The organism is Stenotrophomonas testudinis (genome assembly GCF_024499815.1).
Taxonomy (GTDB): Bacteria; Pseudomonadota; Gammaproteobacteria; order Xanthomonadales; family Xanthomonadaceae; genus Stenotrophomonas.
Genome location: NZ_JAMOKY010000002.1, coordinates 226,111 through 271,714 on the forward strand (window position 1 = coordinate 226,111; position 45,604 = coordinate 271,714).

Here is a 45,604-nt window from a genome sequence, read left to right on the forward strand (position 1 = left end):
ACGACACTGGGCTGTCTGCAGGGACATTGGCGGCCAGGCCAGTTCAACCTGGTGCTGCCCGGTGATGCCGGCAGCTACACCAGCCCGGCGGTGGACCTGCTCGGCATCGCCATGGATACCCGCCTGCATCCGCAGGCCGCACAGCGGCTGGCGCCGCTGGCCACCCGGCTGCACGAGGACCCGGTGATTGTGTCTGTCCTGCAGGCACTGTGGTTGAGCGCCGAGGCCGACGCCTGCCTGCCCGGATTCCTGCAGCACGGCAGCGCGGTGCTGCTGCACCGGCTGGGCCAGCTGGCAGGGCAGACGCCTGCACTGTCGCCGGCGTCAGCGCCGTTGCCGGCACGCCGCCTGAGGCAGCTGGAGGAATACATCGATGCGCATCGCGCCGATGCACTGGATGTTGCAGCGTTGGCGACGGCCGTGGGAATGGAGGCCTCGGCCTTCGGCCGCGCCCTGCGTGCTGCCAGCGGCGAATCACCATATGTGTTCCTCACCCGGCGACGCATGCACTGGGCCGCCAGCGTGCTGCTGCAGGGCCGCGCGGTAACCGAGGTGGCGCTGGCAGCGGGCTATGCCAATCCCAGCAAGTTCAGCGCCGCGTTCCGTCGGGTGATGGGATGTGCGCCGAGCGCGTGGGGCCGCAGCTCCCGGTAGCCGTCCACCTTGGTGGACGTTCCCAACGTGCCAACCAAGGTTGGCATCTATCGGTTCATCGCGGCGTGCCAACCAGGGCTGGCACCTACCGGTTCGCGGCGCGGCTTCTGTGCACCCAGTAGTAAAGCGTTGGCAACACCAGCAGGGTCAGCAGCATCGCCGACAGCAGGCCGCCGATCACCACCACCGCCAGCGGCTTCTGCGTCTCGGCGCCAATCGCGTGCGAGGTCGCCATCGGCAGCAGGCCGAACATCGCGAGCAGCGCGGTCATCAGCACCGTGCGCAAGCGCTGCAGCGAGCCCTGCACCACCGACTGCAGCAGGTCCATGCCCTGCTCGCGCAGCTGGGCGAATCGGCTGAGCATCACCACGCCGTTCAATACCGCCTGTCCGAACAACGCGATGAAACCGATCGCCGCCGACACCGACAAGGGAATGCCGGTCAGCCACAGGGCGAGGATGCCGCCGATCATCGCCAGCGGCACGTTGGCCAGGATCAGCGCCGCACTGCTGATGTCCTTGAAGGCATCGAACAGCAGCACGAAGATGATCAGCACCGACAGTGGGATCACCCAGCCCAGCCGCTTCATCGCGCGCTGCTGGTTCTCGAACTCTCCCGACCACTCCAGACGGTAGCCCTCGGGCAGCGTCACGCTCGCATCCACCCGTGAACGCATGTCGGCCACCACGCTGCCCATGTCACGGCCGGCGATGAAGATGCTCACCGCCTTCACCCGCTGTGCGTTCTCGCGCGAGATGTTGATCGCACCGCTGGCCATGTGGAAATCAGCCACGTCGGACAGCGTCACGGCATGCCCATCGCCGATGCCCACCGGCACCATGCGCAGGCGCTGCAGGTCACGGTCGGCATCGTCCAGGCGCAGGGTGATCGGGAACTTGCGGTCGCCCTCCCACAGCTCACCCACTTCGCGGCCGCCCAGCGCGGTCTCGATCACTTCGTCGATGTCACGCACGTTCAGGCCATAGCGCGCGGCACGGTCACGATCGATCTGTACCTGCAGCTGCGGCAGCGAGCCATCGCGGTCGATGAAGGCGCTCTCCACGCCGTCCACGCCGCGCACCTGGCCAAGGATGGCCTGGGCTTCCCGGTTCAGCACATCCAGGTCGGCACCGCTGACCTTGATCACGACCTGGCCCTTGATCTGCGAGATGCTCTCCAGGATGTTGTCGCGCACCGGCTGCGAGATCGAGAACTCCGGCCCTGGAATGCGCTGCTCCAGGGTGCGCTGCAGGTCGCCGATCAGCTGCCGCTTGTCCACGCCCTTCGGCCATTCCTTCTCCGGCTTCAACGCCACCAGCGCCTCGATCTGGTTCGCGCCCTTGGCATCGGAGCCATCCTCAGGCCGGCCCAGCTTGGCCACCACCGTGGAGACCTGCGGATAGGTATTCACCAGTTCGCGGATGCGCCGCGACTGCTGCTGCGCCTCGGCGAGGCTGGTGCTGGGGTCGAGCGTGGCGGTCAGCCAGATCGAGCCCTCATCCAGCTCCGGCAGGAACTCCGAACCCAAGCGCGTGCCCAGCGCCAGCGTACCGACCAGCAACGCGACGGCGGTCAGCACCACCGCCCGCGGGCGGGCCAGCGCACGCTCAAGCACCGGCTGGTACCAGCCGGTCAGGCGGTCCATCAACGGGTTCTCGCCGCGCATGCGGTCGCGCCGCAGCCACCAGTAGCAGAACAGCGGCACCACGGTCAGCGCCAGGATCAGCGCACCGATCAGCGCCGAGGTCACCGAATAGGCCATCGGCGCGAACATCCTGCCTTCCTGCCGCTGCAGGGTGAAGATCGGAATATGCGCTGCAATGATGATCAGCATCGAGAAGAAGGTCGGCCGCCCGACTTCCGACGCCGCCGACAGCACGGTGGAGAACCGTGTCTTCCGGTCTGCCGTACGCGGCAGCGCGGACAGGCGCGAGACGATGTGCTCGGTGACGATCACCGCACCATCGATGATGATGCCGAAGTCCATCGCCCCCAGCGACAGCAGGTTGGCCGGCACGCCCCACAGGTGCAGGCCGAGGAACGTCGACAGCAGGGCCAGCGGCATCATCGCCGCCACGATCAGCGCGGCGCGGGCGTTGTAGAGGAACAGCCACAGCACCAGGAACACCAGCACCGCGCCTTCCAGCAGGTTGCGGAACACGGTCTTCAGCGTGGTCGAGACCAGCCAGGAGCGGTCGTAGAACGGCTCGATGCTGACGCCTGCCGGCAGCTGGCTGGCTTGGATCTCGGCCACGCGCGCATGCAGGGCGTCGAGCACGTCGGACGGATTTTCGCCCTTGCGCATCAGCACCATGCCGAACACCGCATCGTCGTTGTCGTCCTGGCCGACCAGGCCCTGCCGCGGCAGGCCGGTATCGGCAATGCCGGCCAGGTCGCGCACCAGCACCGGCGTGCCGCCCTTCTGCGCGACCACCACGCTGCCGATATCGGCAGGCGAGCGCATCAGGCCGACGCCTCGGATCAGGAACTGCTGCTGGCCGCGCTCCACATAGCCGCCACCGGCATTGGAGCTGCCCTTCTCCAGCGCTTCGGAAAACTCACCCAGGCTGATGCCGCGGTCACGCAGCTTGTCCAGGTCCGGCTTGACCTGGAAGGTGCGCGCATAGCCGCCGAAGCTGATCACATCGGCTACGCCGGGCACGGTGCGCAGGCCGCGTTCCATCACCCACTCCTGCACGGTGCGCAGCTCGGTGGGGCTCATGTGCGGGGCTTTCAGCACGTAGCGGTAGATCTCGCCCACCGCCGAGCTCATCGCCTCCAGCTCGGGGGTCACGCCCTCTGGCAGGTCCACGCCCTGCAGGCGCTCCATCACCTGCTGGCGCGCGAAGTAGTCATCGGCCTTGTCGTCGAAGGTCAGGATGATCATCGACAGGCCGAACTGCGTATGCGAGAACACCCGCACCGAGTGCGGAATGCCCGACAGTGCCACTTCCAGCGGCATGGTGACTTCGCGCTCGACCTCCTCGGCGGCGCGGCCCGGGTGCAGCGAGACCACGGTCACCTGGGTGTCGGACACATCGGGGAAGGCTTCCACCGGCAGCACGCGGAACGCGGCAATGCCAGTGCCAATGAACAGCAGCAGCGCCAGCATCACCATCAGCGGCTGACGCAGGCAGTAAGCAATCAGGCGATCAATCATGGTGCGGCATGCCCCACGCCGGGAGCGGCGGTTGCGAAAGCGGCGGTTGCCGGGGCCGCCGCGCTGTCCACCAGCTGCTGCAGCAGCAGGCCGCCCTCGACCACCACGCGGCTGCCGGCCGCCAGCCCTTCGCGCACCCACAGGCGCCCGTCACCCAGTTCCTCGGCCTGCACGGCGCGACGCGCGTAGTGGCCCTTGCCTTCGTCCACGAACACGACCTGCCTGCCATCGATCAGCAACACGGCGGCATCCGGCAGCGATACGCCGCCCTGCGCCGGCAGCGCCACCTGGGCGCGCACGTACTGGCCGGCCTTGAAGCTGCGGCCGTGGTTGTCCAGTTCGGCACGCGCCTGCACCACGCGGCGCTCGCTGTCGACAAAGTCATCCACATGCTGCAAGGTCGCCTGCAGCGTGCTGCCATCGGCAGCCGGCACGCGCACCGTCATGCCCGGCTGCAGGCGTCCGGCCAGGCTCTCGGGAATGTCCAGCAACAGCCACAGGCGGTCGGGATCACCGATCACCGCCAGCGGCTGCTCGCCATCCGGCCCCACGTTCATGCCCGGGCTCATCCGGCGCTCCACCAGCACACCGTCGATGGGCGCGCGCAGCGGCAGGCGCTGGTCCACGCGGTTGCCATTGCCATAGGCGGTGGCGAACGCGGCGGCGCGTGCATGGTCGGCCTGGCTGCCGGCGAAATGTGCTTCGGCCTCATCCAGCTCGCGGCCCGAGGCTACGCCGGCAGCATGCAGTTCGCGGGTGCGCTCCAGTTCGCGGCGGGCCTGCTGCAGCTCGGCGCGCCCGCGCACGCCTTCGGCCTGCGCCTGGCCGAACTCCGGCGAGGTAATCCAGGCAATCACCTGCCCCGCCTTGACCTTCTGCCCCGGCTGCGCCTCGATGCGCGAGACCTGGCCCGGCAACGGCGCACGCAGCGCGCTGGAGCGGGTTTCGTCCCAGACCACGCGGCCCGGCAGCTGCAGCGACGCACTGGCACCCTCGGTCACCACCTCGCTGCGCAGTACGTCCAGCTGGCGGCTGTCGGCCGGGAACTGGATCTGCCCGGCGCTGACCACCGGGGCGCCATCGGCATAGGTGGCCGGTTCACGCCCGCAGCCGGACAGCAGGGCCAGCGCTAGCAGCGCAGGCAGCAATGCGCGGCGCGCACGCGGTTGAGTGGCGGCATGCGGGTTCACAGGGACTCTCCTTCGGTAACGGACGTGGCGGCGCTCCAGCGCGCCAGTGCAATGGCATGGTCGGCCCGCGCCTGGATCAGCGCGGCTTCGAACTCGCGCCAGCTGCGGCGCGCATCCAACAGGTCGGTCAGGCTGGCGGCACCCCGGCGATAGGCCAGTTCGATGCCCTGCACGGCCTTGCGTGCACTGTCGGCCTGCAGCCCCTCGTAATCCCGGCGGCGCTGCGCGGCGGCTTCGGCGCCGGCCTGCAGCTGGTCCAGCTCGGTCCAGGTCTGGCGCTGCAGCGCATGCAGTTCCAGTGCGGCGGCATCGCGGTCGGCCTCGGCGCGCTGGATGCCGCCCTGCGCGCGCGACGGCGCCCCCAGTGGGATCGTCACCGACACACCCCAGGTCACGCCATTGATGTCGGTCGGCTCGCGCTCGGCTTCCACACCCCACTGGATGTCGCGGCGGCGCTCGCTGCGTGCCAGTGCAACACCAGCATCAGCCGCGGCCAGGCGCGAACGCGCGGCGCGCAGATCCGCCCGCTGCTGCGGATCGGCGGCGCTGCCAGCCGCTTCCCTGCTGGCGTCGGGCCACGCGTCGTCAGCACTGAGAGACGCGCTCTCATCCATGCCCAGCAGCAGGGCCAGCGTATGCTGTGCGTCGCGCAGGTCCAGCGCTGCTTCGCGTGCTGCATCGGCCACCGCCAGGTCATCCACGGCAAGGCGAGCACGATCCACTGGTGCCATCGCACCGCTGGCGACCTGCCGCTCCGCGGCGGCCATCTGCTCGGCCGAACTGCGCCGGTTGGCCTCGGCGATGTCGCGGGCGTCCTGCGCTGCCTTCAGTCCGAAATACGCTTCGTGCAGCGCCACCTGCTGCCGGCGGCGCATGTCCAGCTGTTCCAGCCCGGCCGCCTCCACCAGCGCATCGGCCTGGCGCATGCGCAGCGTTCGTTTGCCGCCGCGTTCCCAGGTGAAGCCCAGGCCGACGGTGCTGTCGACGCGCTTGTCCTGCCAGCGGCCGCTGCCGACGCCGTGCTTCGGGCTGATCTTGCTGGTGCCCAGCGACAGTTCCAGTGCAGGCCGCAATGCAGCAGTCAGCGCATCACCCTGCGCACCGCGCAGTTCCAGCGCCGCCGCGCGCAGGTCCGGGTTGTGCGCATCCATGGCACGTTGCGCGTCCTGCAGGCTGATCGCCCACGCCGCAGGTGCACACGCCAGTGCGGCCAGCAGGGCCGCCGAACGAGGGAGGAAATTCATGCGCGCCACGGTAAGGTGGCGCACTTGCGCCAAACTTTCCCGAATCTTGCGCGAAGCTTGCAATGCGAATCCTGTTGATCGAAGACGACGCGGCCCTGGCCGACGGCCTGGTACGTGCCCTGCAGGGTGCCGGCCACCTGTGTGACCACCTGGCGCAGGGCCTGCTGGCGCCGGCGGCACTTGCCGTTGCGCCGTATGACGTGATGGTGCTGGACCTGTCGCTGCCCGATGTGGATGGCCTCGACCTGCTGTCGCGCCTGCGCGACCAGGCCATCAGCCTGCCGGTGCTGATCCTTACCGCACGCGATGGCGTGGAGGACCGCATTCTCGGCCTGGACCGCGGTGGCGATGACTACCTGGCCAAGCCCTTCGCGCTGGGCGAACTGGAAGCGCGCCTGCGCGCGTTGGCACGACGCCGCAGCGATGCACCCGCACAGAAGCGGCTCGGTCGCCTGTGCCTGGACAGCATCCGCCAGGAGGTGCAGGTGGACGGCCAGCGCATCGAGCTGACCGCACGCGAGCTGGCCCTGGTCGATGCGCTGATGCAGCAGCCCGGACGCACCGTGACCAAGCAGCGCCTGTTCGACGCGCTGTACAGCTGGGACCACGAGGCCAATCTCTCGGTGATCGAAGTGCACGTCAGCCGCCTGCGCCGCAAGTTCGAACAGGCCGGTGCGGATGTGGGCATCCGCATGCTGCGCGGCCTCGGTTACCGGCTGGAGGCCATCGATGGTTGAGCGCGTGGCGAGCCTGCGCGGGTTGCTGCTGCGCCGCCTGTGGCTGCCGCTGCTGGTGCTGCTGCTGTGCAGTGCGGTGGGCTCGTTCGCACTGGCGCGCTACTTCGCAGGCCAGGTCTATGACCGCTGGCTGCTGGACTCGGCGATGTCCCTGTCCGAGCTGGTGAGGGAGCAGGATGGTCGCGCGGTGATGGACGTCACGCCGGCCATGTCACGCATGTTCACCTGGGACACGGTGGATGAAGTACATGGCGAAGTGGTCGATGCAGCCGGCGTGCGGCTGTATGGCGATCTGGCCGAGGCACTGCCGCGGCCCGCACAGGCCGCCGATGAGGACGCGGTCTACTACGATGCCCGGCTGCGCGGGCAAGCGGTGCGCATGGTGGAGGTGCTGGTGCCGACCACGGGCGGGCATCAGGTTCGCCTGCGGGTGGCCGAAACCCTGCGCAAGCGGCACCGGCTGGAGCGCAAGCTGCTGATGACCAGCGTGCCGTTCCAGGCCGCGATCCTTGCGCTGGCGGCGTGGCTGGCCTGGTCGGGCACCGGCGCGGCGGCGCGCCATGCCAACCAGGTGGCGCGGCGACTGGCGAGCCCGCGACCGGACCCGCTTGCGCCGCTGGACCCGCAGCAAGAGGCACCGCGCGAGCTATGGCCCGCGGTGGAGGCCTACAACGCATTGCTGCAGCGGCTGGATGCGATGCAGGCGGCACAGCGCCGCTTCGTCAGCAATGCCGCACACCAGCTGCGCACGCCGTTGGCGGCAATGCAGGTGGAGCTGGAGAGTTCGCTGCGGCAGCAGGATCCTCAGGCGCAGCAGCTGGCGTTGTCCGGAACGCTGGCTGGGTTGTCAAGGCTGCAGCACCTGGTCAACCAGCTGTTGCTGCTCAGCCGTTCGGAGGATGCGCAGGGCGGTTCGTTGCCGCTGCAGGTAGTGGACGTGGCGGCGCTGGCGCGCACCGTGGTCGAGCGCTATGCCGACCGCGCGTTGGCTGCCGGGGTGGACCTGGGGTACGAGGGGCCGGACGAAGGCGTGCCGGTGCGGGGCGATGCACCGTTGCTGCGTGAGGCGCTGGGCAATCTGCTGGACAACGCGCTGCGCTATGGCGCCGAGCGCGGGGTGATCACCCTGGCAGTGCAGCGCGACGACGACGGCGTGCAGCTGTGGGTGGATGACGATGGTGCCGGGATCGACGAAGCCGAGCGCGGCCGCGTCACGGAACGCTTCTACCGCGCCAGCAGCCACGGCGATGGCTGCGGGCTTGGCCTGGCCATCGTGGCCGAGATCGCGCAGCGGCATGGCGCGACGTTGGACATCGGCAGCGCGCCGATGGGTGGCGCACGGGTGGGAATGCGGTTCCGCGGCCTGTAGAGCCGAGCCCACGCTCGGCTGCTTCTGGCGCGGTGCCCGAGCCGAGCGTGGGCTCGGCTCTACAGGTTCCGCCGCCCGGCGTGGCCCGGCGCTACCGTTATGGCGTTGACATCGAATACGGCGCCTGCGCACCCTGCCCCGGCCACTCCTTGTTCGGTTCGGCCTGCATGGTGAAGGTCAGTTCGCCACCGGCCAGGATCTCGTCATGACGCAGGAAGGTGCGCTGCAGCGGCTTGCCGTTGAGGCTCACGCTGCCCACGTAGGCGTGCTTGTCGTCCAGGCCGTTGGCCACGATCGTGAACGTCTTGCCGTTCGGCAGGCGCATCGCGGTCTTCGGCAGGAACGGACGGCCGAGGATGTACTCGCCCGAACCCGGCGCCACCGGATAGAAGCCCAGCGCGGTGAACACATACCACGCCGACATCTGGCCGACGTCATCGTTGCCGGCCAGGCCATCGGGACGGTCGGCGTACTGCGTGTCCATGATCTGCTTCAGGCGGGCCTGGCTGCGCCACGGCTGGCCGGCGTACGAATACAGGTAGGCCACGTGGTGGCTGGGTTCGTTGCCGTGCGCATACCAGCCGATCAGGCCGGTGATGTCTTCCATGTGCTCGAAGATGGACGGATCGACCTTGGCGTTGAACACCTCATCCAGCCGTGCCAGCAGCTTGTCGCTGCCACCGTGCGCTGCGGCCAGACCGGCCACGTCCTGCGGCACGTACCAGGAATACTGCCAGGCATTGCCTTCGGTGTAGTCGGTGCCGTAGCCGCTGGCACTCGGGTCGAACGGCGTGCGGAAGCTGCCGTCACGCTTGCGCGCGCGCATGAAGCCGGTGTCCTTGTCGAACGCATTGCGCCAGTTGCCGGCACGCTTGTCGAAGGTGGTGGCCACGTCGGTCTTGCCCATCGCCTGCGCCATGCGCGCGATGGTCCAGTCATCGAAGGCATATTCCAGCGTCTTGCTGGCGGCCTCGCCTTCCTCGTCGATCGGCACGTAGCCCAGCTCGCGGTACTGCGCGATGCCGTCGTAGGGGCCGTAGTTGGCCGTCTCGACCATGGCTTTCAGCGCCTTGTCGGCGTCGAAGCCACGGATGCCCTTGACGTAGGCATCGGCGATCACCGGCACCGCGTGGTAGCCGATCATGCACCAGTCTTCCAGGCCGTGGAACGACCACACCGGCAGCATGCCGTAGGGGCTGTGGTCGTGGTGGGCCAGCATCGAATTGATGAAATCGCTGTTGCGTTTCTCCGGCTGCACCAGGGTCAGCAAGGGATGCAGGGCGCGGTAGGTATCCCACAGCGAGAAGGTCGAGTAGTTGGTATAGCCCTCGGCCTTGTGCACCGCGTTGTCGGCACCGCGGTACTGGCCGTCGGCATCCATGAACAGCGTCGGCCCAAGCATGGTGTGGTACAGCGCGGTGTAGGCGCTGCGGCGCGCATGTTCGGGCGCGTCGATGTCCAGCACCGACAGCGCCTTCGTCCACTCCTGCTTCGCCTGCGCACGCACACGATCGAAGTCGAAGTCGGACACTTCCGCGTCGAGATTGGCGATCGCACCGGCCTCGCTGACCGGCGAGATCGCCACCTTGACGATCAACGGCGCATCCAGCCTGCCGAAATCGAAGGTACCGACCAGCTGCCGGCCTTCGATCTGTGCGCGCTGTTTCGGATCCTTCTCACCCGGGGGCGCGAAGCCCTTGTAGACAATGTCCTTCTCGGTGCTGTGCAGCTCATGGCTGGTCAGCGGACGCGAGAAGCGCATCGCGAAATACAGCTGGCGACCCGCCGCCCAGCCGCGCGTTTCGCGGAAACCGGTGACCGTGCCGTCGTCGCGCACGCGCACCCGCGACCACAGGATCTTGCCCGGGTAGTCGTACATGCTGGTGCGCATGTCCAGCAGCATCTTCGCGTCGGTGCCCTTGGGGAAGGTGTAGCGATGCACCCCGACGCGGGCGCTGGTGGTCAGCTCGGCGCGCACCTTGTAGTCGTCGAGGGTGACCGCGTAGTAGCCGGGCTCGGCCTTCTCATCGTCATGGCGGAAGCGCGAGGAATAGCCGCTGCGCGGCTTCTCCGGATCACCGCGTTCCAGGCCGGGCTCGCCGGTGAACGGCATCACCAGGATGTCGCCCAGGTCCGAGTGGCCGGTGCCTGAGAAATGCGTGTGCGAGAAGCCGACGATGCTGCTGTCGTCGTAGCGGTAGCCGGCTGCCCAGCCATAGGCCTTTTCGCGCGGCTGGATGCGCGTGTCCGGGCTGAGCTGGACCATGCCGAACGGCACGGTCGCACCCGGGTAGGTATGCCCTTCCCCGCCGGTGCCGATGAAGGGGTCGACCGAGGCATAGGCCTTGTCGGCGGCGGACTTGGGCGTGGCGGCCGTTCCCACGCCGGAGGCGAGCATGGCAGTGGCGGCGATGGCGATCAGGAGGCGACGGTCCAGCAGGGGCATCGGCGTTTGGATCGATTCAGGTGGTGGCCTGATCGTAGCACCGGGTTTGCCGCGAGGCATGCTGCGGTGCGGTTGCCGGGGCGTGCCCTGGTAGAGGCCGCCCTTGGTCGGTGGTTCTGCGCCAACCAAGGTTGGCACCTGCCAGGAGCGTGGCGCTGGCGCCTGCCTCAGCGGCTGACCGCTTCGATCCAGTGCGGCAGGTTGTAGTAGTTGGTGATGCGCGCGACCTTGCCGTCACGGATCTCGAAGAAGGCACCGGCCGGCAGCACATACGGCTGGCCATGGGCCTCCGGCAGCCCTTCGTCGGTCGCCAGGTACTGGCCGTTGACAATGAACTCGGCAGCGCCACGCCGGCCATCGGCACTGCCGAACACCACGATGTCGGTCAGCTGCTCGCGGTAGGTACGGGCCATTTTCTGGCAGAACGCGAGGAACGCCTCCTTGCCGACCTCGCGGCCGCCCTGGTTGATGTCATGCACCACGTCGTCGGTGACCTGAGCGACGAACGCCTCGATATCGCCGCTGTTGAAGGCATCGTAGTAGGCGCGGATGACGTCGGTGGCACTCATGGGAGAATCCTGAGGATGGGCGGGCAAGGGAGCATAGCCTATACTCACCCCCAGTATCCATGGGCGGCAACGAACGTGCGCATCACCACGCTACAGGGGCTGGCAGCAACCCCCTTCCTCGACGAACTCGCGCGCCTGCGCATCCGCGTCTTCCGTGACTTCCCGTATCTGTACGAAGGCGACCTCGCCTACGAACGCGGCTACGCGGCAACCTATGCGGCGGCGGCCGGCAGCATCATCGTGCTGGCCCAGGATGGGGACCGCGTGGTCGGTGCGTCCACCGGCATCCCCATGCGCGAGGAGACCGCTGAGTTCCAGGCGCCGTTCCTAGGCGGCGCCTGGAACACCGACCGCATTTTCTACTTCGGCGAATCGGTACTGCTGCCGGAGTACCGCGGCCAGGGCCTGGGTGTGCGTTTCTTCGAAGCCCGCGAGGCGCACGCCCGCCAGGCCGGCTTCGACCTGTGCTGCTTCAGCGCGGTGCAGCGCCCGCTGGACCATCCGCTGCGCCCGGCCGACTACCAGCCGCTGGATGCTTTCTGGCACAACCGCGGCTACGTCCATCACCCGGAGTTGAGCACGTCGTTTACCTGGCGGGACGTCGGCCACAGCGAGAGGACCGCAAAGCCGATGTCGTTCTGGCTGAAGGCGCTGACCGCATGATCCGCTTCGCAACCAGCCAGTACGCGATCGAGCTGTTCGAACGCTGGGACGACTACGCCGCGCACCTGGACGCCCATGTGGCCGAGGCCGCGGCCGCCGATGCGCAGCTGGTGCTGCTGCCCGAGTACGCGGCGATGACCTTGACCGGCCAGCTGCCGCCGGCCGAGCGCGGCGACCTGGCCGCGTCCATCGCCGGCATCCAACCGCTGCTGCCGCGCTGGCAGGCGCTGTGCGCGCAGATCGCCCAGCGCCATCGCGTCTGGTTCTGCCCCGGCTCGGCGCCGGTGCAGGACGAAGATGGCCAGTACCGCAACCGCGCATTCCTGTTCGGTCCGCAGGGCCTGCTGGGCCATCAGGACAAGCTCATCATGACCCGCTTCGAGCGCGAGGATTGGAACATCGCCGGTGGCCGCGATGGGCTGCGCACGTTCGAGACGCCACTGGGCATTCTCGGCATCCTGATCTGCTACGACACTGAATTCCCGATGCTGGCACGGCAGCTGGCCGAGGCCGGCGTGGACCTGCTGCTGGCACCGAGCTGCACCGATACCGAGGCAGGCTACCACCGCGTGCGCATCGGCTCGCAGGCACGTGCACTGGAAAACCAGCTGCCCGTGCTGGTTTCGGCCACGGCCGGCATGGCCAGCTGGAGCCCGTCGGTGGATGTGAACTACGGCCGCGCGGCAATGTATGTGCCGGCCGACCGCGGCATGCCGGCCAACGGCGTGCTGTGCGAGAGCGAGCGGGTGTTCACCGAGGAGAGCCGCTGGTTGATCGGGCAGATCGATGCCGCGGCGGTATCTGCGGTACGCCGCGAGGGCCAGGTGGCGTTGTACCGCGACTGGCCGGAGCAGTTCGCGGTGAAGGTGCAGCGGTCGTCGTAGCGCCGAGCCCATGCTCGGCTGGCGCTTTCTGTAGAGCCGAGCCCATGCTCGGCTGGCGCTCTCTGTAGAGCCGAGCCCATGCTCGGCTGGCGCTCTCTGTAGAGCCGAGCCCATGCTCGGCTGGAAAAGCAGTCGAGCATGGCTCGACTCTACAAAAGCAGTCGAGCATGGCTCGACTCTACAAGAGCAGCCGAGCATGGGCTTGGCTCTACAAGGGCATCACCGCGCCGGCAGTCCGTCGCTCACGCGTTCCATCGCCTGCCGGTAGCGGCGGCTGCCAAACAGGCCGCGCTGCAGGGTCGTGCGCAACGCCAGCACCTCGTCCTCATCCGGCTGCTGCGCGCAGGCACGCTCGGCCCAGAAGACCGCGCGGTCAAACTCGACTTCGCTGCGCTCGGCGTAGTACTGCGCCAGCATCCAGGCGGCCTGCGTCCACGCCTGTCCGCCCCAGAACTCCAGCGTATCCAGCAGGCGCGGCAGGCGCCCCTCGGCAGGCACCTGCGTGCGCAGGTAGTACCCCGCACCCGCCACGCAGCTGCGAACGCGACGCTGCAGACGCTCGCCCCATTCTTCCTCGGTCGCCGCCAGCTCCAGGCAGCGCAGCTCGCAGGCGTTGGACAGGTGCACCAGTTCGTCCGTGCCGATGCCGGCGATGCCCCCCTCCTCCAAGCCACGGTCGTAGACCAGGCTGAGGTTGTAGAGTGCGCGGCCACTGTCCTGCTCGGCCGCACGGCGGTACCACTGGATAGCCAGCGCCGGATCGTAGGACGGCGCGTGTTCGAAGTAGTGGTAGCCCAGCGCGGCCTGCATCTCCGGAAAGCCCAGTTCGGCACCGACCTGGGCCATGCGCAGCAGCGCGGCGTGCTGCAGCGACTCGTCGAAGGCGTAGTAGACGTCGTTGAACGGGCAGTCCGCGCCCGGCGCCGGCACCGCCATCAGCGCGGCCGCGTGTCGCCAGGCCGCCTCGGCCTGCGCCGCATCGGGCGTCACCCCGCACCAACCGGTATCGCGCAGTACGCCCTGCATTACCGCCGCCCACGCCGAGTTGCGCCATTGCCGCGCCACCACTGGCGCGAGCCACTCACCCATGCCGGTCGCCGCGGCTGCGTGCAGCATGCGCATCAGCTGATGATCGTCGAAGCCGCGCGGCACGCTGGGGTCGGCCGCCTGTGCGTAGTACGCCGCGGCCATATCGGTGTTGTCCACCCGCGAAGCCAGCTCGGCCAGCTGCAGGGAGATCCCCGTGCGCTCCAGCGCCGACTGCGGCTGCGCCAGCAGTTCCATGCCGCGTGCGAAGGCCTGCTGCACCGCGCTGCGGTCGTCGGTGTCGATGCTGTCCACGTCGATGGCATCCAGCCACACGATCATGCGCAGCTGGTTGCGCTGCGATGCATCCAGACCTTCGGCCAGGGGACCCTCGGCCAGCGCGAGGATCTCTTCATGGCTGCCGCCCCAGCGCGGCGTGCGCAGGCGCGCGTAAGTGTCCAGCAGCGGCAGGCCGTGGCCTGCGGCCTGCAGGCCCATCTGCAGCCACGCCAGTGCCGCCTGCGGCGAAGCCTCGTCGCTCTCGACCGGGTCGCCCTCCTCATCCAGTTCCGGCGGCGGCGGAACCGCGGCAGACCAGGATGCAGGCATCTGCTCCGGCAGGTCTGGCAGGCGCGGCGCCTCTGCCATCCACGCGCCGAGCAGGGCCTGCATGTCGCACCACGGGCCGGCGCCATCGGCAGGATGGAAGCCGTCGTGCATCCAGTCGCTCATCCACACCGGCACGCCGAACGCCGCCACGCTGCGCATCAGCTGGTGCAGCAGCGGCCAGGGCAACGGCCCGCGATCGGCCAGGGCAATGGCGTGGACGAACAACGCGGTCTGCGCGGCATGCACGCTGGACCAGGCGCCCTCGCCCACCGATGACCTCCAGCCCGAGCCGCGCAGATCGACGGCAATGCGATCCCACACCAGGGCGGCCAGCAGCAGCGGCGCATCAGCTTGCGGGGCCTGCTGTTGCCACGCTGCCAAGGCCTGCCACAGCGCATTGATAGACAGTGCCTGCGGCGGCGCAAGCAGGGCCAGTGCACGGGCACCGCTCTCGGCGTCCTGGGGTGCGAGGAGGTCGGGCAAGGCGGACTCGATGGCCTCGAAGCGATGGGCGAGCAGGTCATCCCATATCGCGGGTGCGGCGTGGCGTCGCAGGGATTCAGCGGAAAGCGGAGAGGTCATCGGAATTCAAGCAGAGCGACAGCACCGGCGGATTATAGCGCTGCGGCGGGCTCGTCCTCCGGGTGTGCTCTGGTAGTGGTCAAGCTCGCTTGACCGTTCCTGGCGGCGTACATCCGACCAGCAGCCGAGCATGGGCTCGGCTCTACACAGATCCAGGCAGGCGTAGCCGAGCAAGCTCGACGCTACGTGGGCAGCGCTGCCACCAGGGTGGACAGATCGACGCTGTCCACCGGCCGCACCACGCGTGCCACTTCCTGGCCGTCGCGCAGCAGGACCACCGTCGGCCACAGCTTCACCTGGAACGAGCGGCCCAGCGGCTTGCCCTTGCCATCCTCGATCTTCCAGTGCGGCAGTTCATGCGCGTCCACGAACTGCTGCAGCGCCGGCTGCGCGGCCTGGCAATGGCCGCACCACGGCGCACCAAACTCGATCAGCAGCCAGCCGACCTGCGCATCGACATCACTGCGGGTCGGCTCGGCGGACTGGTGGTCGCGCATGAAGGGCATGACATCACGCCGCCAGTGCGCGCTGGATGTCTTCCAGCGGTGCGTTGGTGAAGTTCTTCGCCAGGTCATCCAGCAGCCGCGCCTGCGCTTCCTTGTGCAGAAGGGGGCGGATGCGCCCAAGGGTGATCGGATCGGCCACCAGGATCAGGTGCGAGTAGCGGTTCTTCAACGCATCCTCGTTCAACTGCTCGGCCACCTGCTTGGCGAACGTCGCTTCGTTGAGCTGGGAAATGGACATGTCTTTCGGCACGGCACCCGAGGGGCCCTGTCCCGACACGCCCTGCTCGCTGATGTCCTGCAGGCGCAGCTCGCCCTCCTGCTTCAGCGTCAGCTGATGGTCGGTGCCGACGTTGGTGAACACGCGCGCCGAGCCACCATCGGTGACGACGACAAGGGTACCTTCGGGAATGCGACGGGTCATGCGATGCTCCGGTTGCGTTGGCTCGCCACCACCGTAAGCGCTACGTTGTGAGCGGTGCGGCCACACTGCGTCCACAGCATGTCATCGCAGCGAGCACCATCAAAGCGCGCACATGAACAGGCAGGGTGGAACACAGCGTCTGCTAGAGCCCACTTCGCTGCATGTTCACGCCGTAACCGTTATCATGAACGGATGATCGACACGACGTACTACGTGGCAGGCACCCCTGTTACGTGGGAATCACGGCCGACCGGCGTACTGCTTGCCACACCCGCTCTCACCCCCTCATTCCTTCGCCGCGTGCAGGATCCGGGTGGATGACGCCGCTCAGGCGCTGATCTTCACTGTTTTTCCGATGCGCACCGAGCCTGTTCCGGTCAGCCCGTTCTGATCGGTGGCATCTGCCATCACCGCTGGCATTGATCTTCACCAGCCCTCGCCAATCCACCGCGTAGTTTCCCGTGCGTGGTCTTTTCCCGTACGTCCTGGTCCAGCGTGGACCGCCCGCATCGATGCCCCTGCGCCAGTTGCGCCAGCATCGCCGTTTCCGATTTCCGGGACACACCACACCGCCTATTCCGTATTCCCCATCCAAGAACAGAAAGGACGTCCCCATGCAGGACAACCCCGATGCCCATGCACATTTCGGCTGGTTCAAACGCCGCCGCCACCTGAAGGTCGACGAGATCACCGTCGTCGACAAGCCCATGCTCAAGCGCGCCGTCGGTGCTGCTGCACTGGGCAATGCGATGGAATGGTTCGACTTCGGCGTCTACGGCTACCTTGCCGTGACCATCGGCCAGGTCTTCTTCCCCTCCAGCAATCCCACCGCGCAGGTGATCGCTGCCTTTGCCACCTTCACCGTGGCCTTCCTCGTGCGCCCGCTGGGCGGCCTGGTGTTCGGCCCGCTGGGTGACCGCTACGGGCGGCAGAAGGTGCTGGCCTTCACGATGATCCTGATGGCGCTGGGCACCTTTGCCATCGGCCTGATCCCCTCCTACGAACGCATCGGCATCTGGGCCCCGGTCCTGCTGCTGCTCGCGCGCGTTGTGCAGGGCTTCTCCACCGGTGGAGAGTACGGCGGCGCGGCCACCTTCATCGCCGAGTATTCCACCGACCGCAACCGCGGCCTGATGGGCAGCTGGCTGGAGTTCGGCACGCTGGGCGGCTACATCGCTGGCGCCGGCACGGTCACCGCGCTGCACATGCTGCTGAGCAGCAAGGACATGCTGGACTGGGGCTGGCGCATCCCGTTCCTCGTCGCCGGTCCGCTGGGCCTGCTCGGCCTGTACATGCGCATGAAGCTGGAAGAAACCCCGGCCTTCCGTGCCTTCGCCGAGGAAGCCGAGAAGCGCGAGCACGACCGCCCGGGGCTAGGTGACCTGTTCCGCGTGCATGGCCGCCAGCTGCTGGTGTGCATGGGCCTGGTGCTGGTATTCAACGTCACCGATTACATGCTGCTGACCTACATGCCCAGCTACCTGAGCGTGACCATGGGTTATGCGGAGAGCAAGGGCCTGCTGCTGATCATCATCGTGATGCTGGTGATGATGCCGCTGAACATCGTCGGCGGTCTTTTCAGCGACAAGCTCGGCCGCCGGCCGATGATCATCGGCGCCTGCATCGCGCTGCTGGTGCTCGCCGTGCCGTGCCTGCTGCTGATCGGCAGCGGCAACGACTGGCTGATCTTCCTGGGCCTGATGCTGCTGGGCCTTGCCCTGGTGTGCTTCACCAGTTCGATGCCGTCAACGCTGCCGGCACTGTTCTACACACCGGTACGCTACAGCGCGCTGTCGATCGCCTTCAACGTGTCGGTGTCGCTGTTCGGCGGCACCACGCCGCTGGTCACGGCCTGGCTGGTCGAGCGTACCGGCGATCCGCTGGTGCCCGCCTACTACCTGATGATTGCGGCGGTGATCGGCCTGATCACCATGATGTTCGTGAAGGAGACGGCGAACATGCCGCTGCGCGGTTCGCCGCCGGCCGTGGCCAGCGACAAGGAAGCCGCCGCCCTGCTGAAGAGCGATGGGCCGGTGACGGTTGACCCGACCCTGCCGCCGCTGCCGGAAGCCGGTGATGGCGAGACGCCAAAGCCCGCCTGAGGCACTGCAGGTGGCCGCGCATGGGTCGTGAAAGCGGCCCATACCGGCCCTGCACTGGCGGGTAACCGCAATCACGCATGCTGGTTTCATCCCTGATGGAGCCAGCCATGTGCACGCTACTTCCCCCCGTTCCCTTCCACGCCGGCATGGAACAGCCAGAGGCTGAAGAGGCCGACACCATAGAAGCACTTCGCGAGGTGTTCCTCGGCATGGCCCGCACGGTGGCAGCGGCCGAAGGCCATGCGCGTCGTGCCGTGCATGCAAAAGGCCAGGCGCTGCTCAAGGGCAGGCTGCAGGTTTTTGATGGCCTGCCGCAGGAACTGGCACACGGACTCTTCGCTGCGCCTGCAACGTATGAGGCGCTCGTCCGCTTTTCTTCCCCCCCCGCCGAACAGTTGCCGGACACGGTGTCCACCCCGCGCGCCATCGCCATCAAGATCCTTGGTGTGGGCGGCGCGCGCGTCGCGGAAAGCGAAGAACAGCACAGCCAGGACTTCCTGATGGTCAACGGCCCGGCCTTCACCAGCCCGGGCCCAAAAGGCTTTCTCCGTTCCACGAAGCTGCTGGCGGCAACCACCGAACGCATGCCGCGCACCAAGGCGGTGATTTCGGTCGCCCTGCGCGGCGGCGAAAGGCTGCTGGAAGCCGCGGGCGGTGGTAGCGGCAGGATCAAGGGGATGGGCGGCGAACCGCAGACACACCCGATGGGGGAAACCTTCTTCAGCCAGGTGCCGTTCCGCTTCGGCCCCTACGTGGCCAAGTTCTGCCTGCGCCCGGTGTCGGCCACCTTGCAGGCACTGGAGGGTGCACCAGTAGAGAACAGCGAGGACAGCCAGCGCGATGCCATCCAGGAGGCGCTTGCGAGCGGTCGCGGCGATCTGGTCTGGGAGCTGTGCGCGCAGCTGTGCCGGGACGAAGAAGCGATGCCCATCGAGGATGCCTCGGTGGAGTGGCCACAGGAGCAGAGCCCGTTCATTGCCGTGGCCGAGCTGCATGTTCCACCCCAGGTGAGCTGGGATGATGCGGAATCACCGGGCGTCGAAGACCGCCTGGCATTCAGCCCATGGCATGCGCTGGAAGCACATCGACCGTTGGGTGCGCTGAACCGCGCACGCAAAGTCGTCATGGCCGCCTCGCGTGCGCACCGGTCACAGCACAACCGGTGCCCGCTGCACGAGCCGGTTGCAGGCGCATGATCCAGCCCTGCGGTGAGCGATGCAGCGTCGAGCTTGCTCGACCCTACAAAGGGCGGGAGCAGCCGAGCATGGGCTCGGCTCTACAACGAGCTGGATCAGTCGAGCAAGCTCCACGCTACAGACGGGTCAGCGTGCCCGGCGCCCAGCGGTAGACCCATTCCTGGCGGCCTTCGGGCGGGCACGACGGCTTGCCACGCACGCGCTCGCACAACCGCGAACCCTTCTCGCTGGTGAAGCTGACGGTGATGCGATCGCCGTCCATGCGGATCGACTCGACCTCGCCGGGAACATGCACGCTGCTGTCGTCGGCATAACCAGCGGCGCGGATCAGTGCATAGGTCTCATCGTCATAGACGTTGCTGCCCGGCGCCGCCGCCTGGCCGCGCGGGTCACCGTCACGCAGGGGCGTCATCGCCACCAGCTCGTTGAGCTGCGCGCTGCCCGCTGCAGCCTCGGTGGCGGTGTACAGATACAGCACCTCCACGCGGCCATCGCTGTCGAGATCGGCACTGCCGGCCCACAGGACTCGATAGTCGCGGCGCGCATCGGTACCGGGATGCAGCCGCAACGCCGCCTCGGCCGTGCGACGTGCCTTGTCATAGCTCATCGGTGCAGTGGCGTCACCGACGGCCGGCGTCTCCGCCGCGAGCGACGGGCCGGCGATGGCCAATGACATCCCGATTGCCAGCGCGCGCAGGCTGCGCACCGTCCACTGCGTCCCTTCATTCATGTGCTGCATCCTGATCCGTGGCTTCAATGCACCGGATCATCGCACAGGCCGCGCACGCGGCGCGCCCCATCCCCCACTGCTCACCCCGTGGCCGGTGCATCCGTCTGCAGAAGGCTGTCGCGCTCACGCAACGGGAAGCGGATATGGGCATCCACGCCGTCAGCGCGGAACTGCAGCTGACCACTCCCCGCCAGTTCGTAGGGCACGCGCTTCTCGATGAGCGAGCAGCCCAGGCCCCGCCGCTGCGGCGGCGACCAGTCCGAAACCGTCACATGGTTCTCGCACCAGTGGAGGGCCAGCCAAGGGCTGCCCCCGTCCTCCGCCTGCACGGACCACGACACGCTGATGCGGCCATTACTGCTGATGGCGCCGTACTTCAGCGAGTTCGTCACCAGCTCATGCACGGCCAGCGACAGCACCTCGGCCGCTTTCGGCGGCAGCAGCAGGTCGGGGCCCTCGAGCCCGTACTGGTCTGGTCGATGCACCTGCACCGATATTTCCTCGTCCAGCATGCCGCGCAGGCACACGCCGGCATTGTCGGCGCGGGTCAGCAGCGCCTGCGTGCGCGCCAGCGACATCAGCCGGCCGCACAGGCGCTCTGCATATTCCTCGACGCTGCCCACCGTTTCCTGCGTGCGCCAGGCAATGGCGTGGATCATCGCCATGATGTTGCGCACCCGATGCTGCAGCTCGGCCAGCAGTACGGCCTGCCGCTCGGATGCACGCTTCAGGGTGTCGATGTCGATAACGATGGCGAACACGCCGGTGACCTCGCCCTGCGCATCGCGCAGCGGTGCCGCCGCGATACGCGTCCAGCGTACCTGTCCATCCTCGTGGGTGAACTGGAATTTCAGCCCCGGCACCACCGTATCGCCCCGCAGCGCACGTGCAACCGCGAAATCCTCGGGACCGATCGGCCTGCCATCCTCGTGCCAGCCCTGCCAGCGGGGCATGTTCTGGTGGTCGCGCGAAGGGAGCTCACCGGTGGGCAGGTAGGCACGCATCTGCTCGTTGGACTGCAGCACCTGGCCCTCGGTGTCGACGATGCACAGCCCCACCGGCAGCATCTGGAACGCCAGTGACAGCCGTTCGTCACTCTGCCGCCGGCGCTGCTGCTCGTGCGCCCGCGCGGCGTGCGCCGTGTGCGCGGCCGTGGTCTCGAACATGGTCACCAGCACCCCTTCGATCCGCCCGTTGGCGTCACGGATCGGGCTGTAGGTAATGGTGAACCAGATGTCTTCCAGCACGCCCTGGCGGGCCAGCGGGTAGAGCTTGTCCTCGTAGGTGATGGTCTCGCCCTGCCAGACGCGGGCATAGATGGGGCCGTTGATGTGCCACACCTCCGGCCAGCAGATGCGCGTGGCCTGGCCGAGGCCGCCCGGGTGCTTGTCTGCCAGGATCTCGGCATAGCCATCGTTGTACAGCTGGACCAGTTCCTCGCCCCACAGCACGATCATCGGGAAGCCGTGGGCCAGCATCAGGTCGACCGTGGCCCGCAGGTGCGGGGCCCACGCATCGCGTGGACCCAGAGGCGTCGCCGACCAGTCGTGTGCGGCGACCCGCTCGGCCATGCCACCACGCAGCGTGTGCAGGGGCGGAGACGTCGGCAGCAGGGGCGTCGTCGCCACGGGCGAACTCATCTGCAATCGGCTACCCATGCGCAGGCTTCAATGGCCACCTGCGCCAGCTCGCGTGGCCTGCACCAGCGTCTCCAGCTGCTGGGCCAGGGCCTGGATGTGATAAGGCTTGGCGCAGCGCGGGACGTCGGCGAACCGGCTGGGCACGTTGTCGTCATAGCCCGAGGTCAGCAGGAAGGGGATGCCGGCTTCGACCAGGCGGTCCGCCAGGGGGTAGACCTGCTGGCCGCCCAGATTGATATCCAGCAGGGCCACATCGATGGGCTGCTCATCCACCAGCGTGCCCAGCGCGGCAAGGTCGCCGGCGGGCCCGACGATGTGCGCGCCCTTCAGTTCCAGATAGTCGACCAGGAACATGGCGATGGCGAACTCATCCTCCGCCACCAGCACGCGTACCCCTCTCAGGCCCGGGTTATCAACGGCTTCCAACACGTACAACGCTCCTCTTCAGACGGCACCTCCGACTGTTGCAGGCAAAGGGTGGCCAATCGACCTACAAGAGCGTGTGACGACCGCGCGCAGACACCCCCACCAGGCCGCCGGCGGGGGTACCATTTCCCGGCCTCCACTCCCTTTTCCTGCCCCGCCATGGCTTACGCCCGCATCATCTCCACTGCCGACAACTATCTGCATCACGTCAGCAACGGCACCTATTGTGTCGACACCGATGAACCGGCCACGCTGGGCGGACAGGGCCGCGGCTTCGCGCCCTTCGATCTGTACCTGGCCTCACTGGCGTCGTGCACCGCCATAACCCTGCGCATGTATGCCCAGCGCAAGGGCTGGGAGCTGGGCGAGTTCCACGCCGAACTGCGCTCCGAGCGCGACGAGGATGGGCGCCTGCACGTACACCGGGTGCTGCATGCCGGCGCCGAGCTGTGCGATGCGCAGTGGTCGCGGTTGCTGGAGGTGGTGGAAAAGACCCCGGTGACCCTGGTGATGCGCGAAGGCGCCCGCATCACCAGTGAGCGCGGCCAGGCCGGCTGAGGGCCAGAGCTCAGAGCGGCAGCTCGGTGGTCTGCTTGATCCGCTGCATCGGGATCTCGGTCTTGGTGTTCTGCACGCCAGCGATCCGGTTCAGGTGCCGGATCTGGAACTGGCGGTAGGCATCGAGATCAGCCACCGCCACCCGCAACAGGAAATCGCAGTCACCCGCCATCAGGTGGCACTCGAGCACTTCCGGGAACGACTTGATGCTGTTGATGAAGTGATTGGTGGTGTCCTCGTCCTGCCCGCGCAGCCACACCCGCACGAACACGGTGAACCCCCGGCCCACCTTGGCCGGGTTCAGCAGCGCCACGAAGCGATCGATGAAGCCGCCCTCCTCCAGCAGCCGCACCCGGCGCAGGCACGCGGACGGTGACAGGCCCACCTGGCGGGCGAGCTCCAGGTTCTGCAGCCGGCCATCGCGCTGCAGGGCATCGAGGATGCGACGGTCGAGGGCGTCAAGCTCGTTCTGCATGGCATTTCACCGGATTGGCATAGAGGCGCACAGGATTTCAAATAGTCGGATCATTACGGCATGAACGCAACCCGATTCTGCGCCTTCGCCGCTAGCATGGTCGTCCCCACATACGCGATCGCTCCATGGACGCCCGCACCACCCCGCCCCTGCCCGACCCCGCGTGCGACACCGCGCCGCGTGCCGAATTCCTGCGCGGCCTGCGCGCCGCCATCCCGGTGATGATCGGCTTCCTGCCGTTTGCCCTGGTGCTGGGTGCCCAGGCCGCACAGAAGGGTCTGAGCGCACTGGAAGTACCGCTGATGACCGGCCTCAATTTCGCCGGCGGCTCGGAATTCGCCGCCGTCGAGCTATGGACCTCGCCGCCGCACATCGCGCTGATCGTGGCCATCACCGCACTGGTCAACAGTCGCCACCTGCTGATGGGCGCCAGCCTGGCCCCGCTGCTGCAGCACCTGCCCCGGCGCCGGGTAGTGCCCGCGCTGTTCTTCATGTGCGATGAGAGCTGGGCACTGGGCGTGGCCGATGCACGCCGCCGGGGGCTGGGCTTCAGCCTCGCCTATTACCTCGGTGTCTCGGCCGGCCTCTACACCATCTGGGTGGTGTGCACGACCCTCGGCGCGCTGGTCGGGCCCCTGCTGGGCGACATCCATGCCTATGGCTTCGACATGGCCTTCCCGGCGGTGTTCCTGGTCCTGCTGCGAGGCATGTGGCAGGGCATGAAGCCCGCCCGACCCTGGCTGGTGAGCCTGGTGGTGGCTGCGGGCACCTATCTGCTGGTGCCCGGCGCCTGGTACGTGGCCAGCGGCGCGTTGGCTGGCCTGGCCGCGGCGTGGCTGCTGGCGGAGGACGCAGCATGATCCTTGGCGGACTGATCCACTGGACCGCGCTGCTGACCATCGCAATGATGGCCGCGGTAACCTATCTCACCCGCATCGTCGGCTTCCTCGCCCTGCGCAACCGCACCTTGAGCAAGCGGGCGGTGACGGTGATGGAGGCCGCGCCGGGCTGCGTGCTGATCTCGGTGATCGCACCGGACTTCGTGGCGGACAACCCGGCCGACCTCGCGGCACTGGCGATCACCCTGCTGGCCGCCACCCGCTTGTCGATGCTGCCGACGGTGCTGATTGGCGTGGTGTCGGCGGGCGTGCTGCGCTACGTCCTGGGGTGAATTGGCATCCGCCGGGCATGGCCCGGCGCTACCCCTGCCGCGCCATCACCCTGCGCTGCTGGATGCCAGCAGGCACAGGCTGCGGGCGGGCAACGTCCATTGTCCCTCCCCATCCATCTCCAGTGGCGCGTCGTCGGTCTGCAGGACCACGCGACGGAACGCCAGCGTGTCGTCGGAGGGCCGGAACCGCTGCTCCTGCTCGCTGGGGTTCAGCAGCAGGGCCAGGCTGACATGGCGCCCGGGCTCGCGCAGTCCGCTGTCCGGGCTGCGGCCGTCCAGCACGATCAGCAACGCCCGCTGCTCGGGGTTGTGCCAGTCGCCCTCGCCCATCGGCTCCCCATCGGGGCGCCGCCACTCGATGTCGCGCATTCCGAGCGACGCGTCGAAGTCACCGGTCAGGAAGCGATTGCGCCGCAGCAGCCCATAGCGCCGGCGCAACGCCAACGCGCGCCGCACGAAGGCCGCCTGCGCCTGAGGACCCGGCTGCGCCGCGCACTCCCAGTCGATCCAGCTCAGCGGATTGTCCTGGCAGTAGGCATTGTTGTTGCCCTGCTGCGAATGGCCGAACTCATCGCCGGCCAGCAGCATCGGCGTACCCTGCGCGAGCAGCAGCGTGCCCAGCAGGTTGCGCATCTGCCGCGAACGCAGGGCAAGGATGCCCGCATCGTCGGTATCGCCTTCCACGCCGTGGTTGCACGACAGGTTGTGGGAATGGCCATCGCGGTTGTCCTCGCCATTGGCCTCGTTGTGGCGGTCGTTGTAGCTCACCAGGTCATGCAGGGTGTAGCCGTCGTGCGCGGTGACGAGGTTGATGCTGGCCGAGGGCCGGCGGCCGTGATGGTCGAACAGGTCCGCAGACCCGGTGAAGCGGGCCGCGAACTCCGGCAACTGGCCCGCATCCCCGCGCCACAGCGCACGGGTGGTGTCACGGAACCGGTCATTCCACTCGGCCCATCCCGGCGGGAACTGACCCAGCTGGTAGCCGCCGGGGCCGATGTCCCACGGCTCGGCGATCAGCTTCACCTGGCTCAGCACCGGGTCCTGGCGCACCGCATCGAGGAAGCTGCCCGACGGATCAAAGCCATGGCGCTCGCGCCCGAGGATGGTGGCCAGGTCGAAGCGGAAGCCATCGACGCGCATCTCGGTCACCCAGTAGCGCAGCGAATCCATCACCATGCGCAGGGCGCCGGCGTTGGTCAGGTCGAAGGTGTTGCCGGTGCCGGTATCGTTGATGTAGAAGCGGCGGTCCTCAGCCAGCCGGTAGTAGCTGGCGTTGTCGATGCCCTTAAACGAGAGCGTCGGCCCCAGTTCATTGCCTTCGGCGGTGTGGTTGTAGACCACGTCGAGGATTACTTCGATGCCCGAACTGTGCAGGCGAGCGATCATCTGCTTGAACTCGGCCACCGTCTCCAGCGACAGGTAGCGCGGCTGCGGCGCGAAGAAGCCGATGGTGTTGTAGCCCCAGTAATTGCGCAGGCCGCGCTCCAGCAGCTGCTGGTCATCAACGTAGGCATGCACCGGCAGCAGCTCGATGGCCGTCACCCCCAGATGCACCAGATGGTCCACCACCGCATCGTGCCGCAGCGCCGAGAAGGTGCCGCGCTCGGCCTGGGGGACGCCCGGATGCTGCATGGTCAGTCCACGCACGTGTGCTTCGTAGATGACCGACCGGTCCCAGGGCGTTGCTGGCGCGCGCTCGCTACCCCAGCTGAACGCCGGATCGATCACCGCGCAGCGCGGCATGTACGGCGCGCTGTCGCGGCGGTCGAAGCTCAGATCGGCATCACGGTGTCCCAGCGTATAGCCGAACAGATGCGGCGCCCACTTGATCTCGCCGACGATCTGCTTGGCGTACGGATCCAGCAGCAGCTTGTTCGGATTGAAGCGGTGTCCATCCTGCGGTGCATAGGCGCCATGCACGCGATAGCCGTAGCGCTGTCCCGGACGCACATCCGGCAGGTAGCCGTGCCACACCTCGTTGGTGTACTCCGGCAGCGCGATGCGCTCGATCTCGCGGTTTCGCGCATCGAACAGGCACAGCTCGACCTTGGTGGCATGGCGCGAATACAGCGCGAAATTCACTCCCAGCCCATCCCAGGTCGCACCCAGCGGGAACGGCCTGCCCTCGCGAACGCGCGAGCTCTGTGCCCACTTACGGGTTGCCATCGTTCTCGTCCTTACCCGCATGAAGCGCTGCTATCTCTGCTTCCACCAACCGCTCGGCCATGTGCCAATGACGTCGTTCCTGTTCATCCGGGCGGCCCTCAGCCTCCCAGATCTGGTGCGCAAGCATCTCGATGCGGCGGCGTCGCTCACTGCTGTCCATCTGCCCCACTCTCCTGGCTGATCCACACCGCAACGGGGCTGCCGGCAAACAGCAGTGCATCCGAGGCGGAACCGTTGAAAATCTCCGTGCGACCGTCCAGCACGTTGTGCATCGTTCGTTGCGGCAGCTCAGACACGCGCTGCTCAGCATCCTCTATCCATGCAAGGGCGGGACCGGGGCATCGCCAGGCACTCGCCCTGCGCACTGCCACCAGCAGCACCTGCCCCGCGTGCTCGCGCACGAAGACCAGATTTGCCGAAGCGGAATCGGACAGGTCCTGCAGCGTGCCGCGCAGGAACAAGGCCGGATGCGCGCGCCGCAGCTGCAGCAGCTGCGAAAGCAGGCGCATCTTCGGTGCGCCTTCGTGCCAGTCCTGCAGCAACTCCGACCACGATCGATCATCGGCCAATGCCTGTGCGCGCTGTGCGAAATCCACGGGGCGTCGGTTGTCCGGATCGACCAGACTGAGATCCCAGAACTCGGTGCCCTGGTAGATATCGGGAACACCCGGCAGGCACAGCTGCAGGCACAGCTGTGCCAGTCCGTTGCTGGCACCGGCGGCCGCCATCATCCTCACGAAACCAGCCAGCGCATCGCGCACGCCCTGCAGTTCGCTGGCGTGCATCAAGGCCTGCAGCCACTGCTGCACGGCCTCTTCGACGGCGAGATCGGGATCGAGCCAGCTGCTGATCCGCTTGCCCTCCCGCAGCGCCTTGCGCAGCCACTGGTCCATGCGCTGTGGGAAGTCCGCAGCGGGCGCACCGTGCATCGGCCAGGCGCCGACCAGCGCCTGCCACAGTGCATAGCTTTCGGCAGCGGGCAATGGCATCGGCATCCCTGCCGCCGCGCACTGCTGCTCCCACTCCGCCAGCGCCGACTGCCATGCACCGACGTCGCTGCTGATCAGCGCCAAGCGCGCACGCGCATCCGGGCCGCGTTTATGGTCGTGCGTGGCCAGGGCCAGCATCGCCAACGGATGCTGGCGCGCACGCACCTGGGCGAGTTCAACCAGTGCATCGCCCTCAAGGGCGATGCGCTGCGGATCGCTGCCGACTTCGTTGCGTGACATCGCACGGTAGTAGCGATAGAACGCCGTGTCTTCCACCGCCTTGGCATTGAGCGGTGCCGAGAGTTGGCCGAACCGCACGCGCAGTTCTTGGCTCTCGGGCGACTGCAGTGCGCTGACCAGCAGGCTCACGGCCGCGCGCCCCGCGGCGTCGAGACCCTGCACGGCAGCCGCTTCGGCCTTGGCCAGGACATTCCGCTCGGCCGGCGTCTGCAGCGTATAGGGGCGGTAGACCGGATAGCGCCGCAGCAGCGTGCAGAGTGCTCGGCGCAGCATCGCATCGCTGATGTCACCGCGGCATGCCGCCTCACCGACTGTCTGCCGTACACAGACCAGCAGTCGCTGCAGGTCTGCGTGCAGCGATCCATCCAGCAGTGCATCGCGTGCCGCCTGCTGCACTTGCTCCAGACCACGCGTGTCGCCTGAGCGCGCCTGCCACTGCTCACTCAAGGTCTGCGCCGACGTCTGTTCATGCAGCCACGCACCGGCCTGATCCATGAAGTCGTAGCCAGTGGTGCCGTCGCACGCCCAGCCAGCGGGCAGTGCCTCACCCTCGGCGAGGATCTTTTCCACGTGCAGGGTGATGTCCGCACCACGACGACCGCCTGCTTCTGCGACGGCATCGAGATGTGCGCGCAGCCGCTGCAGGTAGCCCCCCGGATCGGCCAGGCCATCGATGTGGTCAATCCTCAGGCCATCCACCCAGCGCTCGCGCACCAGCCGCAGCGGCAGCGCATGCACGGCATCGAAGACGTCCTCGCGCTCGATCCGCAACGCGGCCAGCGAGGTGATGTCGAAGAAACGCCGGTAATTGACCTGGTCGCCCCCGGTGCGCCACCAGGCCAAGTGATAGTGCTGGCGCTGCAGCAGCATGTGCATGCGCTCTGCGGAGCGGTTGCAGCGCTCGACCCAGCCTTGGCGGGCGCCAGGCTGCAGCGGATAGCTGCGCGGGGACAACGGCAGGCGAAGATCATGATGGACCAGGAAAGGCTGGTCCTTGATGTCCTCCACCCGCAGAACGCCAGCCTTGACGGCCTCCTGCAGCGGTCGGTCAAGCACGGTCAGCCAGAGTCGCTGGCACGCGCCAGCTGCCTCCCAGTCGATGTCGAACCACTGCGCGTGGCGGCTGCGGCGCCCGTGCATCAGCACGTCCGACCACCACGGATTCTGCGGCGCGGCGGCCAGATGGTTGGGCACGATATCCAGCAGCAGCCCCAGCCCACGCTCGCGGGCGCGGCTGGCCAACCGCAGGAAGCCGTCCTCGCCGCCCAGTTCCGGGTTGATCCGGGTCGGATCAATGCCGTCGTAACCGTGCGTGGAGCCCGGCATCGCTGCGGCGATGGGTGACAGATACAGGTGACTGACGCCCAGCGTGGCGAAGTAGTCCGCCTGTGCCGCTGCGGCGTCGAAATCAAAGCCGGCATGCAGCTGCAGGCGTGCGGTCGCGCGAAGTGCGGTCATGCGTGGCCTCCGTCGCGACCCGCGCTGATGCGCTGCAGCCGCGACTGCAGGCCGGCCTCATTCCAGTGCAGCGGCAGGCGCCGCCGCCAGTTCGGATGACCGCCGACGGTACCCGGCAGGTTGACCTGTGTACGCAGTCCCAGCGCGTCTTCCAGTGGAAGCAGGGCCAGCCGCGAGGGGGTCCTGGACAGCAGGCCCAGTGCATCGTCTTCCACGCAATCTCCATGAATCAGGTCGGCCATTGCCGCGGCATCGTGGCGCCGCTGCGCCAGTGCTGCAGGGAGGTCTTCGATTTCGCCCAGGCGTGCCCGCCAGCGCAGGTCACGCCCGCGCAGCCAGCCGGCCAGCGGCGGCAGATCGTGGGTGGACGGCATGGCGACCGCGTCGCGGCGCCAACGTCCGGCAGGCAGGAAGCCCGCCGCATCACGGGTGAACGGCAGGACATCCACACCCAGCACGCCGCGCGCGGCCAGCTGCTGGCGGATACCTGCCGGAACCACACCCAAGTCCTCACCGATCACCAGGCACTGGTGCCGCCAGGATTCCAGCACCAGCAGGTTCAACAGATCCTGCAGCGGAAACTGCAGATAGACCCCGTCGCGGGCGGAGGCGCCCTGCGGCAGCACCCACAGCCGGTGCAGGCCAAGGATATGGTCGATGCGCACGCCACCACGGCCGGCCATGACCGCCCGCAGCAGGTGGATGAAGGGCGCATACCCTTGCCTGCGCAGGGCCAGCGGCGAGAAGCCGGTGATGCCCCACGCCTGGCCCCGGGTATTGAAGGCATCAGGTGGCGCACCCAGCTCCAGGCCGGCCAGCATGACGTGGGCCTGCGTTCGCGCTTCGGCACCGTCGGGTGCGCAGCCCACCGCCAGATCGGCGATCAGGCCGATGGCCGCGCCGTTGCTGCGCGCCTGCGAGTGCAGGTCCGTCCAGCAGCGCTGCGCCACCCATTGTGCGAAGGCGTGGTCCTGCGCGTCCCCGCTTCGCGAATCGGCCGCCAGCAAGCAGTAGTCCTGCAGCGCCGCGCCAGCGTCGGCCTGCCACTGGCAGACTTCGGCCCACAGATCGGGTTGCGCGTGCTGCAGCTGCAGCCGCGCCGCGCGCAGCCAGCACCACTTGAGGTCAGCCGCACCGGGCCAATCGATGCGCCGCGCGGCAGTGGCGGCGTTCACCGCCTCGGCCAGCGCAGGATCCTCCGCCAGCACGGCGCGGGCGGCATCGGGCACCGCCTGCAGCAGAGAAGCCTGCAGCGGGTCCAACCAGCGCCGGTCACCGGGCGAATATGGACTGTAGCCAGCACCCGGCGGCAAGCCGGCACCCGGCGGCAAGCCGGCGTGCATCGGGCTGAGCGCAAGCGCCTGCCCACCGTGCTGGCGCAGCCGCTGCAGCCAGGGTGCACAGCCGGCGCTGTCACCGATGCCGGCATCGCCTGCGCAGCGCAGGCTGTAGACCTGCGCCGCCAAGCCCCAGCCACGGTCAAGATGCGCGGGCCACCATGCCTTCTGCGGTGCGACGGCCACCGCGATGCGTCGCGGCCCCTGCTGCCAATGCCAGTAGCCGGGCTGCAGCGGCACCGGCCATCGGCCAGCCGCATCCTGGCGCGCGTCGCGCTGCTGGCCGGTCTCATCGACCCAGCACGCCGCGCCTGCAGCGCCAGGCAGGACCACCGCCTCTCCGCAGATCGCGGTGTGCAGTGGCGCAGCCGTCGCTTCTGCTTGTGGCTGCAGCACCCGAAGCACAGCACGCAGCACCTCCGGCGCCACCTCGCAGCGGCGCCCGGAAACATCCTCCCACTGCGGCATCAGCCCCGCAGAACGCGCGACTGCCTGTAGCGCTGCATCGCCGCTCATGCCGGCAGCCAGCGCAGCTGCAGACCACCGCACGCCTGCAGCAACGGGCCGGTGGGCAGATCCAGCAGCGATTCTCCGTCAGGCAGCGAGTGCGGCACTTCGGCAGGCCCTGCGTTGATGGCGATCCACCACTGCCCGGCAGGCAGCTGCCATCCCGCCTGCACGGCGCCAGTTCCGAGCACCATTGCGCCCAGCGAGCGCGCCTGCTCGAGGCCGGGCTGCAGGCAGTGTCGGCGCAGGGCGAGCAGATCGCGAAGCCATGCCAGCGAGTCCTGTGCCGCAAATCCGGCGCCAGGTGGCGGCACATACGAGGCCTGCAACGTCGCAGGATCATTCGGGTCGGGAATCCGCGCCCGCGAGGCGGCGTCGGCAAATGCGCTGAAGCCGGCGAACTCGCGCCGACGCCCTTCGCGCACCGCTCCGTCCAGCGGCGCCTGGTAATCGGTGAAGAACAGGAACGGAGAGGTGGCCTGCCACGGCTCGCCCATGAACAGCAGCGGCACCATGGGTGTCAGCACGGTCAGCGCTGTGGCCATGCGCAACGCCGGCGGGTCCAGCAACTGGCTCAACCGTTCGCCGAAGGCACGGTTGCCGACCTGGTCATGGTTCTGCGCGAACACCACGAAACGGGACGGCGGCAGGTCGCCACTGGGCTCGCCGCGCGCCTCGCCACGCAGGTCGGGCTCGCCCTGCCAGGCAAAGCCCTGGGCCAGGCAGCGCGCCAGCAGCGCTTCGGCGCGGCCGGCGTAGGCAGCGTAATAGCCTTCGTGCTCCCCGGTCAGCAGCACATGAAGCGCATTGTGGAAGTCGTCATTCCACTGCGCCTGGTAGGCGCCCCGCAGCCATCGCGCCTGGTTGCGCTCGTTCTCCAGCACCAGGTGCGCGAGCGGCACCTCGGTGCGGATCGCATCGCTGAGCTGCTGCAGGAAGCGGTCATCATCAATGGCGTGCACCGCATCCAGGCGCAGCCCGTCAAACCGGTACTCCTGCAGCCACATCAGCGCGTTGTCGATGAAGAACCGCTGCACATGCGGTTGTTCGAAGTCGATGGCCTCACCCCACGGCGTGCTGCGGCCGCTGTGGAAGAAGCCCTTGGCATACTGTGCCAGATGGTTGCCCTGCGGCCCGAAGTGGTTGTAGACCACATCCAGCAGCACTGCCAGGCCGGCGGCATGCGCCGCATCGACGAATCGCTTCAGTGCTTCTGGTCCGCCATAGGCTTGTGCCGGGGCATAAGGAAATACACCGTCATAGCCCCAGTTGCGGCTGCCTGGAAACTGCGCCACCGGCATCAGCTCGATGGCGGTGATGCCCGTCGCCGCCAGCATCGGCAGCTGCCCCGTCAGCGCGGCGAACCCGCCGGCCGCTTCCACGTGCACCTCGTAGATCACCATGTCCGGCCAGGCCACGCCGCGCCAGTCCCGCGTCTGCCAGACATAGGCATCCTCGGTCAGGACGGCACTGGGGCCTTCAACACCCTCGGGCTGCCAGCGCGAAGCGGGATCCGGCACCTCGCTGCCATCCGGCAGGCGAAAGCGGTAACGATCACCCTCCGCCGCCGTCGTGCGGATCCAATGCAGGCCATCGGGCTGCCGGAGCATCGGTAGCGCGGCCCCGCCAAGCACCAGTGCCACCTGGCCGATATCGGGCGCCCAGAGCCTGAACTCCACCATGCCCGCGCCCGTTGGCCACGCACCCAGACGAGCGGCAGCGGTCATGCGACAACCTGCAGGTACAGCGTCGACATCGGCGGCAGGGTCAGCCGCAGTGATTGCGCGTGCCCATGCATCGGCCGCGCGTCGGTGGCCACCGCCCCCAGGTTGCCTGCGTTGCCGCCTGCATAATAGTGGCTGTCAGTGTTCAACCGCTCCGACCACAGGCCGGACTCGGGTACGCCAACGCGGTAGCCCTCGCGGCGCACGGGCGTGAAATTGCTGACCACCAGCATCGCCGGTGCCTCGCCGGCCGGATCCTGCCGGATGAAGGCGTAGACGCTGTTGCGGCTGTCATCGGCCACACTCCAGGCAAAGCCGCGCTCGTCGCGCTCATCGCGATGCAGTGCGGGCTGGTGCCGCAGCTGTGCGTTCAGATCACCGACCAGACGCATCAAACCGCCGCCTTCGGCGGTCGCGGCCTGCTCCCATTCCAGCCCGCGCTGGTGCGCCCACTCGCCCGCTTGGCCGAACTCGCCCCCCATGAACAGGAGTTTGCTGCCCGGGTGTGCCCACATGAAGGCGTAGTAGGCGCGCAACTGGGCGAACTGCTGGGCACGGTCGCCCGCCATCTTGTTGAGCAGCGAGCCTTTGCCGTGGACCACCTCGTCATGCGACAGCGGCAACACGAAACGCTCGGAGAAGGCATACACCAGGCCGAAGCTGACCTCGCTGTGGTGATGCGGGCGATGCACCTGGTCGCGCTGCAGGTAGTGCAGCGTGTCATGCATCCAGCCCATGTTCCATTTGTGGGTGAAACCCAGCCCGCCGTCGGCCACCGCGTTGGTCACGCCCGGCCAGGCCGTGCTCTCTTCGGCAATCACCAGCACGTCCGGGAAACGCTCGCGCAGGGTCTCGTTCATGCGCTGCAGGAAGGCCACCGCCTCCAGGTTCTCGCGGCCGCCCTGTGCATTGGGCACCCACTGCCCCTCCGGCCGGCTGTAATCGCGATACAGCATCGACGCCACTGCATCCACGCGCAGACCGTCGATGTGGAAATGCTCGATCCACTCCAGCGCGCTGCCGATCAGGTAGGCCGACACTTCGTTGCGGCCGTAGTTGTAGATCAGCGTGTCCCAGTCGGCATGCTTGCCCTCGCGGGGATCGGCGTGCTCGTACAGGGCGGTGCCATCGAAGCGCGCCAGGCCGTGGGCATCATCCGGGAAATGCGCGCTGACCCAATCGACGATCACGCCCAGGCCGGCCTGGTGACAGCGGTCCACGAAGCGGGCAAAGGCTTCCGGGGCGCCGTAGCGCGCCGTCGGTGCGTAGATCCCCAGCGGCTGGTAGCCCCAGGAGCCACCAAAGGGATGCTCACTGATCGGCAGCAGCTCGATGTGGGTGAAGCCCAGCCCGGTGACGTGGGGGATCAGCCGATCCGCCAGCGCATCCCAGTCCAGCACGCTGCCGTCCTCGGCGCGCTGCCAGGATCCCGCGTGCACTTCATAGATGGACAACGGCGCGTTGACACCCTGTTGCCTGCGGCGCTGCAGCCAGGCCTGGTCGGTCCACTGCAGCGGCGCGGCAGACACCACGCGTGAGGCGGTGGCGGGTGAGCGCTCGGCCCAGCGTGCCATCGGGTCGAGTTTGTCGGGCAGGGTCTGGCCGTCTGCTCCGATCAGACGGAACTTGTAGCACGCCTCCGGCTGGACCCCGGGGATGAACAGCTCCCACACGCCGGCAGCATGGCGCAGCCGCATCGGGTTGCGGTGACCGTCCCAGGCATTGAAGTCGCCGACAACCGCCACGCGCTGCGCATTCGGTGCCCAGACGGCGAAACGCACGCCCTCGATGCCTTCAACGGTCATTTCGGTAGCGCCCAGTGCGCGCACCGCTTCGGCATCACCCTGGTGAATACGCTGCAGCAGCGCCTCATCCAGCAGCGGGCCGAACGCATATGCGTCGTGCACCTGCTCGACGCGGTCGGGGAAGTGCAACGCCAGCAGCGGAATCGCGTCGGCACCGGCGCGCCCCTCGAACAGGCCCGGCAGATCAGTGCTACGAAGGTCCCACCGGCGGCCGCTGCCCTCGATCACCTCCACCCGGCGTGCGTTTGGCACCAGCGCGCGGATAACACGGTAGCCGTTGCCATCGTCATGCGGGCCCAACCAGGCAAACGCATCGGCCGGGCGACCCTCTGCCAGCGCCTGCAACTCGGCCGGCATCGGCGAAACCGCAACACCCTGCGTCACCGCGTCGTAGTCGAACGCCACCGCACCCCGTCCTTGGTCACTCATGCAGCCACCTGGCAGGTCTGCTGGTACAGCGCCAGGTAGGCCTTGCCGGCGGTTTCCCAACCGCCCGGACGCAGCATCGCCGCACGTCGCATCGCATGCATCAGCGCCGGCAGCCGGAACGTGCGCATCGCCCGCTCCACGCAGCGGCGAAGCCCATCGGCATTGGCGCCATGGAACAGGAAACCGGTCACACCGTCCTCAACCGTATCGACCAGGCCGCCCGTCGCATGCGCGACCGGCAGGCAACCGAACCGCTGCGCATACATCTGGCTGAGACCGCAGGGTTCGAAGCGTGAAGGCATCAGCAGGAAGTCAGCGCCGGCGAACATCTGCCGTGCCAGGCCCTCCTCGAAGCCGATGAAGGCGCCGACCCGCCCGGGGTAGCGCTGTGCCAGAGCCTTCACCTGCGCCTCCACCTGCGGCTCGCCACCGCCGATCACCACCAGCTGGCCACCGGCGGCCACAATCTGCGGGGCGACGTCACAGGTGATGTCCAGGCCCTTCTGATGGACCAGGCGCGAGACAACGGCGAACAGCGGACCCTGCGAGGGCTGCAGCCCGAAGGCCTGGCGCACGGCCTCCGCATTCTCTTCACGACCCGCGCACTGGCCGATGCTGAAGCGGGCCTTCAAGTGAATATCGCGTCGCGGATCCCAGCTGGCGTCAATGCCATTGACGATGCCACTGAGGTGGCCACCGGCAGCGCGTCGCGCCAGCAGTTCGTGCAGGCCACAGCCGTCCTCGGCAGCGGTGATCTGCTGCGCATAGCGAAGGCTGACCGTGTTCAGGCGGGTGGCATTGGCGATGCCGCCCTGCAGGAACGACATGTGGCCGTGGAAGTGCAGCTCGTCCAGATGCTCCGCAGGCACGCCGAGGGTCGGCGCCAGAGCAAACGGGAACAGACCCTGGTAGGCCAGGTTGTGGATGGTCAGCAGGGTCGGCACCGCAGTGCGATCCCAGCGCACATAGGCGGCGGCCATCGCCACCGGCCAGTCGTTCAGGTGCAACAGCTGCGGCGTCCAGTCCAGCCCGGCCCGACCGGCGGCCAGTTCCGCAGCGGCATGGGACAAGGTGGCAAAACGCACTGCGTTGTCCTGCCATTCGCGGCCCTGCGCATCCACATAGGGCGAACCCTCGCGTTCATACAGCGTGGGCGACAGCAGCACATAGATCGGAAGACCATCGGCCTGCAACGCCATGGCCACGGTGCAGGCCGGCAGCCCGGCACGCCCGGCGACGCGACCTACTTCACGCAGATGCGGCAGGCGCTGCAGCACTTCGGGATAGCCCGGCAACAGCACGCGCGCATCACAGCCGCTGCGCACCGCACGCGGCAGCGCGGCCGCCACATCACCCAGGCCGCCGGCCTTGATGAAGTCCGCCATCTCCGTCGCCACGAACAGGACCCGCTGCACCAGCTCCGGCAGTTCAACCGGCTGTGACGGGCCACGACGGGTGCCAATCGGCATCAGGTCGAGGGCGGGCAGGACAGTTTCTGCAACGGGATCGTGCAGGGAATCGGCGACAAGGTCGAGGGCCATGGTGAACTTCTCTGAATCAGTCGGGCAGACGCCGGCCGCGCCCGAATGGGCGCCAGGTCTGGGCGGGAAGTCGTCGCGGAACGTGGGGGACGTTTGCGTAGGCTCTACGCGACTTTGCACTGTTCCATATCAAACACCCGTGAAGCGACGGCGATTTGTTTGTGACAGGGCAGCATCAGCTCAGTACCCATCGTTGGGTACGTGCTGTTGTGGACACCCTCCGTCACCCGGTCGCAGGCCTCACCCGGCTGCACTAGACCAACATCAATCCGCGGCACGCGCCGGGCGCGTATCTCTATGCAGGAACCCCACACCGGCGCTGCCGGCTCCCAGAAGACCTGCGATGAGCTACACCCCCGACAACGCCCAGCTGCTGAACACCCTGCAGAACGTCATGGTGATCTCCACCACCGATCGGGGGCCAGGGGCAGTGGGACGCGCTGCGCGGTAAAGGCCGCACGCATTGCGAGCTGTATTGATGGCGTGATGCATCCGCCGGGCGCAGCCCGGCGCTACCGCCGTCGCGAGGTCAGTCTGGACGGCTGTCCGCGGCCACCGCCAGCCCGGCCAGCCGCTTCGCCTGCAGCAGCAGGATCTCGCGCTGCTTCACGGCGATCACGCCGTCATCGGTCAACCGCCGCAGCACCCGGCTCGCGGTCTCCGTCGCCATGCGCAGATAGTTGGCGATCTCGTTGCGCGCCATGGCCAGCTTGAACCGCGTCGCGGAGAAACCACGCCGGGCATAGCGCTCGGACATGTCCAGCAGGAAGGCGGCCATGCGCTCTTCGGTGCGATGGTTGGCCGCCAGCGTGGCCACCTTGCCGATCTCCGCGCTGAGCAGGCTGAACAGCTTCGCCTGCAGCCCCGGCATGCGGGTCGCCAGCAGGCTCAGCCTGGGGAAGGAAATCCGGCACAGGTGCACGCAATCCAGCGCCACGGCATTGCAGAGGAAGCGCTCGTGCTGCAGAAATGCAGGGCGTCGCCATCATCGGCGGCGGCCGGGTTCATGCCACCGCTGTTCACTGGCCGCCCACCACAACGTGCAGCTGCAGCGTGGTGCCGTCATCCAGATACAGCGGGAACTGCAGGCCCGCCGTGCCAGCGGCCAGCCCCTGCACCGCCTCGCGCGGCAGCACCAGCCTGCAGTAGGTGCCCCCGTCCAGCAGCACCGCCTGGTCGCCCCCATGCAGGGACAGAGCCGTGCCCCAGCCCCCATTGCCCCCGAACCGGGTCATGTTCTCGACAGTCTCGCCGGCCAGAAGCTGGCCCAGGTCGGCCTCGTCCAGGCCCACCTGCATATGCTGTTCCTGCAGCAGGACCTTCATGCGACAGGCTCCAGCAAGCGGGACATGGCCAAGGGGACAGCAGGGACGTGGAACATGGAATCAATTACCAGACAACATTCGTGGCCACCATTAAAACGCACTCAGCCGTTGTAGAGTCGAGCCATGCTCCACTGCGTTTGCCTCCGCCACGCCCACCACCCAGACCCCGACCATGCCCAGCACCCGCAACGGATTGCCTGCTACCCGCCTCCTCATACCCCTGCTCCTGCTAGCCTCCAGCGCGCACGCGCAGACCCCACCGGCCGACATCGAAGCGCGCATCGCCCGGGTCGAGCACGGCCTTTCCAGCCGCATCGTGGTCAAGGGCCACGCGAGCCAGGAAATGACCCTGGCCGAGCGCATGGCCTTCCACGATGTGCCGGCGGTCAGCATCGCTCTCATCAACAACCAGCGCATCGAATGGGCACGGGCCTACGGCGTGCTTGAGCCGGGCAGCACCCGCGCGGCCACGCCGGACAGCCTGTTCCAGGCCGGCTCTGTCAGCAAGACGGTTGCCGCCGTCGGCGCGTTGCGACTGGTGGATCAGGGCCGCCTGTCACTGGATGCGCCGGCCAATACCCTGCTGCAGCACTGGAAGATCCCCGACAGCACGTTCACCGCGCAGCAGCCGGTCACGCTGCGCGGGCTGCTCAATCACAGCGCGGGCATCAGCGTGCACGGCTTCCTCGGTTACGCGCAGGGCGAGCGCCTGCCGACCCTGCTGCAGATCCTCGATGGCGTCGCCCCGGCCAACTCCGATCCGATCCGCGTCGAGGCCACGCCCGGCAGCGCCTGGACCTATTCCGGCGGCGGCTACACCGTCGTCCAGCAGATGATGGCCGACGCTGGCGCGCAGCCCTATCCGCAGTTGATGCAGCGCCTCGTGCTGGGGCCGCTGCAGATGCGCGACAGCACCTATGCCACTGACCTGCCGCCTGCCCAGCGCGCGCGTGCGGCCCATGCCCACCCCAGCGATGGCCAGCCGGTGGCCGGCGGTTGGCGGGTCTATCCCGAAGCGGCGGCGGCCGGGCTATGGACCACCGCCAGCGACCTTGCCAAGGTGGTGCTTGAGATACAGAACAGCGGTAGCAGTGCCCCGGGCAAGGTGCTGTCCAGCGCGATGGCCACGCAGATGCTGACCCGCGTCAAGGGCGACTACGCGCTCGGCCTGTATGTCGAGCCCATCGGCAGCGGCACCAGCTTCGCCCACACCGGCGGCACCCACGGCTTCCGCGCCCAGATCTATGGCTACACCCACACCGGCCAGGGCATCGTGGTGCTGACCAACAGTGACGGGGGCGCCGCCCTGGTCGATGAGATTCTGGTAAGCGTGGCGGCCGAGTACGGCTGGCCGGAGTTCCAGATCGTCGAAAAGCCCGCAATGGCCGCCGACGCCGCGCTGAATGCCGAGGTGGCCGGTGACTACGTGCTGATGGACACGCCCGCTCGTGTCACCCGCGAAGGGGATCGCCTGTACTTCCAGAGCGACCTGTTCGGTGCGCGGCCGATGGAGCTGTTCCGGCAGTCCGGGCGCGAATACTTCACGACGGCGGAGGACATGACCATCGTCTTCCCGTTCGCGACGGCAGGCCGGGTGGCCGGCTTCGAACTGAAGCGCGGTGCCACCACCTACCCTGCGACCCGCAAGGAGTAGCCACTGATGCGCCTGCTGCATCGAATGATGATTCCGGTCCTGCTGGGTGTCGTCTGCGGGTGCACCCCACAGGCAACGACGCCACCAGCGGCCGCCGCCAGCGAGGACCCGCTGGCCATCGAAGACAACCCACCGAATACCGAGGGCCAACCCATGCTGGATGATCTTGCCCGTGTGGCCCGCGACGCCGACCGCATCGTGGTCGTTGAACATTCCTACCGGTATGACACCAACGAAGGCATCAACAGCGACACGCCGCGCGCCGAGCGCAGATACCGCGACATGGTGCTGGCCAACGCTGACAAACAGCCGTTCCTCGCCACGCTGGAGGGAATCGATCCCTATGTAAGCATGTGGACTGCCGCCTGCATCTTCGAGCCGCATCACCGCTTCGAGTTCTACAAAGGGAACAAGCGCACCCACACGCTGGAGGTCTGCTTCCAGTGCAACCGACTCGAATGGGACGGCGCAAAGCATCCTGTTCCCCAGGCGTTCTACGCGGGCTTGGCGCCCTTCATCCAAAGCCAGGGCATGCAGCCGGAGCGCGACTGGCAGGCCCTCGCCCGGTTGTAGAGCCGAGCCATGCTCGACTGCACCGCCCGGCCGCCGTCACCGACGCGCGTTGGTGGCGCGGCGAGCCGATCTGGGTCAGCGCCGAGAAAGCCGGGTGCGCACGGCCACTTGGTCGTGGCCCGGCAGCGAGGCCGCGATCCAGGGCGTGCGGCCCAGCCAGTGGCAGGTCTACGACCGCAACATCGCGCTGGAAGACCGCGTGCAGACCGTGCTGGACTGGCTGGCACAGACCGGTGCGCAGGCGCCGCGCCTGGGGACGCTGTACATGGAAAACGTCGACAAGGCCGGCCACACCTACCGCCCGGAGTCAGCCGAGTACCGCGAGGCGATCCAGCGCGCCGATACCATCGTCGGCCAGGTGCGGGAAGGCCTGGACCCGCGGGGCTTGGCCAGCGATAGCAACATCGTGCTGTTGTCCGACCACGGCATGGGCGAACTGCCGGAAGGCCACGTGCTCGACACCGAACGCATGGTCGACCCGACCGTTGCCGTGGCCACCAGCGTCGGCCAGCCGGTCGCCTTCCAGGCCAGACCCGGTCGCGCCGGCAGGACCATTGAGGGTTTCGACAACGTGGATGTCTACCCGCTGCTGGCCCGCCTGCTGAACGGGCCGGCGTCCGCCAATGACCCGGACACGTTTGACGCAGTTCTCCGCCGAGGCATCGAGGCCCCGGCACGTACCGGGGCCGCACAGGCACTGGCCGAGCAGTCGGTCGCCGAGGGGCTGGCCCAGCGTGACCGCTTCCCCACCCTGGGACAGGTAGGTGCGTTGATGAGCCGTCACCCCCAACCGGGCATCCGGGAGCACATGCATGCCGGCATAACCGCCGGGCTGGCGGGCGCGTAGAACGAGGCTCGCCGGCACTTGGCCCTGGCCGCTGAGGAAAGCCAAACAGCGCCATGGGTCGATGTGCTGAAGCGACGCTGTGCCGAGCTCACGTCACGACTGCAACCCGGCGGCGGCTTCGAGGCAGAGATCGCCGCCATCGTGGCGCGCACCCGCCGCGCGGTCGGTCTGCCGGAGTGGCGGTCGTCACCCCTCAATCCTCCCGGTTGATCACACCGAATCGCCCCTTCGTCGCACAGCGGTGTTCCCTAAGCCGGAACCGGGCTACGGTGCGGATTGACCCGCACAGGACTGCACCGACCCATGCACCGCTGGCTTCTGCTCGCCCTCGCCACCCTGCCCTTCACCGCTGGCGCCATCGTCATCCGCAGCGATGTGGATGACAGCGCCTACCGCGTTCCGGCCTCCGCCTTCCCGGCCCTGGCCGACATGCCCGGTGAGGGCCACGGCGTGCTCATCGCGCCGCGCTGGGTGGTGACCGCCGCACACGCCGCGCCGATGGAGGGCATGGATGCCGAAGTGCAGATCAACGGCCAGGCCTACCGCGTCGAACGCGTGGTCGTGCATCCGGGCTACCGGCGCCTGCCCGTTGCACTCGGCCAGGCGGCACTGGCCTCCGGCAACCCGGGCCCGATCCACGCCTTTCTCGCCGCCTCCGATGACATCGCGCTGATCCAGCTGGCCACGCCGGTCAGCGACGTTACGCCGGTTCGCCTCTATCGCGGGCAGGACGAAGCGGGAAAGATCGCCACGCTCGTGGGCAAAGGTGCCACCGGTACCGGCCTGGCCGGGCTGCTGCCAGGTGCGCCTCACCGGGGCGAGCTGCGCCGCGCGGAGAATGCGGTCACCGGCGGCAACGACCGCTATCTCTGGTATCGCTTCGATGGCCCGGGTGACGGTCTGCCGCTGGAAGGCGTGATAGGCGGCGGCGACAGCGGCGGCCCGCTGATGATCCGCGACCGCAATGGCTGGCAGCTGGTCGGTCTGGGCTCGTGGATCACGGCCGTGCCGGAGCATGCGCTGGAAGCGGGGTTCTACGGGCAGGTGGTGCACAACGTGCGCATCTCGCGCTATGCCGGTTGGATCGACAGCGTGATCGACGACGAGTTGTCGCGATCGCCTCGCTGAGGATACATGTCGGCGGCGTGCAATGCAGACGCCTGTCGCAATTTGCACAGGTGCCTGCGACACCAACGGCAGCAAGGGTTTTGGCGGCTTAACAGCGCTGCGAAAATGCTGGAAGCGACGGGGTTTGCAGTCGATCTGCAACCTGTCTGATCGGCACCTTGAGATAGCGCGGGTACGAATGACCTGCCACCAAAAAAGGGTGGCCGGGTTTCGAATCCCCGTGACTCAGTAGGTAATGTTTGCGCTTGCCAGTCGGCGTCACTTCGCGTGGCGCCGGCAGGCAATCCGTCTGCCGGCCATGGCGGGCGGTGCGTGGGGGCTTCGCGCCCACCAGCCTATGCCTACCCCGGCCAACACCGAGGATGCCAAGGAACCCCGCATCCCCGGCTTCATCAACACCCTGCACCGCATCGGCGCTGGCGCGGCCGCCGACGGCCACCCCTGGCTTGAACCGCAGCTGCGCCTGGGCCGCCGCATCGCCCTTGCCGACACGGACTGCGCACTGGCTGGCCTGCGCATCGTGCAGGAACTGGTACTCGCCTCCGGGCGCGTGCGCCAGAGCGGCGGCACCGGCTGGTCGATGCCGCCGTTTGGACAGCGGCGCTGGTTGCGGGCAGACTGGCCCGGGAAGCAGCAGCACGGGATCGATTTCATGGACGAATGTGGTTTGCCTGGGCAGGAACGCGGGGCCTCACGGTCTGCGCCCGTGCTGCGCCGGATCGGCAACGCGCTGGCGCTGGTCATCGGTGGCTGCACCGCCCTGATGGGCCTGGTCATGATCGCCATCGCCGTCTTCGGACAGATCGGCCTGGGCCGTACCGGCGCGGGCCTTACCGGCGGCGCGCTGCTTCTGATCGCCGCGCCCGCGATCTCACTGCCATTCTCGCCACCGCTGGCAAAAAAGCTTCTGTTGCTGGCGATGACTGCACTGGCGTTGTTCGCTGGCGCGCTGTGCTTCTGGCCACAGGCAGGGGCAACGCCCTCGCCCACGGCGCAGGCGGCCGTCGTGGTTTTTGCGACCCTGCTGGCAGTGCGCATGTACCTCGGCAGACGCAGACGCAGGCGCGACGACGATGCTGGTCGCGGCTTGCTGTAGAGCCGAGCCATGCTCGGCTGCGTTTCGATTGGCTCATCCGAGGCGCCGCATGCTAGATTGGCGCCGGTGCCCCGAGGCACCTGAGGTCGGATGCCATGGATGACCGCACCACCCGCCCGCTGATGCGCGCGCTTCGCCGTCGGGCGCTTTACCCTGCTTCTCTGTGCAGGCCTGCTGGCCGCCGGCCATGCCGGTGCGCAGGCAACCGCGCACGCGGAGGACGTCAGGGCCATCGAACAGGTGCTGGAAACCTTCCGCACCGCGCTGGTCAACAAGGACAAGCCCACCTACTTGAGCCTGTTCTTCTCGGACAAGCCAGAGGACATCGACTGACAGTTCGTTTCCGAGGACGTGCGCCTGCAGGACATCCGCAGGACCAAGCCCGACGCGATCAAGGCGCGGCAGATTCCCTCGAACAATTTCATCTCGCTCATCGACAACGCGATTGCCTCGTCCACGCCGAAGGAAGAGGTTTTCTCCAACCCGAAGATCGAAACCGATGGCGACGCCGCCTCGCTGACCTTTGATTACACGTTCCTGTCCGATGGCGTGAAGCAGAACTGGGGCAAGGAGATGTGGCAGCTGATCCGCACCGAACAGGGCTGGAAGATCTTCTCGGTGATCTATTCGGTGCGTGACGAGCGCAGCCCGGCCGCCGAGTGATCTGTAGAGCCGAGCCATGCTCGGCTGCCTTTCGCTCTTCTGTAGAGCCGAGCCATGCTCGGCTGCGGTCTGCGCGAACCAGTCGAGCATGGCTCGACTCTACAAAAACAATGCAGCCGAGCATGGCTCGGCTCTACAACAGCGGAGCCGTCGACGTTACTGGCGCGAGCTTTCCAGCTGCGTGGTCAGCAGCCGCGTCAGGTTCCTGCGTGCGAAGTACCCCTGCAGCTGCGCGGCCTTGATGGTTCTGGCCTTCAATCTCGGCGCGCCATCGTCGCCATATTCAATGCGATAGCAGCGCGAGGCGCCGCACAGCTCGGCCTGGCTGGCGGTGACGATCACCACGGTGATCTCCAGGCTGGTGAAGGCGTTGCCGGTCTTGATGTCCGGGTTCTCGGTGCCGGCGCGGTCGATGAGGGTGCGGAACCGGCCAAGGTCGCGCTCACCGCCGCTGCTGAGGGGGCCGACATTGGTGGCGCGGCGGATGTCCTCGTCTTCGCTGGGAGTGCCCTTGCTCCAGTGCTCGGTACGCTCGGGAATGACCGCGCGCACGACCGTGCCGTCGGGCTCGATCAGGTCGATCACCACGTCAAGCAGGTACACCGGCTCCAGGCCGAGGTTGGTCACAAAACAGTGCGCGTCCAGGTTGCGCCCCGCACCGGAGGTGATGAGGATCGAGGGACGCTGCTGGCGGCGGTAGCTGCGCAGGAAAAAGTTGAGGTAGACCACCCATATCAGGGCGGTCACGCAGGTCATCACCGCGGTCAGCAGCGGTGCGAAATGGAGCAGGTTCTGCAGCATCCTCGGTGAAACTCATGGACGTGGGGAGGCCCATGGTCGCGGTTGCGGTGCTTGTGGGTTGTGAAGTGTTCGGCTTCGATGCGGCGCGCGAGCATCCACGCATGGCGTGGATGTTCATGCGCGCGACCGGGCGTGGCCCTTGTTGCAGCGGAACACTGCACCTACCATCGGACCGCCCTTTCCCTATCCCCGCCCCGATGACGACCTTCGCTGAACTCAACGCCGCCCAGCTGGCCAATCACGCCCTCAACATCTTCATCGCCGAGGGCCGCCACATCGAGGGCGCGCGCGTGATCTACCGTGCCCTGCAGCTCGACCCGCATCAGCCCGATGCGCTGCGCAGCCTCAGCGATTTCCACGCGAACTCCGGCACCGAAGCCTTCTCGGCCGCCACCATGGAATACGCCCTGTCCGGCGCGATCGATCTGGATCCGGAAGAACGCCAGAAGCTGGAAGCGCTGCATTTCCTCGACATCTGGACCTGGGGCTTCGCCCGTCACAACTCCGGCGAAGCACAGCTGGGCGCCGAGGCCTTCAAGAACCGTGACGACTTCGAGGTCGACCACGCCGCCTACGCGGCCTTCCTCGGCACCATCGTGGAGCCGGCTGGTTCGCTGCAGGCTGCCTTCGAGGCCGCGCACCGCCTGTCCGGCCTGATGGCGGGCTTCCTGCAGCACGACGGCAATGACGATCCAGACCTGGACGATGTCCTGCGTGGCGAGGGGTTCGTTGAAACCGCCGAGTACCCGCAGTGGCTGCAGTCGTCCACCGATGACCTGGACGCACTGGACAAGGCCATCCAGGAGCAGCGCCAGAAAGGATGATCCGGCGCGACGGCTGCGCCCTGCCTTCGTAGAGTCGGGGGGGGGGGGGGGGGGGGGGGGCCCCCCGCCCCCCCCCCCCCCCCCCCCCCCCCCCCCCCCCCCCCCCCCCCCCCCCCCGCGCCGCCCCCCCCCCACCCCG

Annotated in this window: 38 protein-coding genes and 1 pseudogene (1 of these 39 cut by a window edge); 17 read left to right on the forward strand and 22 right to left on the reverse strand. The window is 67.8% G+C overall.

The window, feature by feature from the left end; genetic code table 11:
* A protein-coding gene (locus NQ204_RS02455; protein WP_116862407.1) for an AraC family transcriptional regulator crosses the window boundary here: on the forward strand, positions 1–654 show its 3' portion. The gene continues 186 nt to the left of window position 1, outside the view; 654 of the gene's 840 nt are visible here — the last part of the coding sequence; its start codon lies beyond the left edge, outside the window; the stop codon is at positions 652–654.
* 85 nt (positions 655–739) lie between these two features.
* On the opposite strand, the gene NQ204_RS02460 is transcribed toward NQ204_RS02455, so the two are convergent.
* The 3 genes from NQ204_RS02460 to NQ204_RS02470 are packed head-to-tail and all read right to left on the reverse strand — an operon-like array spanning position 740 to position 6,248.
* Positions 740–3,814 carry an efflux RND transporter permease subunit gene (locus NQ204_RS02460; RefSeq protein ID WP_116862408.1) on the reverse strand — a complete coding sequence of 1,025 codons (3,075 nt, stop codon included), beginning with the start codon at positions 3,812–3,814 and terminating at the stop codon, positions 740–742.
* Positions 3,811–5,004 (reverse strand): efflux RND transporter periplasmic adaptor subunit, encoded by a 1,194-nt coding sequence (locus tag NQ204_RS02465; RefSeq protein WP_116862409.1) that lies wholly within the window; start codon positions 5,002–5,004, stop codon positions 3,811–3,813. The genes NQ204_RS02460 and NQ204_RS02465 overlap by 4 nt, the downstream gene beginning before the upstream one ends.
* A complete protein-coding gene (locus NQ204_RS02470) occupies positions 5,001–6,248 on the reverse strand; it encodes a TolC family protein (RefSeq protein WP_256642983.1) in 1,248 nt (415 codons plus the stop codon). The genes NQ204_RS02465 and NQ204_RS02470 overlap by 4 nt, the downstream gene beginning before the upstream one ends.
* Positions 6,249–6,310: 62 nt before the next feature.
* Between NQ204_RS02470 and NQ204_RS02475 the strand changes: the two genes are divergently transcribed.
* Together NQ204_RS02475 and NQ204_RS02480 are read left to right on the forward strand one after the other, a co-directional pair.
* Positions 6,311–6,985: a response regulator gene (locus NQ204_RS02475; RefSeq protein WP_116862410.1), complete on the forward strand. Its 675-nt coding sequence runs from the start codon at positions 6,311–6,313 to the stop codon at positions 6,983–6,985.
* A complete protein-coding gene (locus tag NQ204_RS02480) occupies positions 6,978–8,354 on the forward strand; it encodes a sensor histidine kinase (protein WP_256642984.1) in 1,377 nt (458 codons plus the stop codon). Before NQ204_RS02475 ends, NQ204_RS02480 begins: the two co-directional genes overlap by 8 nt.
* 97 nt (positions 8,355–8,451) lie before the next feature.
* Here NQ204_RS02480 and NQ204_RS02485 read toward each other — a convergent pair whose 3' ends face one another.
* The gene (locus tag NQ204_RS02485) at positions 8,452–10,800 is read right to left on the reverse strand and encodes a GH92 family glycosyl hydrolase (protein ID WP_256642985.1); all 2,349 of its coding nucleotides are present in this window, start codon (positions 10,798–10,800) and stop codon (positions 8,452–8,454) included.
* Positions 10,801–10,967: 167 nt separating this feature from the next.
* On the reverse strand, positions 10,968–11,369 hold the full coding sequence (locus NQ204_RS02490; RefSeq protein ID WP_256642986.1) for a ketosteroid isomerase-related protein: 402 nt from the start codon (positions 11,367–11,369) through the stop codon (positions 10,968–10,970).
* A gap of 75 nt (positions 11,370–11,444) precedes the next feature.
* Between NQ204_RS02490 and NQ204_RS02495 the strand changes: the two genes are divergently transcribed.
* A complete protein-coding gene (locus tag NQ204_RS02495) occupies positions 11,445–12,032 on the forward strand; it encodes a GNAT family N-acetyltransferase (protein WP_256642987.1) in 588 nt (195 codons plus the stop codon).
* On the forward strand, positions 12,029–12,916 hold the full coding sequence (locus tag NQ204_RS02500; protein WP_256642988.1) for a carbon-nitrogen hydrolase family protein: 888 nt from the start codon (positions 12,029–12,031) through the stop codon (positions 12,914–12,916). Before NQ204_RS02495 ends, NQ204_RS02500 begins: the two co-directional genes overlap by 4 nt.
* Positions 12,917–13,135: 219 nt before the next feature.
* Here NQ204_RS02500 and NQ204_RS19600 read toward each other — a convergent pair whose 3' ends face one another.
* The 3 genes from NQ204_RS19600 to NQ204_RS02515 form a co-directional block, all read right to left on the reverse strand.
* Positions 13,136–15,133 carry a DUF4034 domain-containing protein gene (locus NQ204_RS19600; RefSeq protein WP_305888243.1) on the reverse strand — a complete coding sequence of 666 codons (1,998 nt, stop codon included), beginning with the start codon at positions 15,131–15,133 and terminating at the stop codon, positions 13,136–13,138.
* A gap of 182 nt (positions 15,134–15,315) precedes the next feature.
* The gene (locus NQ204_RS02510; RefSeq protein WP_256642989.1) at positions 15,316–15,639 is read right to left on the reverse strand and encodes a thioredoxin family protein; all 324 of its coding nucleotides are present in this window, start codon (positions 15,637–15,639) and stop codon (positions 15,316–15,318) included.
* A gap of 4 nt (positions 15,640–15,643) precedes the next feature.
* On the reverse strand, positions 15,644–16,060 hold the full coding sequence (locus tag NQ204_RS02515; RefSeq protein WP_116862418.1) for a baeRF12 domain-containing protein: 417 nt from the start codon (positions 16,058–16,060) through the stop codon (positions 15,644–15,646).
* Positions 16,061–16,674: 614 nt separating this feature from the next.
* Between NQ204_RS02515 and proP the strand changes: the two genes are divergently transcribed.
* A complete protein-coding gene (gene proP, locus NQ204_RS02520; protein ID WP_256642990.1) occupies positions 16,675–18,162 on the forward strand; it encodes a glycine betaine/L-proline transporter ProP in 1,488 nt (495 codons plus the stop codon).
* 77 nt (positions 18,163–18,239) lie between these two features.
* Entirely contained in the window at positions 18,240–19,358 is a 1,119-nt protein-coding gene (locus tag NQ204_RS02525) for a catalase family protein (protein ID WP_243402608.1), read from the forward strand.
* A 115-nt stretch (positions 19,359–19,473) separates the two neighbouring features.
* Here the strand turns inward: NQ204_RS02525 and NQ204_RS02530 are convergent, their stop codons facing one another.
* The 3 genes from NQ204_RS02530 to NQ204_RS02540 form a co-directional block, all read right to left on the reverse strand.
* A complete protein-coding gene (locus NQ204_RS02530; protein WP_133249373.1) occupies positions 19,474–20,088 on the reverse strand; it encodes a hypothetical protein in 615 nt (204 codons plus the stop codon).
* Positions 20,089–20,168: 80 nt separating this feature from the next.
* Entirely contained in the window at positions 20,169–21,659 is a 1,491-nt protein-coding gene (locus NQ204_RS02535; RefSeq protein ID WP_256643002.1) for a sensor histidine kinase, read from the reverse strand.
* 96 nt (positions 21,660–21,755) lie between these two features.
* Positions 21,756–22,157: a response regulator gene (locus tag NQ204_RS02540; protein WP_116862476.1), complete on the reverse strand. Its 402-nt coding sequence runs from the start codon at positions 22,155–22,157 to the stop codon at positions 21,756–21,758.
* Positions 22,158–22,313: 156 nt separating this feature from the next.
* On the opposite strand from NQ204_RS02540, the gene NQ204_RS02545 reads away from it, so the two are divergent.
* Entirely contained in the window at positions 22,314–22,712 is a 399-nt protein-coding gene (locus NQ204_RS02545; protein ID WP_116862423.1) for an OsmC family protein, read from the forward strand.
* A gap of 10 nt (positions 22,713–22,722) precedes the next feature.
* Here the strand turns inward: NQ204_RS02545 and NQ204_RS02550 are convergent, their stop codons facing one another.
* A complete protein-coding gene (locus NQ204_RS02550; RefSeq protein ID WP_116862424.1) occupies positions 22,723–23,187 on the reverse strand; it encodes an Lrp/AsnC family transcriptional regulator in 465 nt (154 codons plus the stop codon).
* Positions 23,188–23,312: 125 nt separating this feature from the next.
* Between NQ204_RS02550 and NQ204_RS02555 the strand changes: the two genes are divergently transcribed.
* The gene (locus NQ204_RS02555) at positions 23,313–24,047 is read left to right on the forward strand and encodes an AzlC family ABC transporter permease (RefSeq protein ID WP_116862425.1); all 735 of its coding nucleotides are present in this window, start codon (positions 23,313–23,315) and stop codon (positions 24,045–24,047) included.
* Complete coding sequence (locus NQ204_RS02560) at positions 24,044–24,358, forward strand: AzlD family protein (protein ID WP_116862426.1); 315 nt, start codon at positions 24,044–24,046, stop codon at positions 24,356–24,358. The genes NQ204_RS02555 and NQ204_RS02560 overlap by 4 nt, the downstream gene beginning before the upstream one ends.
* A 45-nt stretch (positions 24,359–24,403) precedes the next feature.
* On the opposite strand, the gene glgX is transcribed toward NQ204_RS02560, so the two are convergent.
* The 9 genes from glgX to NQ204_RS02605 form a co-directional block, all read right to left on the reverse strand.
* Positions 24,404–26,545 carry a glycogen debranching protein GlgX gene (gene glgX, locus NQ204_RS02565; RefSeq protein ID WP_313207055.1) on the reverse strand — a complete coding sequence of 714 codons (2,142 nt, stop codon included), beginning with the start codon at positions 26,543–26,545 and terminating at the stop codon, positions 24,404–24,406.
* Positions 26,511–26,684, reverse strand: coding sequence for a DUF2934 domain-containing protein (locus NQ204_RS02570; RefSeq protein ID WP_116862428.1), 174 nt, complete (start codon positions 26,682–26,684; stop codon positions 26,511–26,513). The genes glgX and NQ204_RS02570 overlap by 35 nt, the downstream gene beginning before the upstream one ends.
* Positions 26,671–29,211, reverse strand: a complete 2,541-nt coding sequence (treY, locus tag NQ204_RS02575; RefSeq protein WP_256642991.1) for a malto-oligosyltrehalose synthase — start codon at positions 29,209–29,211, stop codon at positions 26,671–26,673. The genes NQ204_RS02570 and treY overlap by 14 nt, the downstream gene beginning before the upstream one ends.
* On the reverse strand, positions 29,208–31,064 hold the full coding sequence (locus tag NQ204_RS02580; protein ID WP_116862430.1) for a 4-alpha-glucanotransferase: 1,857 nt from the start codon (positions 31,062–31,064) through the stop codon (positions 29,208–29,210). Before NQ204_RS02580 ends, treY begins: the two co-directional genes overlap by 4 nt.
* Positions 31,061–32,782, reverse strand: a complete 1,722-nt coding sequence (gene treZ / locus NQ204_RS02585) for a malto-oligosyltrehalose trehalohydrolase (protein ID WP_116862431.1) — start codon at positions 32,780–32,782, stop codon at positions 31,061–31,063. The genes NQ204_RS02580 and treZ overlap by 4 nt, the downstream gene beginning before the upstream one ends.
* Positions 32,779–35,013, reverse strand: coding sequence for a 1,4-alpha-glucan branching enzyme (locus NQ204_RS02590; RefSeq protein WP_256642992.1), 2,235 nt, complete (start codon positions 35,011–35,013; stop codon positions 32,779–32,781). Before NQ204_RS02590 ends, treZ begins: the two co-directional genes overlap by 4 nt.
* Positions 35,010–36,482: a glycogen synthase GlgA gene (gene glgA, locus NQ204_RS02595; protein WP_116862477.1), complete on the reverse strand. Its 1,473-nt coding sequence runs from the start codon at positions 36,480–36,482 to the stop codon at positions 35,010–35,012. Before glgA ends, NQ204_RS02590 begins: the two co-directional genes overlap by 4 nt.
* A 601-nt stretch (positions 36,483–37,083) precedes the next feature.
* Positions 37,084–37,491: a helix-turn-helix domain-containing protein gene (locus NQ204_RS02600; protein WP_256642993.1), complete on the reverse strand. Its 408-nt coding sequence runs from the start codon at positions 37,489–37,491 to the stop codon at positions 37,084–37,086.
* 82 nt (positions 37,492–37,573) lie between these two features.
* The gene (locus NQ204_RS02605) at positions 37,574–37,879 is read right to left on the reverse strand and encodes a hypothetical protein (RefSeq protein WP_116862433.1); all 306 of its coding nucleotides are present in this window, start codon (positions 37,877–37,879) and stop codon (positions 37,574–37,576) included.
* A gap of 172 nt (positions 37,880–38,051) precedes the next feature.
* Here NQ204_RS02605 and NQ204_RS02610 point away from each other — a divergent pair, with 172 nt between their 5' ends.
* The 6 genes and pseudogenes from NQ204_RS02610 to NQ204_RS02635 all read left to right on the forward strand — a co-directional run bounded on the left by NQ204_RS02610 (position 38,052) and on the right by NQ204_RS02635 (position 43,840).
* Positions 38,052–39,533 (forward strand): serine hydrolase domain-containing protein, encoded by a 1,482-nt coding sequence (locus NQ204_RS02610; RefSeq protein ID WP_256642994.1) that lies wholly within the window; start codon positions 38,052–38,054, stop codon positions 39,531–39,533.
* Positions 39,534–39,539: 6 nt separating this feature from the next.
* A complete protein-coding gene (locus NQ204_RS02615) occupies positions 39,540–40,106 on the forward strand; it encodes a hypothetical protein (RefSeq protein ID WP_256642995.1) in 567 nt (188 codons plus the stop codon).
* A gap of 94 nt (positions 40,107–40,200) precedes the next feature.
* On the forward strand, positions 40,201–40,953 hold the full coding sequence (locus NQ204_RS02620) for an alkaline phosphatase family protein (RefSeq protein ID WP_343238423.1): 753 nt from the start codon (positions 40,201–40,203) through the stop codon (positions 40,951–40,953).
* 303 nt (positions 40,954–41,256) lie between these two features.
* Positions 41,257–42,081 (forward strand): trypsin-like serine protease, encoded by an 825-nt coding sequence (locus NQ204_RS02625; RefSeq protein WP_116862436.1) that lies wholly within the window; start codon positions 41,257–41,259, stop codon positions 42,079–42,081.
* A 235-nt stretch (positions 42,082–42,316) separates the two neighbouring features.
* Entirely contained in the window at positions 42,317–43,177 is an 861-nt protein-coding gene (locus NQ204_RS19640) for a hypothetical protein (protein ID WP_488192335.1), read from the forward strand.
* A gap of 171 nt (positions 43,178–43,348) precedes the next feature.
* Positions 43,349–43,840, forward strand: a pseudogene (locus NQ204_RS02635) (nuclear transport factor 2 family protein).
* 156 nt (positions 43,841–43,996) lie between these two features.
* On the opposite strand, the gene NQ204_RS02640 reads toward NQ204_RS02635, so the two are convergent.
* Positions 43,997–44,641, reverse strand: coding sequence for a hypothetical protein (locus tag NQ204_RS02640; RefSeq protein WP_116862437.1), 645 nt, complete (start codon positions 44,639–44,641; stop codon positions 43,997–43,999).
* A gap of 197 nt (positions 44,642–44,838) precedes the next feature.
* Between NQ204_RS02640 and NQ204_RS02645 the strand changes: the two genes are divergently transcribed.
* Complete coding sequence (locus NQ204_RS02645; protein ID WP_116862438.1) at positions 44,839–45,465, forward strand: hypothetical protein; 627 nt, start codon at positions 44,839–44,841, stop codon at positions 45,463–45,465.
* The last annotated feature ends 139 nt before the right edge of the window (positions 45,466–45,604 follow it).

Excerpts from the sequence above, each read along its gene's own strand:
- NQ204_RS02460 (WP_116862408.1), bottom strand. The coding sequence starts at position 3,814 with ATGATTGATCGCCTGATTGCTTACTGCCTGCGTCAGCCGCTGATGGTG.
- NQ204_RS02470 (WP_256642983.1), bottom strand. The coding sequence starts at position 6,248 with ATGAATTTCCTCCCTCGTTCGGCGGCCCTGCTGGCCGCACTGGCGTGT.
- NQ204_RS02475 (WP_116862410.1), top strand. The coding sequence starts at position 6,311 with ATGCGAATCCTGTTGATCGAAGACGACGCGGCCCTGGCCGACGGCCTG.
- NQ204_RS02480 (WP_256642984.1), top strand. The coding sequence starts at position 6,978 with ATGGTTGAGCGCGTGGCGAGCCTGCGCGGGTTGCTGCTGCGCCGCCTG.
- NQ204_RS02485 (WP_256642985.1), bottom strand. The coding sequence starts at position 10,800 with ATGCCCCTGCTGGACCGTCGCCTCCTGATCGCCATCGCCGCCACTGCC.
- NQ204_RS02490 (WP_256642986.1), bottom strand. The coding sequence starts at position 11,369 with ATGAGTGCCACCGACGTCATCCGCGCCTACTACGATGCCTTCAACAGC.
- NQ204_RS02500 (WP_256642988.1), top strand. The coding sequence starts at position 12,029 with ATGATCCGCTTCGCAACCAGCCAGTACGCGATCGAGCTGTTCGAACGC.
- NQ204_RS19600 (WP_305888243.1), bottom strand. The coding sequence starts at position 15,133 with ATGACCTCTCCGCTTTCCGCTGAATCCCTGCGACGCCACGCCGCACCC.
- NQ204_RS02510 (WP_256642989.1), bottom strand. The coding sequence starts at position 15,639 with ATGCCCTTCATGCGCGACCACCAGTCCGCCGAGCCGACCCGCAGTGAT.
- NQ204_RS02515 (WP_116862418.1), bottom strand. The coding sequence starts at position 16,060 with ATGACCCGTCGCATTCCCGAAGGTACCCTTGTCGTCGTCACCGATGGT.
- proP (WP_256642990.1), top strand. The coding sequence starts at position 16,675 with ATGCAGGACAACCCCGATGCCCATGCACATTTCGGCTGGTTCAAACGC.
- NQ204_RS02525 (WP_243402608.1), top strand. The coding sequence starts at position 18,240 with ATGCTGGTTTCATCCCTGATGGAGCCAGCCATGTGCACGCTACTTCCC.
- NQ204_RS02530 (WP_133249373.1), bottom strand. The coding sequence starts at position 20,088 with ATGAATGAAGGGACGCAGTGGACGGTGCGCAGCCTGCGCGCGCTGGCA.
- NQ204_RS02535 (WP_256643002.1), bottom strand. The coding sequence starts at position 21,659 with ATGGCCGAGCGGGTCGCCGCACACGACTGGTCGGCGACGCCTCTGGGT.
- NQ204_RS02545 (WP_116862423.1), top strand. The coding sequence starts at position 22,314 with ATGGCTTACGCCCGCATCATCTCCACTGCCGACAACTATCTGCATCAC.
- NQ204_RS02550 (WP_116862424.1), bottom strand. The coding sequence starts at position 23,187 with ATGCAGAACGAGCTTGACGCCCTCGACCGTCGCATCCTCGATGCCCTG.
- NQ204_RS02555 (WP_116862425.1), top strand. The coding sequence starts at position 23,313 with ATGGACGCCCGCACCACCCCGCCCCTGCCCGACCCCGCGTGCGACACC.
- NQ204_RS02560 (WP_116862426.1), top strand. The coding sequence starts at position 24,044 with ATGATCCTTGGCGGACTGATCCACTGGACCGCGCTGCTGACCATCGCA.
- glgX (WP_313207055.1), bottom strand. The coding sequence starts at position 26,545 with ATGCGGGTAAGGACGAGAACGATGGCAACCCGTAAGTGGGCACAGAGC.
- NQ204_RS02570 (WP_116862428.1), bottom strand. The coding sequence starts at position 26,684 with ATGGACAGCAGTGAGCGACGCCGCCGCATCGAGATGCTTGCGCACCAG.
- treY (WP_256642991.1), bottom strand. The coding sequence starts at position 29,211 with ATGACCGCACTTCGCGCGACCGCACGCCTGCAGCTGCATGCCGGCTTT.
- NQ204_RS02580 (WP_116862430.1), bottom strand. The coding sequence starts at position 31,064 with ATGAGCGGCGATGCAGCGCTACAGGCAGTCGCGCGTTCTGCGGGGCTG.
- treZ (WP_116862431.1), bottom strand. The coding sequence starts at position 32,782 with ATGACCGCTGCCGCTCGTCTGGGTGCGTGGCCAACGGGCGCGGGCATG.
- NQ204_RS02590 (WP_256642992.1), bottom strand. The coding sequence starts at position 35,013 with ATGAGTGACCAAGGACGGGGTGCGGTGGCGTTCGACTACGACGCGGTG.
- glgA (WP_116862477.1), bottom strand. The coding sequence starts at position 36,482 with ATGCCGATTGGCACCCGTCGTGGCCCGTCACAGCCGGTTGAACTGCCG.
- NQ204_RS02605 (WP_116862433.1), bottom strand. The coding sequence starts at position 37,879 with ATGAAGGTCCTGCTGCAGGAACAGCATATGCAGGTGGGCCTGGACGAG.
- NQ204_RS02610 (WP_256642994.1), top strand. The coding sequence starts at position 38,052 with ATGCCCAGCACCCGCAACGGATTGCCTGCTACCCGCCTCCTCATACCC.
- NQ204_RS02615 (WP_256642995.1), top strand. The coding sequence starts at position 39,540 with ATGCGCCTGCTGCATCGAATGATGATTCCGGTCCTGCTGGGTGTCGTC.
- NQ204_RS02625 (WP_116862436.1), top strand. The coding sequence starts at position 41,257 with ATGCACCGCTGGCTTCTGCTCGCCCTCGCCACCCTGCCCTTCACCGCT.
- NQ204_RS19640 (WP_488192335.1), top strand. The coding sequence starts at position 42,317 with ATGTTTGCGCTTGCCAGTCGGCGTCACTTCGCGTGGCGCCGGCAGGCA.
- NQ204_RS02640 (WP_116862437.1), bottom strand. The coding sequence starts at position 44,641 with ATGCTGCAGAACCTGCTCCATTTCGCACCGCTGCTGACCGCGGTGATG.
- NQ204_RS02645 (WP_116862438.1), top strand. The coding sequence starts at position 44,839 with ATGACGACCTTCGCTGAACTCAACGCCGCCCAGCTGGCCAATCACGCC.